Raw genomic sequence first — 52,642 nt, forward strand, 5'->3', positions numbered from 1 at the left:
GTTCGCCTCGGTGCATTTTTGCAGAAAAACATAACAGAGTGCTATCAGTTAGTGCATGCCGCGATTCAACATCGATTCGTCAGACGGCGCCGTTCCCATCATCGACAATGAGGGCTCCGAGTATCCGGACGCGCAAGCTGCTCGTAAAGCCGCGCTCAGCCTGTTGCCCGACATGGCGCGTGACGAGATGCCCGACGGGGACGAGCGCACGTTTTCGGTATCCGTGAGAAATACTTCGGGACGTGCGATCTACAGCGCTAGGCTCGCGCTCAAAGGCTGGTGGCACATCGATTAGCGGAACGACTGGACAGCGCGTCGATCGCGATAAACGCAGGGGTCGCGAAGCCGAGATGCGGCGTGTGGCGGAACGAATCCACAATGCCGACGTATTGGAATTCATGCCGCTGCACTGGTTCTCACCCCCGGTCTATGTCGCGACCTCCAACCCCGGGGAGCGCTACGCTGTCAGCAATGTCGAGCGTGCAGCGGAGTACCTCCTGAGTTGGCGTCATTCCGGAGCGGGCGAGAGTTGGCGCGAAGCGGTCGCCGTCTGCATGGCAGCCCTCAAGGGAGGCGCGTCTGTAGCCGATGCCAGATCGACATTCGAGGCGGCCGCCCGGGAATGCGGGCGGCTGGTCTAAACGATGGACTCCCGCGCACCCGGCACGGCGGCACACCGCGCGGAGAGGCTTATCGCCAAGTTTGAGAGCTGAGGGCGGAGGCCGTCACAGAAGGCTTCTTACCGATGGTGTACTTGCTGGACGAAGCCTTCAGCGGCAACGGCGCCAGGCCGAACACAACCGAGGTCGGGCTGCGGAATCCGAACCGCAGGGGAATTCTTGATGCTGGGCTTTCGGTGAGGGCGTACCTTGCAACGTCTGTCTGGTCGCGTGCTCGCGGCAACATCGGAACCAAAAGAAGGGTCGGCAATTCATCGCTCAGAACAAGGAGGGAGCGCAATGTCCAAGCCCGAGGACGACACAGTCGGCCAACCCCGGCGAGCGACGGACAGCAGGCCTCGGCCCGGCTCGGGCACGCCTGCGGCAGAGCGATCCAAACCGGATAAACAGATTCCTCCCGCGACGGAGGACGGCGATCGAAAGCCCTCCGCATCCTGGAGCCCGATCGACCCGGGCCGCCCGGTCGCGAGGAAGTAGCGCCGATGGCGGTGGTCGGAGCGGCGGCTGTAATTGCGGCGCGGTGCGCTACCGGGCGGCCGGGAACCCGATGAGGACTGGAGTCTGTCACTGCCAGACGTGCCGGCGCGAGACGGGGTCGGCTTTCATGGCTTTCGCGGTGTGGCCAAGCGATGCGGTTCGGGTGACGGGCCGGACCAGTCAGTGGACAAGTTCGACCGACCACCGGACGTTCTGCCCAAGTTGCGGATCGACGCTCTTCGCGTCCAGCGATGGCAGCAACGAGATCGAGATCCGCATCGGTTCCCTCGACGACGCTCCGAGCACGCTTACCCCCCAGTACGAGTTGTGGGTGCCGCGACGGGAGCACTGGCTGTCGGCCTTGCAGGGCACGGACCAATTTGAGGGCAACCGCGACAGCGCGAACGTTTAGAAGGCCGGAGAGACGCTTTTGTCTCCGAATTGGCGCAAGGCGAATGCCAGCGCGGCAGCGACCGCCAATTGATTGAGCGCGGAGGAAGCCAGTCGTCCGAACTCGCAGTGGATTGTCTGCTTCCCTGTCGCGGTCGCGCAACCTACAATTACGCGACCGATTGGGTTGCCGTCCTCGTCTGGAGCGTCGCGGGTAACACCGGTAACCGACAGAGAGACCGTGCCAGGACTCCGTGCGAGCGCACCCTCGGCCATCGAGGCCGCCACGCGGCGGTGAACCGCGGTGCAGCTCTAAGCAAATCCCTCGGTACACCCAGCATCTGCGACTTGGCTTCCTTGGTGTAGGTCAGGAAACCGCCATCGAATGCAGTCGCAGCGCCGAAACAGCAAGAAAGCGTCTGGCCGAGCAAGCCGGCGGTGCACGATTCCGCCACCACAACGCGCTCCTTTCTCGCAAGGCAGTGCGAGATGAGGCGCTCCGCCAGTATCCCGGCGCTTTCAAGCCTGTCTAAGCGTAGTTCGCTAACGCCCTCCTCGTCGGAGGTATGGTTTGGCCTGGGGGGATACGGGGGGTCTGGCGATGGCATTGCGGCTACGGCGTGTTCGCTGGCTTCTGACAGTAAGCTGAGAACCGATCGAGTGTGCACCGCGATCGGGCCTTTTGTACTGCCAGTCCGGCCGCGACCCTATCCTCGAAGCTCCTGAGGCGGGCAGACACATTGCGCAGCTCGCGAGCCTCGTTTGATCCTTCGGCGGCTCCGAACAGCTCCTCGAAGCGCTTCAAGGCCAGCGCGAGTTCCTCGAAGGTCCGAATTGGATCCGTCGTCATGTGAGATGGCCGTTCGCTCGTGCTAAGTAGACCTGATGTTTCCGCTCGGGCGATTGGCGGGCGCAGCCGACTCCTGGTGATCGGACGCCCCCGCGGCGTGCTTTTCCGCTGCCGCGCCCTCCCGATCGTTGACGTCGTATGGCGGATGGGGACCGCTGGAGTGGGCTGAGCGGGGATTGGGGCCTTGCCTCTCTTCACGCTCATTGCCTGGCTGGCCCGGCCGCGCGGGCGTTTTGTAGTTTCCGAGAGCTGGCGTTGCCCCAGCGCCCTGCCCGCGCTCCTCCCAATTCTTCATCGCCGCGACCAAAGCAGCCAATTCGGCCGCCTCCGGCGACCCTTCTCTGGCATCGGCAAGCTGGTGGATTTTGGCCGCCGCCGCTTCGTAGGCCGCGATCGAATCGATATTCACAGGCTTCGCCTCCTCTGCGTTCCAGTCGGCCACGATGCGCTCCACCACGCCGCTGCCGGGCGAAACGATGCGGGTGCGCGAGCCGGGCTCGCAAATGAGCCAGTCGTTACCCATTCTGCGGATCGTGAGAGTCTCGCTCACGGACAGCCCGCCAGGGTCTTCCTGCGAAGTTCGGTTTCCACGGCTTCCGCCGTGGGCCCGACCTCTCGGACTGCCTCCTCAAGCTGCGATTTGGACACCCCAAGTCTGTCGGTCCAGTAGCGGACTTCGCGTTCCTCGCTCACATCGATGCGAGAGCGGTTCTGGTGTCCGAGATTAGTATCGTCGTCTGCCATTCGATCCTCCCTTGAGCGGATCAATGGATGGCGAGACTACTAGTTCCGGTGCGCCAGGGCTTCTGCCTGACCTTCCGCACAAGGTCGACGCATTCTTTGAGCAACAAGGTCGAATCCGGCGCTAACGCGGCGACGGCGCGGCGTTCCGCTGGCCCTAAGGCGTACCGGAGAGGGAGGCTCGCGACGCTCGTTCCTCAACGTAACGCAATCGGGAGGCTGCCGTATTCGGAAGACCCTGCGTGTCGAGCTGCTCCAGGCGAGCAATTGGGCAAGCGAGGTCTCGTTCAGCATGTCGCGCAGGTGGTGCGCCGTAACGTAAGCGTCAGGCATGGCTCGGTGCGCGGGCAACCCGACCTCGTGCACGAGCCCGGTCGGCCGTCTCAAGTAACGGAGCATCTGGTTCAGAAGCGCGGCAGATCAGGCCAGAGCCGCAAGGCGCACTTCCAGGTGCAGACCCACTGCGCGCCTCCAGTTAAACCCGGCCGGCAGAAGCGCTGTTCAAAGGCCGCTCGGTGCGCCGCCAGCGCGGCAAGGCCGCCCGCCGGGCGGAGCACGGAAGATGCAATCTCTTTCCAGAACGGTGCTCCAGCCACGTCCTCGTCGCGAATGTGGTGCACCGCCATCGTGTCTGGAGAGATCAGCCTGCCGGGGTTCACGAGGTGGGCGCCGCGCTCCTCGGCAAGCTCCCACCGGCCGTCCGCGCCGATAGCGACATCCTGCCAGCCGACCTCGCAGACATCGTGCGGCCCCCTCGCCGGCCGTCTCCAGGTCGATAACTCTGATGCGCTCCATGAGCCTGAGATCAGCACTGTAACTGGCCAACGCAAGTCAGCATCAGCTCAGGCTTCCGCGTTGTCTGGCTGGATCGCCTGGGCGCTAGGGCCGTGGAACACGCGACAGCCACTCAAGTTGTCTCGACAGTCGGGGGGCTTCCAAGGAGACGAACCCATGAAGAAGTAACCTTGTGATCGCGGCGGTTCTGATGGCTCCCGCTCTGGCCCATGCGCAGAACCCGGAAGGCGCGCGCGGCGGCGCGGCGGCGGGTGCAGCCACGGGGGCCGTGGGAGGCGCGATTGTCGGCGGCCCGGTCGGCGCGGTTGTGGGCGGTGTGGGCGGCGCGGTCGTTGGCGGGATCGCCGGCGATGTAACGCCGCGCTTCAAGACCTACGTGCGCGCCAACGAAGTGCCGTCCTACACCTACCGCGAAGACGTTCGGGTTGGAGCGGTACTGCCCGAGAGCGGCGTGACCTATCGCGAAGTGCCGTCCGAGTTCGGCACCAAGGGCTATCGCTGTACGGTCGTCAACGATCGCACAGTGATCGTCGAGCCACAGTCCCGAAGGATCATTCAGGTCATTGAATGACGGATCACTTCGCCAGGCTTAAACACTAGTAATCTATGACAAGGTCCGGCCACGTTACGCGAGGCCGGACTTTTCTGGGGCCGGCCCGGAAGAGAACCGCGTCGTCTCGCTGCGGGCATTATTGAATATCTGCGGCCGAGGTCTGCTACCGCTGGTGACGATCTCCACGGCTTCTCGCTAGCCGGATCGGCCCGAGCAATTTCCAGGACCCGGGATCTTCTACTGCGGCGGCGCGAACGCTTGCCTCCATGTCACGAAACCACGCCCAGCCTCTGCCATGACGGAACTCGATGCCCCTGCCCTCGCACAGCGGCTTATCGGGGTCGCATTGCTGGTCGACGGCGTGGGTGGAACGATCGTGGAGACCGAGGCCTACACGCGCGACGATCCGCTTCGCACAGCTTCCGAGGGCCCACTCTTACCAACGCGGCCATGTTCGGCGCGTCTCTTCACGCCTACGTCTACCGGTCCTATGGCCTGCATTGGTGCCTCAACGCCGTCGCGGTCGACGGAGGCGCGGTTCTCATTCGCGCGCTCGCTCCGGAGCGAGGAATCGATCGGATGGCGGATCGCCGCGGCAGCCCAAAAAACCTTTGTTCGGGTCCCGGGCGGCTTGCGCAAGCCCTCGGCGTCAATGCCAGCCACAATGGACTGAGCCTATCGGAGCCGCCATTTCTTCTGATCGATAGGAGCAGCCCGCCGATGCTGGTGTGCGGCCCGAGAATCGGAATTTCGAGAGCCCTGGACCGCCTCTGGCGCTTCGGCCTCGCCGGGTCCCCTCACCTAAGCCGGCCCTTTGCGTAGCCGCCCCGCCGGTCGGCGGCCAGCGTCGCGGACCAGATTACGGCCGGCAATTTCGCGGCAGCGCCTTCGCTGTGCGATCTTCTCTGGCGTTCCCAGCGCGAAGCTAGCTTTGCTGCAAGAACGCCCCTCCACTTGCGGTGAGACTGCCCACACAAAGCTGGCCACGACCGGCAGACCCATCTCATCCCGAGCGGACACGGCAGCCTTGTTGTCCGTTCAGGCCAGAGTGCGGACACTGGGCTCGCGGGCCCATTGGCGCGTGCGCGCGGGCTGCAGGAAATCAGCCGCTGAATTGCCGAGCGCGACCACGCCGTCGTCTGGCACTACACCGGCCTTGTCGAGAAGTGGCTTGGCCTCTGCACTGTAGCCGATCGCCTTGAGATGCCCGAAAGCGTCCTTGGCAAAGTCGATCGCCGCACCCTCTTTCAGCAGCGCGGCGCAACCGGCCTCCGAGACAATGATCGCGATCGCGTCGAAGAGCACAGAGGGCGCGCCAGCGAGCTGGCCATCGGCCTTGAGAGTCTTGCCATCCTTGAGCTTCACCCCGCCGATCTTCGGCGCGACGATCTTGACGGCTCCGCCATCGCCTTCGACGGCAGCCTTGACGGCTGTGATCCGGGCTCCGTCCGCCCCATCAGAGACAAGTATGCCGACAGTCCGGCCCTTCAGGGTCTCGGGGTACTTGCCGACGATGCGGAGTGCCGGCGATGGCTCCATGTCCATCGGGATCGCTGCGGGCTTCGAACCCTTCGGGAGAGGCATGGCGAGTCCGTCTGCAACGCGCTGCGCCAAGGCCTCGTCGACATTGACGAGGTTCGACATCACGCGGTTGCGGACATGCTCCAGCGTGACCTTTGACAGCTCGAAGACGAGTGCGCTCGCGAGGTGGGCCTGCTCGATCTCACTCTGCGAGCGGAAGAACAGCCGCGCATGGCTGTAGTGGTCAGCGAAACTCTCCGCGCGCAAACGCACCTTATGCTCCTCGACCGGGATCGCCGCCGTCCGGAAGCCGCCGACAGGGTCCTCGCGCGGGCCTCCGTCTTCGCCAGCCTCGGCAAGGCTGTTCGGTTCGTAGTTCGCGCGGCCGGTGAAGACTTGCGTCTGCATATGTCCGTCGCGCTGCAGGTTCTGGAAGGGGCAGCCCTTGGCTCTGTTGATCGGGATCTGGTGGAAGTTCACGGTCCCGAGCCGCGAGAGCTGCGTGTCCTGGTAGGAGAACAGCCGGCCTTGCAGGAGCGGGTCTTCCGAGACATCGATGCCAGGCGGCATATTGGTTGGCAGGAACGCGGCCTGCTCGGTCTCGGCGAAGAAATTGTCCGGGTTGCGGTTCAGCACCATGCGGCCGATCATGCGGATCGGCACCAGCTCCTCCGGGATCACCTTGGTTGCGTCGAGGATGTCGAAAGGCAGCGCGTCGGCTTCGTCCTGGCTGAGCAGTTGCACGCCGAATTCCCATTCCGGGAAGTCCCCCTTGGCGATGGCCTCATGCAGATCGCGGCGATGGTAGTCGGGATCGGCGCCGGCGATCTTCACCGCCTCGTCCCAGCATGTCGATTGCGTGCCGAGCTTTGGGCGCCAATGGAACTTGACGAAGGTCGGCTCGTCCTTGTCGTTCAGCAGGCGGAAGGTGTTGACGCCGAAGCCTTCGATCATCCGAAGCGAACGTGGGATGGTCCGGTCCGACATCGCCCACATGATCATATGGGTCGCTTCCGGCATCAGTCCGATGAAGTCCCAGAAGGTATCATGGGCGCTGGCGGCCTGCGGGTAGCCGCGATCGGCCTCCATCTTCACGGCATGGATCAGGTCGGGAAACTTGATCGCGTCCTGGATGAAGAAGACCGGGATATTGTTGCCGACGAGGTCCCAATTGCCTTCCTTCGTGTAGAACTTCACTGCGAAGCCACGCACGTCGCGGGGCGTGTCGACCGAGCCTGCTCCACCGGCCACCGTCGAGAAGCGCGTGAAGACCTCGGTCTTGACGCCGACCTCGGTCAGCACCTTCGCGCGGGTGAAATCGCCGAGTGATTCCGTCAGTTCGAAGAAGCCATGGGCGGCCGAGCCGCGGGCGTGAACGATGCGCTCAGGGATGCGCTCGTGGTCGAAATGCTGGATTTTCTCACGGAGGATAAAGTCTTCCAGCAGCGTCGGACCGCGACCGCCGGCCTTCAGCGAATTTTGGTTGTCGCTGATGGGAACACCATGATTGGTGGTGATCCGCGCATCGGCTGCAGAAGCTGCTTGATGTAGCTCGCCGCCATTGCCGACCTTGGCTTTGGAACCGGAAGCATCGTCGCGGGGGGAGCGGGCCATCGAACTTTATCCTTCATTGGCTAGCCAGCCGCTGATCCGCGTGACGAAATCGCGGCTGCATGCCAAGCGCTGGGAACGACGCGCGATCGGTTGGACGAAGACCAGGCAGAGTGAACCCGCCATGGCACAGTCCTGTGAAAACGACGTGGAAGGTTTCTAAGTTCCCGCTCAGTCTTGTGGTTTCTGAGGGCGACACGGAAGCTTCGCTGCAAGACAGGAATGGTTTGCCGATCAATGCAAAGCGCGCGGGTTGGGAGACCATCCTCGATTTGGGGTCCTCGAACCGCGCTGGGAACCCTCGTCATGACAGCTCGTTGCGCCTAGGCGGGGGGCGGCATGGCGGCGCATTCGGGATCACGGAAAGTCATCTACGCGGCGCTGGCAGGGAATTTCCTGATCGCGGTGACGAAATTTATCGCCGCGGCTTGGACTGGCAGCTCGGCGATGCTGTCGGAGGGCGTTCACTCCCTGGTCGACACAGGCAATGGCGCGCTTCTGCTCTATGGCTTGAACCGGGCCGCTCGGCCACCCGATCTCACGCATCCCTTCGGGCATGGCCGTGAACTCTATTTCTGGAGCTTCATTGTCGCGCTGCTGGTTTTCGCGATTGGGGCCGGCGTTTCGCTGTACGAGGGCGTGACGCATGTCATTACGCCGCATCCAGCAACGAACCTGACCGCGAACTATGTCGTGCTCGGCCTCTCGGCCCTGTTCGAAGGCTATTCCTGGGGGGTCGCGCTGAAGGAATTCAAGGTTGCCAAGGGCTCGCTGAGCTACTTCGCCGCCGTCCGGCAAAGCAAGGATCCGAGCGTCTTCACGGTGCTGTTCGAAGACACCGCAGCGCTACTCGGCTTACTCATCGCATTCATCGGCATCACGGCAGCGGCTTATTTCGAGCGGCCGGAGCTCGATGGCGTGGCCTCGATCCTGATCGGCGTCATTCTCGCTGCCACCGCGATGCTTCTCGCACGGGAAAGCAAGGCCCTACTCATCGGAGAAGCCGCTCTGCCCCATGTGCAGGAAGAGATCAGGGCTGCAGTCGAGGGTGATCCCGATGTCGAGCGTGTCAACGGCATGACAACGGTTCATCTGGGGCCCGATCAGATCGTCGTGGCTCTGAGCCTCGAATTCAAAGATGACCGCTCCACGGGGGATATCGAGGATTGCGTGGAGCGCATCGAAGCGAGGCTGAAGAAACGCCGCTCGGACATCGTCTCGATCTTTGTGAAACCGCAGACCTCTGCCGCTTGGCGGGAAAGGCGTGCCAAGCTGGTCGAGTAGGATTCGGTCTCGCCGGAGGCAGCGCTTCTTGGCGTTCTGTTCTCTCAATAGCCCGGATAGGCATGCCGCTTCAGCAAGCCGGCTAGATGTGCTGCATTGCGCGCGAGCATTCGGTTCGCCTTGGCGGTGGTTTCAGGAATTTCGTCGAGATCAATGAAGTTCACGCTGCCCATCGCCTCGCCGACCCAATAGGTCGGGCCGCCCGCCGCGATCGTAAACCCGACATCGAACAATGCCTGGGCGATTTCAGCGGAAACGTGATGGGCTCCATCCTCATTGCCCACGACGGCGATGGCAGCGACCTTGCCATAAGCAGGCGTTCGGTTCTGATCGTCCGCTTCGTCGAGGAAGGCATCCATGCGCTCCAGAACGCGCTTGGCGACGCTCGATGGCTGGCCTAGCCAGATCGGGGTGCCGATGAGCAGAATGTCGCAAGCATCGATCTTGCGCCTGAGCGCCGGCCAGTCGTCGCCTTTCCCTTCGTCGGAGGAGACACCCGGCTTGATGTTGAGCGCAGCGACTCGAACGATTTCCTGCTTACAGTTGGCGGGGAACTCATCGAGAGCCGATTCCAGGATGCGCTGGGTTGAAGACTCACCTTCGGATTTCAGGGTACAATTGAGAGCCAAGATTTTGAGCGTCATTTGGAAATCCAATCGTTTTTGAGGCTGAAGGCCGTTCTGGCGAACCCACCTGCGGCAGGGGTATTCAGCGATCTTTTCGCGACGGCAAAAGCGTCCCGAGCAGCGAACGCGCGGTATTGGTGACCACGTTGCCGGTTTCGGGATCGCCGCTAATCAGGGCGCCCGCCAATCCACGCGCCTGAGCGAAGGTAATGTGAGGCGGTAACGGCGGAATGTTTGGATCGGTGACCATGTCGAGAACGAAGGGCCGGTCGGCCGCGAGGGCCTCGTCCCATGCCGGCCCGACCTGCTCGGGGTCTTCGACGCGACGCCCGCCCAGACCCATGAGCTTCGCGATATCGGCGTACGGGATATCAGGGAGATCCTGGCTGGTCGGCCATTTTGGGTCGCCGGCCTGGATGCGCTCTTCCCAGGTCACATAGGCTAGCTCGCGATTGTTCAGCACCATGACAATGAAGCGGGGATCACTCCACCGCTTCCAGTATTTCGCAATCGTCACGAGTTCGGACATACCGTTCATCTGCATCGCGCCGTCGCCGGCTAGAGCAATCGCAGGCCGGCCAGGATGCGCAAACTTCGCTGCAATCGCATAGGGAACAGCACAGCCCATCGTGGCCAAAGTGCCGGAAACGGATCCCATCATCCCGCGCCGAAATCGGAGATGCCGGGCATACCAGACGGTCGTGGTCCCGCTGTCGGCGGTGACGATGCAGTGGTCCGGAAGGCGATCCGACAATTCCGATGCCACGCGCTGGGGATTGATCGGCGAGGCCTCAACCAATGCGCTGTCCCGGGCTTCTTGCCAGGCTTCGCTGACATTCGCCTCAATCGTCGTACGCCATTCGCCGTCCGCCTTGGGTTTCAGCAGAGGGAGGAGAGCTTCCAACGTTGCCGCCGCGTCGCCGATGAGATTGACCTCCATCGGATACCGTAGGCCCAGCATGCCTGCATCGATGTCGATCTGGACGCCGCGGGCCTGTCCCGGCGCCGGCAAGAATTCCGTATACGGAAAACCGGACCCGACCATCAGCAGCGTGTCGCAATCCCGCATCAGGTCCCAGCTGGCCTTTGTGCCGAGCAACCCGATCGACCCGGTGCAAAACGCCACGTCGTCCGGGACAGCGGCTTTGCCGAGCAACGCTTTAGCGATGCCTGCCTTCAGCTTCTCCGCCGTGGCGAGCACGGCATCGGTCGCGCCGAGCGCGCCGGCGCCAACCAGGATCGCGACCTTCTTCCCTGCGTTGAGCACATCGGCCGCGCGCTGCAGAGCCGGCTCGGCGGGAACGACCGGCGAGAGTTCGATCCCGACACCGGAATGGGTCATGCCGTGCTCGCGCGTCGGCTCCTCCATGGTTTCGAGCTGAAGGTCGTTCGGTAGAATGACGCAGGTAACGCGACGTTGCGCCTCAGCGATCCGGAAGGCGCGGTCAATGAGGTGTGGCACCTGGGTGGCGACAGAAGCTGTCTCGACATAGGCGCCGGCAACGTCCTTGAACAGCGACTGAAGATCGAGATCCTGCTGATAGTGGGAACCCATCGCCGAGCGAGCCTGCTGCCCGACCAACGCTACGACCGGACGGTGATCGAGCCGCGCGTCGTACAGGCCGTTCAGGAGGTGCACGGCTCCCGGTCCCGAAGTCGCGATGCACACCCCGACTTTTCCCGTGAAGCGGCTCTCGCCCGATGCCATAAGGCTCGCCATCTCCTCGTGCCGGGCCTGGACGAATTCGATGTCTTTCTCTCGCCGCTGCAGGGCCGCGATCAGTCCGCCGATGCCGTCACCTGGATAGCCGTAAACGCGCCTGACACCCCATTCGTGCAGTCGGCTCCAGATGAAATCCGAGACGGTGTGGGCCATTAGGCTCTCCAGAGGATTGGGCAGCGCAGACGCGGGACATAGTTCCGTCGTCCACGAGCGCTGTTCCCCCAGCGCTTTGACTCTAAGCTGAACAGCCCGATTCAAGGGAGGTTCCCCTTTTGCAGCGGCCGCACCGAGACGACGCACGGATGCTCGAATTTTGATGCACCGCACCGGGCCTAGCTCGATATGCGGGCGTATGAGCGCTGAAAGCCGGCAGTCTGGAACAGGTGGAGCTTGACGGGTGTTTGGCAAGGGTTCCCCAGGAGCCCTCAATGTCCGATCGTAGCGAGCTAGCGACCCCTCCCCTGGCCTATCGCCCAGAGTTCAAGCAGCCCGAACCGCAGGAACGCGCGACCGAGAATGGGCTCGTCTCGACGCTTCGCAGCATCAGCGAAACGACCCTCAAGGAAGAGGGCCGCCCGCTACGCAGCGTACACGCCAAGAGTCACGCGCTGCTCCATGGCGAGATGACGGTGAGCTCGGACCTGCCGCCCGAACTTGCTCAAGGCCTCTTTGCCACGCCCGGCAGCTATCCCGTCATCATGCGGCTCTCGACGATCCCGGGCGATGTTCTTGACGACGATGTATCCGTGCCTCGCGGGCTGGCCATGAAGGTGATCGGGGTCGAGGGCGACCGCCTCCCCGGCTCCGAGACCGAGGCCGTTCAGGATTTCGTGCTGGTCAATGGACCAGTCTTCGCCGCCCCCAATGGCAAGGCCTTCCTCGGAAACCTCAAGCTCCTGGCGGCGACCACCGACAAGGTCCAGTTCTTGAAGAAGGCCCTGAGCTACACGTTACGGGGCATCGAGACCGCGGTCGAAAGTGTCGGCGGCAAAAGCGCGACTCTGAAGCAGCTCGGCGGGCATCCGGCTACGCATCCTCTCGGCGAGACATATTTCAGCGCCGCCCCGATCCTGTTTGGCGAGTACATGGCCAAGGTCCAGCTCGTCCCCGTCCTCCCTGAATTGACCAGCCTCACCGATCAGCCGGTCAAGGTCTTTGGGCACCCGGACGGGCTGCGCGAGGCTTGCAACGCCTTCTTCGCCCATCATGGCGGCCGCTGGGAACTTCGTATCCAGCTCTGCACCGACCTTGAGACGATGCCGATAGAGGATGCGAGCGTCGAGTGGCCGGAGGAACAGAGCCCCTATCGGACGGTCGCGACGATCAGTGCCCCCACTCAGATCGCCTGGGACGAGGAGAAGTCGCGCGCGATCGATGACGGTCAGTTCTTCAGTCCCTGGCATGGGCTCGCGGCGCATCGTCCGCTCGGTTCGATCATGCGGCTGCGCAAGGCTGCCTATCGCAGCTCGGCGCGCTTCCGATCCGATAACAGCGGCTGCCCGATGCACCAGCCCCGGAGGCTGGAAGACGTCGATCTGCCCGCCTGAGCGGCCACGACTCGCGAGATGCGAGCTATTCCACTTCCAGGGAACTTCATTCGAGGCGACCTGTTTGAACCTCATCAGCGGCCGGGGGGTCATCATCATCGGATTGGAGCGCTCCGGATGTTCCAGACTCAACCCGGCCCGTCCGGTATTCCAATCCAGGTCACGATCAATGGCGAGCCGCGCCGCATCGCGGTCCAACCCTCGACCACGCTCCTTGACCTGCTCAGGCACGATCTGGCGCTGACGGGCACGAAAAAGGGGTGCGATCATGGCCAATGCGGCGCTTGTACCGTCCTCATCGACGGCCGTCGCATCAATTCGTGCCTTCAGCTTGCCGTCATGCAGGATGGCAAGGAGATCACCACGATCGAGGGCGTCGGGCAGGCCAGCCAACTGCACCCGTTGCAGCAGGCCTTCATCGAGCGCGACGCCTTCCAGTGCGGCTACTGTACGCCTGGACAGATCTGCTCCGGCATCGCGCTGATCGAGGAAGGGCATGCCGCCACGCGAGACGAGATCCGCGAGTTGATGAGCGGCAATATCTGTCGCTGCGGCGCCTATCCCAACATTGTCGACGCGATCGAGGACGTGCTGGTCCAGCGCTCGGGCGTCAGTCGGGAGGCCGCTGAATGAACCGCTTTTCCTATCATCGCGCAGAAACCCTTGCGGACGCGATCTCACATCTCCGGGGCAACCCGGCCGCAGCGATCATCGCAGGAGGGACGAACCTCGTCGATCTGATGAAATACGAGGTAGAGCGCCCGGGTGAATTGGTCGATGTGACAGGTCTCGACGAACTGCGCGGCATCTCCGAGACCCCGGATGGCGGGCTGCGCATCGGCGCGCTCGTGCCCAACAGCGACGTCGCCTATGACGAGCGCATCTACGCGCGCTATCCGCTGCTGGCCCATGCCGTGCTCGCAGGTGCGACGCCGCAATTGCGGAACGCCGCCACGACGGGCGGCAATCTCAACCAACGCACCCGCTGCTACTACTTCAACGACGTCGCCACGCCCTGCAACAAGCGCGAGCCGGGCTCAGGCTGCGGCGCGATCGGTGGCGTCAACCGCATCCATGCCATCATTGGTGCAAGCGACCACTGCATCGCGACGCATCCCTCGGACATGTGCGTCGCATTGGCGGCGCTCGATGCTGAGGTCGAGGTTGTCGGGCCGGATGGCAAGCGGCGGATCGCCTTCGCCGACTATCATCGCCTGCCCGGAGACGAGCCTCAGCGCGACAACACCCTGCGCTCAGGCGAGATCGTCGTCGCGGTAACGCTGCCGCGAGAGGCGTCAGCTTTCGCCGGGAACTATAGCTATCTCAAGCTGCGCGACCGCTTGTCCTACGCCTTCGCGCTGGTGTCGGTTGCGGCGGCTCTGCAAATCGATGGCGGCCGGATCGCAGCGCCGCGGCTGGCGCTCGGCGGCGTGGCGCACAAGCCTTGGCGCAGGTCGGAAGCCGAGGAGGTTCTCGTTGGCATGTCCGCTGACGACGCATCCTTCTCCCGCGCCGCCGATATCCTGCTCGCAGGCGCCCAGCCGCACGAACACAACGCCTTCAAGATCGATCTCGCGCGCCGCGCGATCGTTCGCGCGCTGTCTCAGGCGGCGTCCGGCACACCGCAGTCCTTGACCGACAAGCGGATCGCGTGAGGAGAACGCCATGCTGAGAAACGATCCGCATATCGGCTCCCCCCGCAACCGCGTCGACGGCCCGGCCAAGGTCACAGGCGCTGCAACCTACGCCGCCGAGTTCGCTACGGGCGATCTCAGCTACGGCTACATCGTCGAAAGCGCGATCGCTCGCGGGCGTATCCGTTCGATCGATGTCACCGCGGCGGAAGCCGCGCGCGGCGTGCTAAAGGTCTTCACGCACGAGAACCGGCCGCAGACCGCGTGGTTCACCTACAAGTACCGCGACCAGGTCGGACCTCCCGGCTCACCGTTCCGCCCGCTCTACAGCGACGAGATTCAGTACAACGGCCAGCCCATCGCGCTGGTCGTGGCGACCAGCTTCGACGCAGCACGCGACGCCGCCGCACTCGTCACGGTCTCCTACGACGAGGGTCCGCACCTCACCGATCTGAGCATCGCACGCAGCGATGCCTACGAGCCCCCCAAGAAGCGCATGGGCATCGCCCCTCCGCCCGATCCGCGCGGGGATGCCATAAAGGCGTTCAGCGAGGCCCCGGTCCGGGTGAGTGCGGAATATGCCATCGCTGCTGAGCACCACAATCCGATGGAGCCGCACGCGACGACCGTGATCTGGGAGGGGAAGGGTAAGATCACCGTCCATGACAAGACGCAGGGCGTCCAGAACAGCCAAGCCTATGTCGCCAGCGTGTTCGGGCTTTCGAGCGACGACGTCCGCGTTGTCGCGCCTTATGTCGGTGGCGGCTTCGGCTCGGGCCTGCGCCCACAGCACCAGCTCTTCCTCGCCGTGATGGCGTCACTGGCGCTCAAACGCTCGGTGCGCGTCGAGCTGACGCGTCAGCAGATGTTCAGCCACGTCCACCGGCCGGAGACGATCAATGCCGTGTCGCTCGGCGCCGATGCCGGCGGCAAGCTGGTGTCGATCCAGCACCACGCAGTCGCCGCGACCTCGCAGTTCGAGGATCACCAGGAGAACGTCGTCAACTGGTCGGGCATGCTCTATCACGCGCCTAATGTCGACCTGCGCTACGAACTGGCCAAGCTCGACATCTACTCTCCCGGAGACATGCGGGCGCCGGGCGCGCCGCTCGGTCTGTTCGCGCTCGAAAGCGCGATGGACGAACTGGCGATCGCGGCGAATATCGATCCGATCGATCTGCGCCTGCGGAACTACACTGACCATGATGAGAACAATGGCAAGGCCTTCACCTCGAAGGAGCTCCGGGCCTGCTATCGTGAGGGCGCAGCACGGTTCGGCTGGACCAAGCGCATCGCACAGCCGAGCTCGATGCGCGACGGCCGCGAGCTGATCGGCTGGGGCATGGCAAGCGGCGTCTGGGAGGCGGGAATGATGAAGACAGCCGCGCGCGCGGTCTTCACGGCCGATGGCCGCCTCGAACTCTCCTGCGCGACCTCCGACATCGGCACCGGAACGTACACCATCCTGAGCCAGATCGGCGCCGAGACGCTCGGCCTGGAGATGGAGCAGGTCACCGTGAGGCTGGCAGACTCGACCCTTCCGGCTTCACCGGTGCAGGGCGGGTCGTGGACGGCGGCCTCAGCTGGCAGCGCTGTGATGGCAGCGTGCCAAGAGTTGCAGGCGCAGCTCTTCAAGCTGGCGCGGAAAGTCGATGGCTCGCCGCTGGCGGATGCCAGCTTGGACGACATCGCCTTCGCGAATGGCAGCATCCTCCTGCGAACCAACCCCGCGAAATCCGTTTCCCTGGCCCAGGCTATTGCCGCGTCTGGCGAAACGAAGCTGGAGGCGGAGAAGAGCGCCAGCCCCGGCTTGATCGGGGCGATGCGCTACGTCTCCTATACGCATTCGGCCGTGTTCGCAGAGGTGCGGATCGACGAGGAGCTCGGACAGATTCGCGTGACGCGCGTCGTCAACGCGGTCGCGGCCGGGCGCATACTCAATCCCAAGACCGCCCGCAGCCAGATCATCGGCGGTGTGGTTTGGGGCATCGGCATGGCGCTGCATGAGGAGACCCTGACCGATCACCGCCTCGGTCGCATCGTGAACCACTCGCTTGCCGAATATCATGTCCCGTCAAACGCCGACATCTACGACATCGACGTGGTCTTCGTCGAAGAGCAGGACGACAAGGCGAGCCCGATCGGCGTCAAGGGACTCGGCGAGATTGGCATCGTCGGCACCGCGGCCGCCATCGCGAATGCGATCCACCACGCGACAGGCAAGCGCCTGCGCAGCCTTCCCATGACCATCGACAAGCTGTTGGCTGCATGACGGGAAAGGAGAATAGCGTGAAAATCTCGAACCACGACGAGTACGAGGCGGCGGTCGCGCGGGCGAGCTCGCTTTCAAACGCGCCAGATGGCTCTCCTTCCGCGGCCGAGCATGCCGAACTGGTCGCAGCTATCCGATCTTGGGATGAGCAGCATAAAGGCGAAAACTGTCATGGTCCCGAGCCTTCGGAGGGTTTGAACCGGCCGGACGACCTTCGGATATCGGGTCTTCCGGGGAACCTCGGCAAGTTGCGCAAGACCTGAGCAGCTCCCGGCAGAAGCGCGTCGAAGGCAACTGGAGAGCCGCTGCAGCGTTCTTGGCCAGGCAGTAATGGCGAGGCACCAATGTCCGAAAGAGCCGTGGCGTTTGTCGAAGCGTGGATCGCTGAGAATGTGGCCACTGAGGCGTTCCTGGAAGATGGGAACGATGCTCGATTGGAGCAGCTGGCAGGAGTGGCGATCAGTGCAGCTGAGGCTCTGGGAATTTCGGAAAGCGAAATCCTAGAGGAATTCCCAGACCTTCCGTCGCGTTTGGCTGAGGCGGTCAATGGCGCGGTCGACATCGAACTCCGCCGTCAGATCGACAGTGATGACTGAGGCCACGCGGCGCCGCGGATGTCGCGCATGCTACCGCGCGCTTCCATTCGCCCTTGGAGTTATGGGCATCGTCGGCGCCGTAGCACTCGCCGCGGGCAGTCCACGCGCAGACCGTCGCGAACGGAAATGAGCCTCGGTCGAAGAGCGAATGCCCGCCTCACGGCGGGCATTTTGCGTTCAGTGCCGAGGTCATTTTTGAGGAGGCCTCGGCGCCCGCAGATCCGTGGAGCTCTTAGGAGCGTCCCTTGGATCGACCCGGCCGGACTGCAGTTCGCGCTGCGTCTGAGCGTGGTTCAGGTTGAAGCCAATGAATAGCGCCGCGATGATGAAGGCGATCACGGCGACGACGCCGATGGCTGCTTTTCTTGCCTTCTCCGGCGGAGGCGAACTGTCGATCGGCATTGGCGTGCCCTATCCGTTCACGACCGTGCCGCCGTTCGGGTGCAGCACCTGCCCGGACATGTAGCTGGAATCGTCGCACGCCAGGAACAGGAAGCTCGGGGCGACCTCGTTTGGCTGCCCCGGGCGCTTCATCGGCGTGCTTTCGCCGAAATGCTTCAGCTTCTCCCGGCTTGCTCCGCCCATCGGGTTGAGTGGCGTCCAGATCGGCCCGGGAGCCACCGCATTCACGCGTATTCCCTTCTCGACCAGGTTCTCCGAGAGGGCTCGCGTGAAAGATGTGATCGCGCCCTTCGTCGAGCTGTAGTCGAGCAGCTCGCTGGAACCCTGGTAGCTCGTGACGGAAGTGCAGTTGACGATGGCGGCACCGCTTCTGAGATACGGACGCGCGGCCTGCGTCATGAAAAACATGCCGAAGATGTTGGTCTGGAACGTGCGTCGAAGCTGCTCCTCGGTGATGTCGGTGATGTCCTTGTCCGGGTGCTGTTCGCCGGCGTTGTTAACGAGGATGTCGATCTTGCCGAACTGCTCGATTGTCCGGGACACGGCAGCGCTGCAGAACGCCTTCTCACCGATGTCTCCGGCAATCGAGATGGCTCGCCGCCCCTCTTGCTCAACGATGCGCACCGTCTCCTTGGCGTCGTCGTGTTCGCTCAGGTAGACAATCGCGACGTCCGCCCCTTCCCGTGCGTAAAGCGCGGCGACCGCGCGGCCGATGCCGCTGTCCGCCCCCGTGATGAGCGCGACCTTTCCCTTGAGTCGATCGCTTCCCGGATAGCGCGGCTCCCAGTCCGGTCTCGGCATCAGGGCGGATTCGTGCCCCGGAAGACCGTCTTCGTGGATCATGGCGTCTTTGACGGGCATTCGAGTTTCCCTGTGTCGGACTGCGGCGCTCCCGCCGGCCAAATCGCCCCCAGCACTTTGTCGTCGAACCGCCTCGGCAGGGACTAGTTCCCCAGGACGCTTTGCGACCGAGAACGAGCGTCAAGAAACGACCTTGCCGAGGTCGCCATTTGAAAATTTACCCACCTCGAGGGGCATCGCGGCATCCATAATTCGCGTCGCCAGCGCGGCGTCGGGCTCCTCGACGCGCACCGAGACCACCGACCGGCCCGCCGCGTGTTCGCCTGCGTGGCGCTCAGCGTCATTCGCCGGCACGCCGGCATCGACTAGTGCGCCCAGAACACCTCCAGCCAGTGCCCCTGTCACAGCGCCGGACAGGAACCACCCAGTCGCGACGATCGGCCCGACGCCTGGAAGGGTGAGTGCCCCCAGGCCAAGTGCGAGCCCCGTCGCGGCGCCGGCAGCCCCTCCAACGCCTGCTGCCGTAGCCGTGTTGTCGTCACCGCCAGCTTGCTGTCCCAGAAGACCGATCCTCTCCGGCTGAATGCCAGCCTCGGCCAAGCGGACCGCCACGTTCCGGGCATCCTCGAATGTCTCGTAGGTTCTGGTGATCGTCTGGACCTGCAGCATTTCGACCTCCCTGTTGCGAAAAGGGCGAGCCCCGGAGGACCCGCCAAACCCAATTCGCACTACGACGCTGTTTTAGATCTGGCGGCCCTTGCGACCTGCTTCCGACGCGCGCTCGCGGTCATTGGCAAAGTTGCCCGATCCGCCACGCTCGGTACCGTGCGAACCGCTTTGCTGGCGGTCGCCGTTTGACGCGGACTGCTGCCCGCGCTCGTTCCGGTGGCTGTGCTCGCCTCCCTTCTTTCCCGCCTCGCGGGCCTTGTCGGGATTGTTGGCGAAGCCTTGGTTATGAGTCATCACTCGCTCCATAGCTTGCTCTCCGGAGAGCCGGAGAATCTCGGTTCTGAGGTGAGTTGACCGACTGAGCGGTCTTGGAGTGAACGACCCAGGCGATGGGCTGTTCCAACTTCTTTTCAGTGGTGAGCTCTGTGCTCGGCGTTGCGCTTTCGCGTCGCCGCCGCCTTCTTTGCCGATGCCGATCGATCGGCGGCGCTCCGCTCGGCGGAAGCCTTGCCGCCCTTCTCTCCGCCCTTGTGCGCGGCCGGATGGCCGGTTTCCTTCCCCCGCCCGGAGCCGCCCGCCTTCTTCCCACCGCCATCATCCTTGTTGACGGTCGCCCACGCCCGGCGCTCGGCCTCGTTCTCGGAGACTCCGCGCTTCTCGTAGCCCTCGGCGATGTGGTCGGCCTTGCGCTCCTGCTTGTCGGTGTACTTGGATTTGTCGCCCCTTGGCATGGCTGCCTCCAAAATTGGGGGTTAAGCCCTGCGAACAGCATGCAATGACAAAAGTTCCAGACCGATCGGCGAAGCTGCGCCGTCATTGGCAGCGCCTAGCTGCCCGGCTAAAAGGCAGCTTTGGCCTTGGATCTGTCTTCCCGGAGTTCTCACCAACTCCTCGGCTTCTCTTCTCAACTTCGCCGCCGCGATAGTGCAGCAATCTCGTCGCCGCTGAGCTGCCTGCTTCCAACTTGGATCGCCTCAACGCGGCCAGCCTGCGCGGAAGCCCAGTCCGGGTAGTCCATCTGATAGGTCGCCATCAGCTCGCCGCCACGCTTGACGTTCTGCCTAAGCACGACGATTACCTCGCCATCCTCGATGTCATTCATTCGTCCTCGCAGCGAGTGAGCATTTTTCCCGACGGCAGGGCGAAGTAGCACTCGTCCTCGTAATGTACGGGAGTACCGTCTTCGAGCGTGTACGACGTCAGTGAGAGGCCGGGCCATTCGCGCCACACGACGACCTTGTAACGCTTGCCATCGCTGTCCTGGCAAACCTCTGTGTGAAGCGCGCGCTTCACCTGCATGGGCTGCCTGTTCGGTCCGTCGGATTTCCAGATTGCGACCAATGGCGCCTCGCGAACCGCCCTTGGCAGTGAACGAACGCCTGCAATAACTGGTTCCAATGTGTCGGGCCCAAGCTACTCCGCAATCGCTTTCAGGGCCTTTTCCATATTGAAGGCGACCGCCTCGCCGGCCGCGGTCACAACGGCGAACGATCTTGCAATTCGCGCATAGTTTCCACCTGGCCGCAGCTTTCTCTCGCTGATTACGGTCACGCCTACAGCGGCTAGGGGAGATGCGCCGGTCGCTCTGCAATAGCGCTGGTAGATATCCACAGCATCGGACCGCTCGGGATCTCTCAGAGGCGAGCCGATCGGGCTGCTTTCTCGCAATCCACTGAAATAGGCCTTCGCTGCCGTTAGCGGCCTGAGCTCCCGACCGCTCAACAGCTTGATGCATTTCGACATTGCAGCTCGTCTTTATTCCGCGAAGGCAAAGGAGCGCCGTCGGGCTCGCCAAGCTTTCACAGCCGCGAGAGAAACCTATGCGGAGAGCGGATCAGCGACGATGGGCTGACGGCCCTTCGCGCCCTTTCTGACTGCCGTCGCCACGAAGGCGCGATACTCCGACCAGGTCGCCAGACGGCGGGAGCAGCCGCCGCAACACACATCGCTGGTGGGCCGTAGGTCCGATGGCACCGCGATACTCGGCGAGCCACAACTATCGCACCGAAATCCGTCCGCACCCATGACGCCTGTCCTGACGAACTGCACCGCCGCTGCAAACTTCGCGGGCGAGCGATGGTTCCGCTGCGCCGGCCGGAACCTCCGCACACGACGCTCCGTTGCTCCGGCACAGCTTCAGGAAGGAAATCCAGCGATGATGTTCGTCGAGCAAATCAGGGATGGCCAACGGGTGATCGGATCCGATGGAGGTCACGTCGGAACCGTCGACGCTCTCAGCGGCCAGCTCATCAAACTCAAGAAGAATGATCCCGAGTCGGGCGGCGCTCACCACTACATCGACCTGGGGCTCGTCATCGGCGTCGAGGGCGACACAATCAGCCTGATCGTCCCGGCCGCTGAGGCGAAAGAGCGCTGGTCCGAGGCAGCCGACTGATGGACAGGCGCCATTTCGTGGCAGGTGCAGGCGCGACAATCGTCGCTGGCAAGGCTCACGCGAGCATCACGGTCGATCGCTTCAGCCCGGGGGGTCCTGGGCGCAGCGTCATCCTTCTCCACGGCTCGGATGGTTTGACCAACAGCGGTCGATACAAGTTCGCCGCGCAGATGATCGCCGCTGCCGGCTACAACGTCTGGCTGCCTCGGTATTTCGAGGCGACGGGCGATCGTCGAGCCCGTTACGGTGAGATCAAGACCAAGTTTCCGATCTGGCTCCAAGCGATCGAGAGCATGAAGGTCGAAAGGCAGGATCGGTTCGCCGTTGTCGGCTTCTCGCTCGGCGGAGCGTTGGCTTTGGCATTCGCCGCTCGCGACAGCAGGATCAAGGCTGTCGTCGACTTCTTCGGCTTCCTCCCGCCTGGATTAGAGCGGGCATCATTACCACCGACGCTCCTCCTGCACGGGGATGCCGACCGCATCGTTCCGGTGTCGAACGCTGGCGCGATCGAGAAGCTGATCAAGAGCAACGGAGGCCATGTCCAGACCCACATCTATCCAGGCGAAGGACACGGGCTCTCCGTTGGAAGCTGGCCTGACGCGATAGCGAAAACGCAGGCGTTCTTGTGAGAACACCTGTGACGGGCTTGGCCGGGAGAGCGGGTTGTGAGGGCAGGCGCCGTTGAAGATCGCAACCTACAACGTCAACGGCATCAACGGGCGCCTGCCTGTTCTCCTGCGCTGGCTCAAGCAGGACAAGCCGGACGTGGTCTGTCGGCAGGAGCTGAAATGTTCCGACGCTCGATTTCCAGAGCGGGAACTGCAGCCGCAGGGCATTGAGACCCCGGGCATCGTCCTGGTTCAGGTTCACGCGTCGCGCATGCACTACTGGGACGGCGAAGATGAGGGAGAGGTCGCGGTCTGACCGCTTCCTCCAGCGCGGCGAGCTTGTGGCCCTCAGCCGCCGTGCCCGAATCCCCAGCCTTCGGTTTTGCCGGCGCCAAGGGTCAGAGCTCTGCTGCTTCAAGGCCGCCCCGGGCGATCGAACCGCAGTAAGCAAGCCTGAGCCGAGCATCATCTGAAGCGCGCCGCAATGCAGCTGTCCGAGTGGCCTCTTCCGTCGTCCGCCACTTTGGGATCGTCGGTTCGCGCAAAGGGAATGGAACGCGAAATCAAACGTCGACTCCCGTGGGCATGGAGGAAATTCCTGAAGGTCGAAGACGGCACGGTGACACTCGATGCGCCGGGCGCCGACGCGGCGGAATTCGACGCGCTTTCAGCGATCGTCGGCAAGACACTAGGCGGCATCGCTGCGTTGCCTATCCTCCCGAGCGAAGCTGAGGACATTCTCGGCATCTCGTCTCGCGAGCGCCACAAATGGCTCGACGACGACGGTCGCCTTCGGAGTGCGGAGACCAAAACGGTCAAGCTGCGTGGCCGCGCCAAGGCCGTCACATTTCACGTATTCGAGCCTCGCTTCATCGAGCATGTCCTTGACAGCGGACTGACAGAGATCTGGCGGGAAGAGGATATCGCCGCGGCGGCGGAGAACAGGCGGCGTGCCGCGGGAAAGGCGCCGCAGACCCGCGCGGGCAAACGGTCCGGCAAAGCGCGGAAGGCCGTCAGCAGCCCGAACGACGAAGTCCCGCCGGACCTAGCCGGCTGGGATGAATTCGATGCTGAGGGACTGCTTCGCTAGCGCTCCAGTGGCGGCGCGTGGAGCGACGGCGATCACACGTCGAATGAGCAGCCAGCTCGCGGTTTCAATCAGCCAAAGGTGTTCCGATACGGAGCTAGTTGATTTCCCTTGTCGGCATGGAGTGCAACCCGAGCGGATGTTCGATCAGCGGATCCACCACCACCGTGGTCGCGCACACCTTGAGGGGAATTGCGGCCGCCCGGAGGACAGGAACCTCGGCCTCGCCTCGAGGCGCGGCTGCGTGGGCGAACGAGCTCCAGCCCATCGAGACAGCGGCGAGAAGAAGAAGCGATTTCATGCGGAGACCTCGAAGGTTGGGCGGATCACAGCCGGCCGCCTCAGTCAGAGTTCCCCCTCGCCCGTCAGCAGCATCCGCCGCGGCTCGAAAATTCCTTGGCGGCCTATGGGAACCGGACTTATTTGGCCGCGTTCATGCGCTCAAACTGGAGGCGAAAATGTTGCGTCTTTCGTTTCTTTCGGCGCTCTTCTCCATAGTTGGCATCACTTCTGTTCTGGCATCTCCCGCTATGAGCGCTCCCTGGGTCGGCGACTTGGCGTGGCTCATCATCGCGGCGACTTGCGTCGTCGCAGTCATGGCTTCCGAGAGTGAGAGCGCGTAACCCACCTCGTGCAACGCGCGACGGCCACTCCGCCGAGGAACCCCAGCGCTACGCCCGAGGGCCAATGCGCGAGCATTGCCACCCGCGCTGACGCCAGACCCAAAGCAGCCGACCAGAGAACCGCGGGACGAGCCACGCGGTCACTGAAGAGTGCCGCCACTGCACCGGCATGCATTGCGTGGCCCGAAGGCATCGCGTCGAGCGATCGACCGGTCTTCAATCGCCCGGATCCAATCACTCGGTCAGGCCGTACCTGATCGACGATCCGCTTGACGGCATGGTGCAAGGCGGTCGTGGCCGCAATAGTCGTCAGGAAGCGAACAGCATCACTGCGGGCAGCGCTTTGGCCGGGCGTCGCCAGAAGCCAAAGTGCGCCTCCTCCCAGCAGCACGCGCGCATCGGCTAGCCCCCCGAGAGAGAACGCGACACGCGCACTCGATGGAGGCAGCCGGGCGGCTCGCGTGATTGCGCGATCCATCCCATACACCGGCAGTGCGATGCGCGGCACCAGACGGCGACTCAGCTCTTCTTCGAGCGCGGCTTGCGAATGGTCTTTTCCGTGCCCACGCCAGCCTGCTGCTCGCTGGCATCGCTCAACCCGTGCCTCTGCATGGCCCACGCCGCCTTGGCTGCGACCCAGTGCTCTCGGTCTCGCCCGTCTGGCTGCCCCTCCTTCAACCAAATCTGGTAAGCCAGCCTGCGGATTTCGGCGTGGTCTGCGTCGTGGTCCATCGGTGTCGTCCCAAGGGTCTTCGCGGCTGAGAACGCTCTCGCTGGACTTACGGTTCCGCCTGCTGATACCGACTTGCCGACCGGTTGCGAATGCGGCGCTGCCCAATCCCTGACAGCCATCTGCTAGAACTAGCGAGTCCCGCTCGCGGGGCCCGTCGCTTCGCGCGCGGTGCCCTTGTCGAGCGACGGGTGGCGGCGCCACCCTCTTTCGCTGGACGTTTAGCAGACCGGAACTGTAGGTGAATGGCGACAGTTGACCTATCCCAGGTGATAGAACGATTTCCGGAGTATTCGGCCGCCGCCAGGACACCAGTGAGGACGATTGAATTGGCCGAGGAAGAAGCCCCCAAAACTGCCCAGAGACCTTCATTGGGCGGCCCGCGATTTTCCCTTCTGCGTGGCGTGCTCAAATTGCTCGTCGAGGCAGACGGTTCCCGTCTGGCGCTGAGCCGTCTGCGAGCGGCCACCATTTTGGTCGCGGCTCTGTCGGTCTTTGCATTCCTCGGATATCTGCTGCCGACGCTGGTGTGGTGAGGGCCCAAGCCCCACCCTTCTTCCAGCGACGCAGCGGGTTGTTTTAGGTCCGCCATAACGATGGCGGCTGCTGCTTTGTCGACCTAGCGCGAAGCGTAGTGGACGACGATCCAAGCGATCGCGACCAGGAAGAGCCCACCGATCAATACCGCGAGCACTGGACGACCGAGGAAACCCTGCCGCCCTTCGACGGGCGTCTCCACGGCCGGCTCGATCGTCGAGTGCTTGTCTGCCCGCATCGGCGGGACGATCCCCCCACCGGGGCCTTCACCCTGCCGCTCAGCACGCGCGTTAGCTGCGCGGACATCTGAATCTTGGTTGTTGGTCATCGCTCATCTCCATTTTGCATCCGCTAGGGAGACTGCGTTTCGCTTCTGATTGTTCCGCCCCGGTCGCCAACTGATCTGAGCCCTTAAAACTGGATCGCTTTGGGTTAGAGTTTTCCGTGTCGGTTCCCTTGGGCTGGGAGGAGCGGAAAGCGATGAAGGACTCGAAGTTTTCGGACGCGCAGAAGGCGTTCATCCTGAAGCAGGGTGTGGACGGGATTCCGGTGGCGGAGATCTGCCGGCGGGCCGGGATCAGCCAGGCGACCTATTTCAATTGGAAGAAGAAGTACGAGGGGCTTCTGCCGGCTGAGATGCGCCGGCTGAAGCAGCTCGAGGACGAGAATGTCAAACGGCCTGCAAAGTTGCCCCTCGATCGGCGTCCAATATTGGGTCTGACTCAAATCTGCTGCAGGTAGGGGCTGTTCTGATGCTGGTTTCCAGAAGGAATCAGCGCGATGAAGAAGCGATTTCGACCAGCCAGCCTGGTTCCCACAGGTTTGATGGTCGACGGTATCGCGATCGAAGGCGATCGTGTTGTTGTCCGAGCCCGGTCCGCCACCAGCGCCTGTCCATGTCCTGACTGCGGGGTGTTCTCGCAACGGATCCAAAGCCGGTATTTCCGGCGAGCAAAGGACCTGCCTCTCAGCGGCCGACGCGTCGAGTTCCAGGTCCTCGTCCGGCGATTTCGCTGCGATGCGGTCCTGTGCGGCCGTCAGATCTTCGCGGAGCGCTTTGGTGACCGGGTCCTTGCGCCGCGAGCGCGCCGGACCGATCGTCTCGATCATATCGTCCAGCATCTGGGGCTCGTGTTGGGCGGCCGGCCCGGAGCGAGTTTTGCCGCCAGGATAATGCTGCCGGTCAGCAATGATACGCTGCTGCGCGTGGTCCGGCAGCGTGCCAGGGTGCCGAGCGAGCCGCTGCGCGTGATCGGCATTGACGACTTCGCATGGCGGCGCAATCACCGTTACGGCACGATCGTTTGCGACCTGGAGAGGCGTCGGCCGGTCGTGCTGCTTTCCGACCGGAGCCGGCAACATCGGAAGCCTGGCTCCGCCATCAGCAGTTGGTTCATACAGTCGCCCGTGACCGTGGCGGGGGCTACGGAGAGGCCGTGGCGCGGGCCCTGCCACAGGCCGCCCAGGTTGCCGACCGCTGGCACCTGATGGAGAATGCCAGCCGCGCTTTCCTCGACGCCGTGCGCAAGTCGATGCGCCAGATCCACAGCGCTATCGGCGCCACCGTCGTCAATCCCGCGCTCCTGACGGCGGCGGAGAAGCTGCAATATGATGGATATCTGCGGCGCGAGGAGACGAACGTAGCGGTCCTCACCCTCTGGCGGGAGGGCGTGCCGATCAAGCAGATCGTCAAGCGCACGGGCCATCACCGCCAGACCGTCAGGCGGATCGTCCGCGGCGAGCGGAGCGACGTCTTCCGACCTCGCCAGAGTTCTCTGGAAGCGCATCTACCCTGGTTGGATGCCCAATGGGATGCAGGCGCCCGTAATGCATCAGCCCTTTGGCGCACAATGCGAAGGAGCGGCTTCCGGGGAAGCCTCAGGGTCATCTCCGAATGGGCAACACGCCGACGGCGCGCGGAGAAAACGGACGCAAGCAGCCTTGCGCGCGTCCCATCGGCCCGGACCATCGCGAGGTTGATGACCACCGGTCGCGACAATCTCACCAAGGCCGAAACTGTTACGATCGCGGCGATCGAGAACGGCGTGCCGGCCTTGGTCGAGACCCGCGAGATCATCACCGACTTCCATGCCATGATCAGGGCGAGGCGGGCCGAGCCCTTGGCTTCCTGGATCGAGCGCGCCTCCCAAAGCCTCGTCGCCTCATTGACGAATGGCGTTCAACGAGACGAGGCCGCAGTGCGAGCGGCAATCCTCTCGACTTGGTCAAACGGTCAAACCGAGGGCCAGATCACCCGTCTCAAGCTCGTCAAACGCCAGATGTACGGGCGCGGGAAGATCGATCTTCTCCAGGCGCGTCTGATCGGCGCGCAATGATCCCAAACGTCAGCGAGATTGCGTCAGACCCAAAGTTGGACGCCGATCCCCCGCCTCACGGGGTCAAACTTACACGCCGAAACACATTTTTGGGTACGCAGCGGGGGTGGGGTACGCAGGAATTTCGCGCTTCTCGTAAACATCTGTTTTTGCTATGTTATTTGTTCTTGAAAAACCTTGGTGGAGCTGAGGTGAGGCGATCCTTCCCGAACCAGATGGCAAGGGCGGTAGCGACCAGACCTCAAGCTTCTAGAGCGGCGACCTCATAGCGCGGGACACAGCGAGCAGCTGCTCAAGGTCCGGCCCGTTGATGGCCATATCGCCATCGTTGCCGTGAATATGCAGGTCCGGAAGCGGCTCCTCCTTGCCTACATCGGCGATGAATCTAAGGCCATCATGCAGCGTATCGAAGCTACGGGCGGGCGTATCCGTCCCCCAGAACTGAACCGTACAGGGCATGCTGCCATGAACGCCTAGGATCTCAGTCGCCTCTTCCGTCGTCATCGCCATGGCTCCTTGGTGCCGCTGACCCGCCCTCTCGCAACGGCGTTGGATGCGGGCGGTTCCGGATCGAGTGCGACCACCCCATTGAGCGTAACCTTGGGACCTTCGAAAGGGGGTGGACGCGGGGAGTAACGCGGGAACCCGCTTCAAGGCACGGATGATTTTCGCAAAGCGCCGCAATGGCTGAACGTGCGCGCGAGATGCTTCGCGCTTCCGGTCTGCGGGACGGCAAGGATTTCGGTGTCCTCGATGAGTGTGAAGCGATCACCTGGTGCGACGGGCAGACGTCCTCATTTCGAGCTCAAGAGCAGGGAAGCGGCAGCGGCAGAGGCTTCCCGCAAATCGATCCAACGCGAGCGTCGCGATCGGGAGAACGCCGACCGCAAGATGGAGCGTGCAGCCACGTTGGATGTGAACGTCCGAGGTGCGCCGCCAGGTATGTCGACCAGCACATCGATGAGCGGCATGTTCAAGGACATCCGCCTGCGGCAGGTCGTCAAGCCGCCACGCCCCGGTGTCGATGTCTGGTTACAGCAAGCCGCGCTGGTAGATTTGCCGCTCTTTGCCAAAGTTCAGGCTCTACGCCCCTTGGGCGTATTCGGCTGCAAGCGTATCGCGGGCGATAAGCGCCGGTCCTTTTGACCTGCACCCGACATTCGTCTTGGGTCACGCCCCACCGGCCCCCCATCGCTTTCGACTCGGCGGTGATCGATTGAGCACCAGCCACACCGGTCCAAAGCATCAGGGCGGCGACCCTCAAAGCAACGCGCATCATCTGATCTTCTCCCGAGGCTGGGCGGTAACACACTCCGACCGGCGCTCATCGTCAATGGATAATGTAACGCGTGAACTCTTCAGCAGCAGCGGGGATCGATTGATCCCCGGGCTGTCGATCGCGGATATCGCGGAGGCTGCGCTGCGACCGAACCTGAGGGTGGTGCGGGAGAAGACGCGGGACGAGCTCGACCTGCAGGCCTATCACCGTATTTCGGTCGCAGCTGGTCTCGCGCCGGACCGCGACGGTCAATCAGATCCGGGCGTTCCAACAGGGATCGCCATTCGCCCCGGGTTACGGGCCCTGCGCACCTCGCTTTTCGACATCCTGAAGAACCGGGCCGATGAGATATCGCCGCGCATGAGCGATCTGATCGTCGGCCTCTACGAGGACGAGACGATCACCGCCGAGATCGGGAAGATCGCAGCCGAGCAGGCTGCCTGCAAAGGGCGCGCAGCTTCGCCTATCGTTATGACGGGCCCGCGCGACGGAGCACGCCCTGAACAGCTCTGCAATCGAGCTGACCTTCCAGCGCACGCCAACGCCCCGGCCAGGAGCGCGGCCTGGCATCACCCGCCACCGGTCCGCGCAACAGCGCTCAGCTGGGCACGGCGGGGGCGTCTAGGCGCCAGGGGGTGTTGAATTGCGAGCGATCAGCGCCGGAAAGATAAACAACGCGTGGGCTCTTTGCCATGTTTTCGGGCAGAATCCGCCTTTTTACGAATTACACAAAGCTTCACAGGTCCTCTATATTGGCTAACGCCGTTCACCACTCGCCGTTCCTCAACAATGGCCGACCATGTTTCTCTAGAGAAGACTTGGCGCTTCGTGCACACGATGGGAACCGCTGCTGACAGCAAGGAAGTCGCGGCAGCCTTGCTTCGCGCCAGCGCCGCGTTCGGCGTCTCGGCCATCTTCGGAGGAGTCGTCCCGAGCCAAACGCTTCCGCGAAAGGCCATTGCTTCGAGGATCCTTATCCAGGAATTCCCGCGCGACTGGGCCGATCGGTATAACTCGCGCGGCTACGTCTATCGTGATCCCGTCGTCGAGCGCCTGCAAACTGAACGATCGCCCTTTTCATGGCGCGAGGCCTATGACGCGGCAGCCTCCTCCGCGGATGTTCTGCTCATCGGCGGGGAGGCCAGTGAGTTCGGTCTGGAGAATGGATATGTCGTGCCAATCTCGCTCCTGGATGGAAACGTCGCGGCGATATCCTTTGGCGGAGCGCAGATCGATCCCAGCCCGGATGACCGATCGCTGCTCGGTTTCGCGGCGAGCTACGCGCTCGGCACCTTGCTGCAGCGGCGGTTCAGCGCCAGCCGTGCCTACGGGCGCATTTCGGCCCGCGAATACGATTGCCTGCTTTGGTCGGCCGAAGGCAAGACCGACTGGGAAATCTCCGTCATCCTCGGCATCTCGAAATCGACGGTGACGAAGCACATTCTTTCCGTCCGCGAAAAGCTCGGCGCCGTCACCAAGGCGCATGCCATTGCGATCGCCTTGCGCGAGAAAATCCTCCGGTAAAGGATGATCAGCGGCGCTAGCCCCTTCCTGGACCCATTCTTTGACCCTTCTGGGCCTCCAGACGATCGCTAGCCTCGATCTCGCGGATGACGCGTTCCTGTTCGGCGCGCAGTTGAGCGAGCGCATCGGTCTTCACCAACCCCGGCGAGAGCCGATCCCCCGGATGCCGAGCAAGCATGCGCGCCGCCTCAGTCGCGGCTCTGGCTTCACGCGCTTCCTGCGCGGCCGAGCGTTCAGCCCCCGTCACGATCTGCCTGTTGGCTGCGAGGTCTCGCTGGGACGCTGGATCAATGCCAGCTCTCGCCTGGTCTCCCCTTTCGACTTCGACGGCCCGATCTGCCTGTCTGGCGGCCCGTTGCGCTTCCCCCTCCTCCTTGGCCCGAACGTTGTTCGCGCGCTCGATCAACCGGTCGGCATTGACGCCAATGATGCCCTCGACCTCCGCGCGCGTCATCCGCTCGACGCCGCGTTCGGCGAGACGCTGCAGATCGAGCCGATTGGCCAAGGTCTCCAGATAGCGCGCCGAAGCTTCGTGGAACTGTTGTTTCGTTGCTCCGTCGAGCAGATCGCGCGTCCGCGACACCGCTTCGTTCATCAGGCGCAAATCCCTGGCCATCTGCTCGGCTGTCACGGCCATGTCTGATCCCTCCTTCGTCAGAAGCTCCACGCGTTGCGCGATCGTGCCGAGGATGGCACCGACCAGGCGAGCTAAAGCCAGTCGCTCGAGCATATCCTTTGCGAGCGTGCTGCCGGGCTGGTCCCGCAAAACAACCCGCCAGCCCTCGATGCTGTCGTTCAGCACGCGCCGATCGGCCTCCGACATCGCCATCCTGATCGGATTGGCCCGCGCTACGGCGATGCGCTGGCGCGCCTTGTCGATCATCGCCCGATTTGCCGGATCCGAGGCATAGGCGCGATCCCGTGCCGCGCGTCCGGGCCGCGACCGGTCCGCCACCTGCACGATCGCCTTGTCCTTCGGACCATAGCTCTGCGACGAGGCGCGCTCGCGCGCGCCCGTCGCCACGATCTTCAGGCCTTCGGCCTGCGCGTGCTCCGCATAGGCCTGGCGCCATTCACGGAAAGTGTCCCGGCCCGGATGCAGTTTCTGGCCGGATTCGCTCTTCACCGTGATGACGGCATGGACGTGGATATGCCCCTCCGCCTGCTTGTCGGTATGGACGCCGAACATGAATTTGTGATCGGCGAAGCGGTCATGCAGGAAGGCGTGGGCGGCTCGCCTCAACGCCTCGACATCGGCCCCGGCTTTGGCCGAAAGGATCAGGTGCAGGGTGTCGCGGGTCGATTGCGAGCGCAGCGATGGCCCCCATTGTCGCGCGGCAGTTCTGACATCTGCGACGTTGGCGAGCGTTTTACCGCGGTCGTCGACGGCGGCTCCCTTCGCGACCAGGCGATCCAGTTGATAGGCAACGCCATCTCTGCCATGCCCGGTCGCTTTCAAAACGATGCCGATCCGGTCCGCCGCAACACCCGTCGTGGCAGCGATCCTGTCCTTGATCGTCGCGTCCGACGCCCGGTCGAATTTCCGCGATCCTCTCGCTGGCGCACTGCCCTCCGCCATCCGAGAGCGAAACCGCTCCCTCGCGGCCCCGGCCATCGCGAAGACCACGCGCGCCTCCAGCGTGCCATCGGATGCCGCATCGAGCCGATAGGCGTGGCGATGGCCTTCGAAGGCGGCGGCGATCGCCTTGACGTAGGTTTCCCGGCCTTCGGGTGTATCGACAATGCCGGGCAGCGCCAGTCGTACCGTACCGACATCCTGGCTCTGCGCACGCTTCGAAAAGCCCGCCGACCAGGCCTTGATCTCGTCGGCGACCGCCTCCCGGTCGGCCAATATCCGTCCGTCATGGGTCTCGAGCGGAACGTCCTCGCGCAGAACATATTGGCCGGTCGCCGTCGCGCGGGCGGCTCCACTGGCATAGGATACCACCTTGACGACGGCGGGCTGATAGCCGGCCGCGAGCAAGCGGGCCCGGCCGACGGCATTGGCCCTGCCGGAGAGGCTGCCTGCGATCGCTGCCGGAGGTCCAGTCCCGCTCCTCTCGCCCGGACCGTGTCCGCGGCCCTTTGGTCCCGGTGGAAGCTCCCGCTCGCGCTCGGCATCGAGCCCGCCTGTGATCGTCTCGCCCCGGATGAGTTGATGGGCGTGGGGCATCGCGGAGGGGCGCGTCGAGAGGCCGCGACTTCGACGAAGGTCCTCCTCCAGCCACACGGCTCTCGGCCGGCGCCGTTCCTCACGCGCCTGGGCTATTCCGTCGCGCGCCGCAGCGACCTGCTCCGTCCACCAGGCGATCTGGCGGGCCCGCCTCATCGCGGATCGACCCCGACCGGAAGCGCGAGCTTCGCGATGCGCCGAAGCCGGGAGCCATGGGAGACCGTGATTTCGGTAAGCTCCTCGTCGATCACTGAGACGGCATCGTGGAGCCCTTGCCAGACCGCCTCGGTGTCATCCAGTCCGATGGCCTGCCCGGCCCGGACGGCCCGCAGAAGCTGCGCCAGGTTCCGCCCGACCGCCCGAACCTGGCTCGCCAGCAGAACCACCGCTTCGGTGTTCTCGGCCGACAGTGCCGGCCCCGCTTGCACCGAGGCGCGGATCAACCGGCGCACCACCTCCGCCCTTGGCAGACCAAAGAGCACGACCGCCTCCCGCAGCCGCTGCTCGTCGGCTGCGGAGAGCTCGGTCCGCAGCCGGGCCTTGCGTCGTGGATCGGCAGCTGACCGAGCCATCGCCCTCTCCTGTCCGGCCAAATGGCGGATCGCCAGATCCGCCGGAACCAGCGCCATCGCCGGATGCCGGCATCAGCGCCTCGGCGCTCTACGGCTGCGTCCCGCAGCCGCCTCTGGTTTGTGGCCCACAAACCGGTATCTTGTCAACCAACATCTATTATAGTAGATCGACACCAGCCAGAACGCCCACCAGCGCGGAGGCGCCCCTCAGCCGGCTCGCCCGGCGCGACATGCCTCCTCCTTGCATCGCAAGCCTGGCATTCGCTGTTACCGCAATATCGCCTCAACGCATGTCGATAGCACGGCCTTGTCACGACGCCGCGATCCGACATTTCGGACATCACGGGATAAAGGATTGTGGTGTTATGCCAACAACATGCTGAGTCAGTGCGGTTCTACGCCATCGCGGCATTTCCACAATACCGCGCAAGCCTCAGTCGTGGAATGCGGCGTCTCTGCAGACCGGTGAAGCTGCCTCGCGACAATCACCCATCACCGCATCGGCACGCTGCGTTCATTCGGAAATGGCGGCCCGCGTTCCCGCGACAATACATGATTGTCTGATATCTATTATAATGTACAATGCTCCGACGATATGCGATGCCCTAGGATTACCGATGCCGAGCATCTTTGCGGTCGCCAATCCGAAGGGAGGCAGCGGCAAAACGACCGTCGCCATCATCCTCGCCGGAGAGTTTGCGCGCCACGGCTATGCGGTGGCGATCATCGACGCGGATCCGCAAGGGTCGTCCTATCAATGGCATGCGTCGAGCACGGCGCGGGGGATGACGCCACGGGGAATCGATCTGGTCCGTGCGGCCGACGAGGCGGCATTGTTCGCGGCGATCGCCGATCTCGACCGCCATGACGTCGTGGTGATCGACACGCCCGGCTATTACGGCAATGTCCTGATCCAGTCGGCGCTTCGGGCCGACCTCGTCGTGCTGCCCTGCAAGGTCCATACGTTCGATGCCTCGCAGGTCGTGCGGACCATCCGCAATCTCGAACAGCACGCGGCCGCATCCGCCTTGCCGATGAGCCAACATCGCGTGCTGTTCAACGAGTATGACAGTCTCGACCGCAACACGCGCCCGCTGCGCGAGGTCGTCGCCTATCTCGATGCCGAACAGGTGCCGATCTGCTCGAACGCGCTCTACCGCCGTGTCACCTTCCGCACGATGACCAGCGGTCACGGCACGCTCTACCAGATGAGCGATGGCGACGAGTCCGTCCGCAAGGCGCGCTACAATGCCGACCAGGTCGTGCGGGAACTGCTCTCTGCAAGCCAAGGCACGGCACCAGACGAAGCGGCCGCCTGAGATGAGCGGCTCCGATTCCAACAACAGGCCGGAGCGGCCTGCCCTGCCCCGCGACATGTTCCGATCGCAGCGTGTCAACGCGTCCAGCGCTGAAGCCCCTGGACCAAGGCCCGTGGTCGTGACGCCCGCCTATGACGACACCGGCGCCGGCGGTCCTCGCCCTCACGGCGTCTCGCCGCCTCGGCACGACAATCCCGCAGCGCCCGCGCGTCGACAGATGCGGGCAAGACCCGAGCGGAATCCGTTCGAGGCCTATGGCGAACGCTCTTCGTCCAGACCTTACGCGTTGCGGTTGCCGGACGCGATCGATCTCGTCCTTCGCCAGATCGCCGCCGAGGAGCGGACGCATCCGCTGCGCGTGATCGATCGGATCCTGTACGACCATCTCCGCCGGATCGGACGCCTGCCTCCGACATAGACCGGCCGGAGGAGGATACTCGGCATCGCTGAGGACCGAACGGGTCGAACGCCGTCACAAGCGAGCGCGCACCATCAACGGCATCTCTCTGAATGCCTCGAATATCTATTATCCCGGAGGTTGGGACCTGATATAGCGTCCCCATAATCGCGACTGCCAACCTCCCCCCGATCTCCGATGCCCGTTCGCAAACCCCAGCCGATCGATCACTCGATCCTCAACGAAATGATCGCGATCCGGCTGCAGCAGCTCGAAATCGAGAACGGCGGCATGGAAGCGCTCCTGCCGAAGACGGGTCTTGCGCGTCAGACTTATTACCAGCTGCTCCGTGGCATCGGGAATCCGACGCTGAAGACGATCGAACGCGTCGCCTCCAGCCTGAACATGACGGTGTTCGAGCTTCTCGGCTTCGAAGTCGACGACGCCCGCCGGGCCTTGCAGAAGGGTGGGGTCGACTATGACGATCTAAGCTCGGCGATCGCCAAGAGGAACCGGGCTCAGCGCGCGCTCGCGCGTGAAGGACGCTCGCGCAAGCTCCCGTCATAGCTTTAGAAATTCCGCGCTGCGCCGGGCGCCGCGAAAGGATCGTCACGCGGCTGCGCGGCGACCGCTTGCGGGCTGCGGGAGCGCCTCTTGGGCGAGCGTAGAGCCGTTCCTGGAGGGGCTCGCCCGGGCCGGTCTGCCCCACTATGTCGATCGGAACTGCAAAACCTGACCGCGGCCAGCGGCGTGACTTCGCAAGTCGCCCTCGAAACTGTCATTTCTGCCGATAGCGCGGATTTTCCCGGGTTCAACGACGATGGCGTCGTGTTTTGCGCCGAGAATGAAGGCGGATGCGGAGACCTCGGCCCGGCTGGCGAGGTCGAGACCAGGCGACATCGAGAAATTTCGGTGGATAGCGGGAGATGCGGCTTCCTTCGCGTTACCGTCGCCGCGCACCCACTGCGATACTGGTCGAGGTCATCAACCTCACAGGATATCTTTTCCATGACGACAGCGATTGAGATTGCCGACACGATCGCCGGCGAGCAGAAGCTGACGAAGGCGCAGGCGAGGGCCATCGTCGAGAGCGTGTTTCGCCAGATCGCCGCCGCGGCAAAGGGTGGGGCAGAGACGAACATCCCGGGCTTCGGCAAGTTCAAGGTGAAGGAAACACCGGAGCGCGAGGGCCGCAATCCGGCGACCGGCGCGACGATCAAGATCGCCGCATCGAAGAAGCTGAGCTTCACGCCGGCGAAGGCCGTGAAGGACGCGCTCAACGGCTGAGGCCGCCAAGCGCGTGTGGAGCGCGACGCCTCCCTAGAAGGGCGGCTCGCTGCTGTAACGCCCCTCGGCTTCGGCCAGCATGACCTCGCGCTCGGCCAGCGCGAGCTCCAGCTCCGCCTCGATCTGACGGCGCTCGGCGCGGTCGGTTGCATCCCGCAGCTCGGCGCGCAGTTCCTCGATGTGCTGTTCGTTCGGCATCGTCGCCTCCTCGATTGAGTGTGAAAGACGACGTCAGCGGTCATGGCGGGCCGCAGGGGTCAGGGATCGCGCAGCGACCGCCGCAGGCGGCGAGCGGGGGAGCCGATTTTCTGGCGACGCACTCGGGCGGCGGCTGAAAATGGGGGGCACCGCTCGTCCTTGAGGCCTTCGGGCCGCCATGACACGCTCGGACGATCTGAGCAGGCTTTTTTAGCTCGGGTCGGCACCAGAAAGCTGAAGGCCGGCTCGATGCCGGCCTTCAGCTTCGACACGCGATATGGCGGTCCATCGGCGATCCGAGACCTGCTGCGTGGAATGGTGCCGTGGCGCCGGCGTCGTCCGGCACCATCTGAGATGAGGAAGCCCCGCCTGGGCGGCGGGGCTCGTTCGCGGTGGGGATCAGGCCTCCCGCTTCGGGCGGTTCCAGATCAGGGTGTAGTCCCCTTCGGTCTCGCCCGGCCAGAGTGCCGCGGTGATCGGGGCGTTGAAGCTCGGATCGTCGAGCTTGAGCGAGATATAGGGCTCGCCGTCGCCGGAGACCGCATTCCAGCCCGCGCCGACTTCGGCGCCGTTGCCGGTGACGCGGAAGTCCGGGGCGTCGCGCGAGACACGCTCGATCGGTTGCAGGCGAGCCTGGAAGCGGACGCTGAGGGTGCGCACATTGCCGACGATGCCGTTGCCGTTGCTCTTGAATTCGCCGATGACAGCCATGGTGGGATCCTTTCCGGTTTGCTCGGGCCGCGCCCGTCGCGGCCTCGATGGCGGTGTCAGGACCGGGGGCGATCGAGCCCGCACCCACCGGGGTCCCTGTTGCGCTCGCGCAATGGGGTGGTTCTTGGGGCCGCAACGCAGTGGAGGGCGGCCGATCCCGGCTTTTTTGCTTCGCGCTGCAAAGGCGGCGCAGCCGCCGGCGGAAAAAAGCCGGGGCCGGCCGTTGCGGATGGGCGATCGAGACGAGGTCGTCCCCCGGTCACACCCAATCCATCGAGACCGCACGGGGCGCAACCGTGACGCAAACAGGAAGGAGCCCGAACTGGCCCTTCATCGCCGCGGTTCAAGGGGGTGCGCCGACCTCGACAACATCGTCGGCCCTGTTCGGCACTGTCCGCGCCGATCTTGCCTGGTCCGTTCCGCCAACGTCTCCAGCCACGCCATGCCGCACCGCCCCGGATCGCGAGGGTCGGGGATGGCTGCGCCACGAATGATCTCCGACATCGGCAGAGCCGTCATCTCCGCCAGCGCCACCCAAGCAGCTTTAAGCCGCCGCATTCGGTGGTGCCCGCGCCCCGACGGGATCGGCTGGCTCTCGAGATCGGCAGCCCACCATCGCTGGCCGCTCCACCGGCCAACCCGCTGCCACGTGGGGGACGGAGCGCGTTATGGCGAGCTCGCCTGGCGGCGCGCGCTACCCGCACGGGTTGCGGCGCCGGTCCGGTCGGGCGAAACTTCGACGGCAAGCGAGGGGGAGATGGATGCGCCGGTTCGAGATCGCAGGCGCCGTTCTGAACGAGAACGATCCGACGCTGCCAACGGCGATCGCGGCGGCCTATCGCGATCGGATGCGCCCGCTGTGTCTGTGCCGCGAGCCCGGCATCCCGATGTATGTCGCGGCGATGGGCGAGCAATTCGTCGTCAAGCGCATGCCGCTCTCGGGCGGCCAGCACGACCCGGCCTGCGACTCCTATGAGCCGCCGCTCGATCTCTCGGGCCTCGGCCCGCTGATGGGCAGCGCAATCCGGCTCGATCCCGCGAGCGGGATGGCCGCGTTGCGGCTGGAGTTCAGCCTGACGCGAACCGGCAGCCGGGCCGCGCCGACGCCGGGTGCGTCGGAATCGACGTCGGTGAAGAGCGAGGGGCGCCGGCTATCGCTGCGCGGGTTGCTGCATCTGCTCTGGAACGAGGCTGGCCTGACCAAATGGACCTCGGCCTGGGCCGGCAAGCGCCACTGGTGGAATATCCGCTGGCATCTGATCGAGGCGGCGAAGACCATGCTGGTGAGGGGTGCACCGCTGAACGAAGTTCTGTTAGTCCCGGAACCCTTCCGCGCGGAGAACAAGGACGCGATCGAGCAACGGCGCGCCATCGCGCTGAGCGGGATTCAGCCGCAGAAGACTGGCCCGCGGAAGCTCATGGTGCTGGTCGGGGAGGTCAAGGAATTCCAGGCGGCGCGCGGCGGCCACCGGCTGGTGGTCAAGCATTGGCCCGGTTTTCCGATCCTGCTCGACGAGCGCGCCTGGACGCGCGTGCAGGCTCGGTTCGAGGCCGAGCTCGCGCTGTGGGCGGCGAACGATACCTCGCATCTGATTACGGTCGCGACCTTCGGGTTGAACGCTGTCGGCCTCGCGATCATCGAGGAGATCGCGCTGATGGTCGTCGCGGAGAACTGGATCCCCTATGAATCCGCCCAGGAGCTGCGCCTCGTCGAGACATTGGCCAAGCTCCGCGAGCAGAGCATCAAGGGCCTGCGTTATTCCTCGCCCGCCGATCAGCCGATCGCAGCGGCACTGCTGATGCAGCACCGGCCACGCCCGCTTGCCCTCTTCGTCGTGCCCGCGAGCGCCGACGACGCCTATGAAGCCGCGCTCGAGGAGATGATCGCTTCTCGGCCCGAGATGGATAGCTGGATCTGGCATGCCGGCCAGGGAGAGATGCCGACCCTCCCGGTCCGGTAGACGCAAGGCAAGACGACAGCCGGCCTGAGGATGCTCACGCCGCCGCCTGTCAGTCCTTCCGTGGCTGCAGGTCATGAAGGTAAGTGACGGCGCGCTGGGCATGAGCGGCCGCCTGGAAGATCGCCCGGCGATCGCCATCGAGCAGCTTGAGCCATGAGGCGACATAGCTGGCGTGGTCGGGCCGAGGCTCCAGCTCCGGCACGATGCCGAGATCGGCGCAGAGGAAGCTCGCGCCGATATCCGCGATCAGCTCCTCCCGGGCCCGCTCGGTCTGGTCTGTGTGATAGCGGCTGAGATCCCGGTTGAGCCGATGCGGCGCTCCGGCCCAGTGGATGCACTCATGGCCGAGCACGGCGACATAGGATTCGGCATCGCGGAAATACCGCAGATCCGGCATCTGGATGCTGTCGCTCCCTGCGGCGTAGAACGCCTTCGAGCCGCCATGCCGGATCATGGCACCGGTATTGGCGAAGAAGCGGTCGGCACGCTCGATCCGAACCAGCGGATCGACTGGCGGTTCCGGGCGCTGACAATAGTGATCGGGCAGGCCTTCGATCTGCTCGCAATTGAAGACGGTGTAAGCCTTGAGAAAGGGGATATCGCGCTCGATCTCGCCGCCGGCCGCGTCGACCTCGGTCTTGGTGAAGCGGCTGGCATAGACGACGGTCGAGCCGCCTTCGCCCTTGCGCACATGGGCGCCAAGCTCCCTCGCCTGGCGAAACGTCATCCACATCGCCGAAGTGAACCCACGCGCCATCGCCTCCGACCAGAGCAGCAGGACATTGAGCCCTGTATAGGGTTGGCCGTTGTGGCGCAGCGGCCGGGTCATCCCGCCAGCCGCCGTACCGGCGTTCCAGGGCTGCACCCAGGGACGGGTGCCCTTCTCGAGATCCGCCACGATGCGTTCGGTGATGCGCGCGTAGATATCGGCGCGGGCTCCCTTGTCCTTGCCTGTCATGACCTTGTCCTCCGTTTCGGGGCCGCGCCCATCGCGGCCGGTCACGGAGGTCCAGCACCGGGGCAATCAGGAGGGTCGCGCACCCGGCCACCCAGCCCGCGCTGGCGCGGCGGGTGGTTCCGGGCCGAAACGCAGTGGAGGACGGCAAAGCCGTTGCGCGGACGGCCGGCCCCGGCAGGACCCCGTCCGGGACCGGACGGAGGGTCCTGCCCCTTCCTTCCCTCGCCTGGATGCGGCAGACGGCGAACCGGAAATGGCCGGCCCCGAACGGGACCGGCCTGGTTGGTCGGGATTGACGGGCGAGGCCGGGGTCCCGCCGGCGGAGGCTCAGCCGAAAGCGGCCATTTGCATCTCGGCCGCCTTGCGGTCGACGGCATGGCCGGGCTTCTCGACGGCACGCTCGAAGGGCTTCCAGCGCTCGCCGATGACCTGCTCATAGGCCGTCACGGCGCCTTCGGCCGCCATGCGAAGCGCATGGGCCTGGACGCCCATGTCGGCTGCGAACTCGCGCTTGCGTTGCGCGACGCTCTCGAAGCCGACCGGTCCGTCGAGATCCTCGTCGCGGGCCTCGTTGGCAAGCTTGCTCGTCAGGTCGCGCGCTTCACTGACGGCCCGGCTGTAGAATTGGCCGGCGCCATGGGCGGAGCCGACATAGGAGCCGACGATCCGCTGCAGATGGATCTGCATCGCGCGTTCGGCGAGGCCTTCTCGCAGCACATCGGCGGTCTCGACGATCATTCGTTCGTGCAGGTCGCGGATGGCTTCGCTGTCAAGCACGGGCAGGCCAAAGCTCTCGGCAATGAGGATGGCCTGCGCCGCATCGGGACAGGCAAGCCGGACCATGTCGAGGGTCGTGCCCTTGCGGAGCTGGACGACGCGGGCGGTCGGGCGGGGAGCGGTCCTGGGCATGCGAACTTCCTTTCTTCGGTTGAGCCGAAGAACCGGACCGGCCCCTGCCGGCCCTCCCTTCGGGCGCGCTCGAATGAAACCGGCGCAGAGACGGGTGCTTCAGGGTCCGGGGCGACCAAAACGAGCGGGGCAGGTCTGCGGGCAAAGCCGGGCCAACGGCCCTGCGCGACCCGCAGGCATGGCCTGCCGAGAACGGTCGAACCGGCCGCAAAGCGGCGCGGAACGCGGCCTTGAAGCGGCCGGCCGCCGGTTTAAGAGCGCAGACCCGGCCGAAGGGAAGGCCGACGGGCACTTCCCAAAAGGGGCTACCGGAAGAAGGGGCAGCACCAGCGATCGTTCCACGACCATCGGCGACGTTCCAGCCAAGCCGCGACGGTTGCGATCTCGAACAAGCCCCGGTCAGGCCGTCTGTGCAGCGCGCGCCCAGTCCTCCGGCCGCTAGAGGCGGATGGTAGCCTCGATCCCGGCCCGATAAGCGTCCGAATATTCGGCCAACCGATCAGCCGGCGAGCCAAGTGAAGACCGAGGCCAGGCCGGGCGGCCAAGCGGGGCGCGTGAAGCCCTGCGGGGCGCCGGGCCGGGATCGTGAGCGGCGCGGTTGAGCGGCAGCGGCAGCGGCCCGCCCGGTCTGCGAGCCGCTTTTTCGCTTTCCCTTCTCTTTGCCGACTGGATTGAACCGCGCTTGTTTCGACGCTATATTGCGTCAGAATGATTGGCACTTCTCAATGAAGGTGAACGCCTTGGGGCTTGCCCAATATGCTGATGGCGGGCTGTTCTCGCCGCGCAAGATCGCGGAAACCCTGCGCACGACGAGCGAGGAAATCGCCCGCACGGCTGGCCTTGGCAAGGATGCGATCCAGCGCAAGGAGCGCATCCGCTCCGACAAGACGCAACGCCGGCTGCGCGAAGTGACGGAAATCATCAATAAGGTCGAACCGCGCTTCGGCTCGGCGCTGATGGCCTATGCCTGGTATCGCTCCGAGCCCCTGTCCGGCTTTTCCGGCCTGACGGCGATGCAGCTCGTCCGTGACGGCCGCGCCGACGAAGTGCTCGACTATATCGACGCGGTCGACGCCGGCATTCACGCATAACCCGGCTGATGCGTTTCCAGGGTGTCCTCTATCGGGCGCTGAACCCGGTTTATGCACGCGAGCCGTTATCAGGCCGCGGCGCTGAGCAGTACGGCGGCCGCTTCAACCGCAAGGGCACGGTGGCGCTGTACACGTCGCTGTCGATCATGACGGCTTTGCGGGAAGCCAATCAGGTCGGCAGCCTGCAGCCGACGACCCTGGTCGCCTACGACGCGGAAATCGAACGCATCTTCGATACACGGGACGACGAGGCCCTTCGGGCTGAGGGGGTGGATGTCGGAGTGCTCGATGATCCGGCCTGGCGCGATCAGATGAGAACCTCGGGAGAGGCGAAAACCCAGACCTTCGCCCGCAGGCTCATTGCTTCTGGCTATCACGGCTTGCTGGTCAGGAGCTTCGCGCCGGGGGCAACCCGCGACGACCTCAACCTCGTTCTCTGGAGGTGGAGCGATACGACACCGTGCCGCCTGGCTGTGATCGACGACGAGCATCGACTTTCGCGACAGCCCTGACGAACATGACGATGGCCGGCCTAGCCCTCGGGCGAGGCCACCCCTGCGACTTATCCACGATAGCCCCGGAATTGGGCTTAAGCCGTTGGCGCTGCTCGCGAAAACGCATGTAAACGTCTCCCTTGATGACCCACTGGAAACAAAACGGGTCCAAAAAAGATGAATTGGCTGGGGATGCCCTGCGCGGGGGCAGCCGCCGGAAGGGCCGCAAGGCTTGCGCTCGGCGCCCGCCTGCCCTTCGCCGCGCCAGCCGAGGCATTCTAGCCGCAGAGCCCCCGACGCCGATCCTCGGCCAGCCCTGCCGAAGTGCGCGGTGGAGTGTTTCATGTTATGCAACACCCCACGATGGCTAGGTTCTTTGACAAAGCGACCCGGGCTTTTCATCAGGCGGGGAAATGCCCCGCTGAATGGAAGGCTTTCGAGCGTGTCGCTGCCCGGAAGCTGGACATGGTGCTGAATGCTGCGCGGCTAGACGACTTTCGCATCCCGCCGATAAACAAGTTCGAGAAGCTCGAACGGGATCGCGAAGGGCAATACAGCATCCGCATCAACGACCAATATCGGGTCTGCTTCACTTGGGATGGAACCAAAGCGATGAGGATCGAGATAACTGACTACCACTGAATGAATGACTGCCTGCTTGAATGAATGATAGGAGATACGACATGGCTCGCATCACCACCCACCCCGGCGAAATGCTCTATTTCGAATTCATGGAGCCCATGGGCATCTCGGCCCGCGCCTTGTCGCGCGCCATGAAGGTGCCGGTGACCCGTGTGACCAAGCTGCTGAAGGCGCAGACCGGAATGACTGCTGATACGGCACTTCGGCTTGAGAAGGTGCTGGGGATGTCGGCTGGCTTCTGGCTCAACCTGCAAAGCAGCTTCGATCTATCGCACGAGCGGGACGCGAAGGCAGAAATCTACGCCAAGCTAGATCGGCTCGTCGCGGCATAACGGATATCTGCTAGACTGCGAGTCGGGTCGGTCAAGGACCCACAGAGAAGCTCCCGGATGCCCCCCGCGCCGGGGGCTTTTTGCTTAGAGCGTCAGCTTCCAAATCCGCATGACAGCCTTGCCGCACGATGTGAAGGCGTGCGTGGCCATAGTGCCAACCATGATGAGATTGCCGCGCGCCGCAATCCACCGGGCGTGCCATGGACGCTTAGCCTGAAGCGCCTCGGCGTGCTCCTCACGGCGCCGGCATCATCCTTGAAACGGTTCGGTCGCTGTGCATGCCGGTCGAACATCCGGAACATCTGGCGCCGCTCGGCGACGCCCTCGAAGACTTTGCGGATGGCAGTCGAGTCATGGGCAGGCTCCTTGTCCGCCGTCGGGCTGAAGCGCGGCTCACCTCCTCGGCTTCACCATCATCTTCTGCCCTCTGAGCCCTCCCCGCAGCCGCCTCTCCGTCCGGCGGCGTCAAGGGTCGCGAAACGCGGGCGAAGCTTCCCTTGACGCGGCCGGCGGGCATGCGGCAGCCGGTTGCCCGCTCCTTCCGTCCCCCTTCTCCATTGCCGCTTTCGCCTGCAGCGTGGCATTCCAGTCCGTCTGGGCGGGCCGCAAGCGCTCAAAGCCGCATCCGATCGTGATCGCCATCGCCTGCAACCGCTCTGCGTAGGCTTCGCCCTGTCGGTTGTTGTCGGTCGCGGCGACCAGCAGCGCATTAGCGCGCGCCGCGAGCGCACGGATCGACGCGTCGGTTGCCGGCGACCACCCGCCCCCGGTGCTGAGATAGAGGCTGTCGGCCCCTCCGTGCTCAAGGTCAGCGAGGCTCATCGCGTCGATGGCGGCCTCGGTAACGCAGAGGCGTTTTGCCCCCGCCGATCCAAACTGGAACAGACGCTTGGTGCCGCCGGTCGAGAAGCCTCGCCACTGCGGACCGCGCTCCTCCCAGCCCGTGACTGCCCCGACCTCGTCGCGATGGGCGGCCCACATGCTCCCCTGCGGCCCCTCGCGCAGGATATCGTCTCCGACAGCGGCGCGGATCAGAGCCTCCGGCAGGCAGCGCTCGTCGCGCAGATAGCGCCAGGTCGCCGAGCCTGGCCAGGGTCTGCGCCGCCTCACCCATCGCGCGAGCACGGGCAGGATCTGCCCCGAAGCGCCCGGCGGCCGGGAAAGGATCGGATCTTTCGGCTTGTAGCCGACCAGTGCGGCGACGCGATCGAGACCTTCGGCAAAGGTAACGCCATCGAGATATTCGACCAGGCTGAAGACATCGCCCTTGGCCTCGGACAACGGATCAAACCAACCCTGTCCGGCATGGATCACGATGACGATCGCGTCACCGCGGCGGTATTTAACCGCCTTGCGCGTGGTTTCCGGCAGATCGATCGCGAAGCCGGCCTTCTCCAGCACCGCCGCGCAGGGCACACGCTCCCGTAACGCCTCCAATTCGGTCCGTTTCATAGTCGTGCCGGCGCATTCGCGTCCGCCTTTCCTTGCCTGTTTCCTTGTCCCCGCATCTCGCGGAGCAACCTCCGCAGGCCGCGAAGAGCCATGGCGGCAAGGGCGCGCCAGCGGCGTCAGCTTCCCTTGCCGCCGCAGCTCGCAAGCGGCACCCGCAGGGAAAAAAGCGCCGGCTCAGCGAGCCGGCCGGGTTTCGAACGGATCGAACTCAGCGATGAGCTCGACCTCGCCATCGTCGAGCTCGGCGAAGGGCAGAACGCCGAGGGCCCCGTTCGACCGGAAGACCGTGACCGGAACCATGAGGGTCTGTGCGAGCTGGAAGGCGCGGCTCTGGGCTACCGACGGATCGTGTCACATCGTGTGAAGGCTCGATCCGGGAGCGGGCCCATTCCCGCTCGATGGCTCCGACGGTGTCAGGACCCGGACGCGATCACCATGCCCGACCGCGCGCGGTGATCTGGTCCAGTAAATGCCGTCGCCGATGACCAGGCCTCGCCCGCCGATGTCGAACGCATTCGCGCCGCAGCCCGGGCGTTGACGCCCAATCTCGTGCGCTTCGCGGAACGCCTCTTTCGCGGCGCGAACCGGGCGCTGTCAAACCGCCTTTTGCATGACCGCGCGACCAAGGAGCATGGCGTTCAACTCGCTCTTTGCCGCATCCGACAGGTACGGTCGAAATAGGCTCGCGACCTGTTTCAGCCCCCAATCGAGATGCTGCTGTCCGAGGTCCTCGATACCTTCCTGCAGGCTGAGATAAACCGCCCAGTAGGTCGATACGATCCAGACATTGGCGAGCAATAGTGGTGCGTCTTGGTCTGGAACGTCGATCAGCTTCGCATCTGTCATCTGGCGAAGTGCCCCGTCTACGACGAGGCGCATTGCCGCACTCACCACACGGATTGGCTCACGCAGGGTGGGAGCAATGACGATGATGCCCGGCAGATCCCGGAAAATGTAGCGATGGTCCCAGACGATCGAGAACCAGCGCCGCAAGAAACCTGAGAAAACGTCAGGATCGGTGGCAGTGTTCGAGCCTGCGTCCCCCATGAAAACCGTCGCGTCGGCCTCCAGTCTTTTGAACAACGCCTGGAGAAGCGCTTCCTTCGTTTTGAAGTGATAATAAAGGTTGCCTTCGTTGATGCCGACCGTTCGGGCGATCTCGGCGGTCGTGACCCGATCGGGGCCCCGATCGTTGAACAGCACCAGAGTGGCATCCAGGATCCGGGCCCGGGTGCCAACGCGATCGGCCTTTTTTGCATCGGGGTTCCCTGCCCTTTTCATATGCCTCCCTTGCATATCTAAGGTGCCCACCTTAGATCGTCTAAGGTACGCACCTTACATCTACGAGGTGGACGGTTAGCGAGCAAGGATGCGCATGATGGATAGCTCGGCTCAAAATGACCGCACGCTGAAGACCACGTTTCCGCTGACGCCGCAGTCAACGCTCGCGACCCTGCTGGCGATCGTGCGCAACCCGCTCGACGCGCTTCCCCCATCGGTCTTCACGGAACCACTGGTTTTTTCGAAATCCGCCGGAGAATTGAAGGTCTACCTGGCCGATCCTGCGCTGATCCACGAGGCCTTGGTCAAAAATGCGGAAGCTTTGGGCAAAGGGGATCAAGTCAGGCGAGCCCTTGGACCGGCGTTGGGCCAGGGCCTGCTGACGGCGGACGGGGCACATTGGAAATGGCAACGGCAGTCGGTTGCCGGCGCGTTCCGGCACGACAAGCTTCTCGAACTCCAGCCGACAATGATCGCAGCGGCTCGGCGCACGCGCGACAGGTGGATCGGGGTGGGCAACGGAACAGTCGATGTCAGCCACGAGATGATGCGCACCACCTTCGACATCATTGTCGAGACGATGATGTCCGGCGGACATGGCATCGATGTCGGGCGGGTCGAGAAAAGTATTTCGGACTTCCTCAAGCCGACCGGCTGGACGTTCGCACTCGGACTTTTGCACGCCCCGGAGTGGATACCCTATCCCGGTCGCGGCAAGGCCGAAGCCGCCGTTGCATTCCTGCGGTCCAGTATTCTGAGCGTGATCGAGGAGAGGCGCAAGCGCCCGGATGACCGCCATGATCTTGTGAACATGCTTCTGTCGGCCTCTGACCCGGAAGGCGGGCGCAGGATGAGCGACCCGGAAGTCGTCGACAATCTCATGACCTTCATCACGGCCGGACACGAAACGACGGCGCTCGGGCTGGCATGGACATTCGGTTTGCTGGCGCGGCATCCGCAGATCGAGGGAAAAGTTCTCGCCGAGATCGATGCGGTCACGATGGGCGAGCCGGTGGACGCGGAGCATGTCTCGAAACTGATCTATACGCGGCAGGCCTTCTCGGAAGCCATGCGCCTTTATCCCCCCGCGCCGATCATCACGCGGACCGCTTTGGAGGACTTCGAGCTCGGGGGGTATCTCATTCCGGCCGGAACGGTGATGATCGTACCGATCTACGCGGTGCATCACCACGCTTCCCTGTGGTCGGATCCCGAGGCGTTCGACCCGGATCGTTTCAGCCCGGAGGCGGCCAAGGCACGGCACCGCTATGCCTACATGCCCTTTGGTGCGGGTCCACGTGTCTGCATCGGCAATGCCTTCGCCGTCATGGAGGCGGTCGCCATCTTGGCTGTGCTGCTTCAGAAGGTCCGGCTCACGACGATCGAGCCCGAGCCACCCAAGCCCGTCATGAAGGTGACGCTTCGGTCGAACCGGCCGCAGCGCATGAACCTGATATTGCGCTGAGGAATGTCTCAGGAAGCCTGGCTTGCTTCACCCTGCCGAAGCCAAACGGCGGCGGTGGACCGCTGCCGGATCACGATCTGCACTTAGAACTGGAAACGATTCTTGGGCGGCTTCGGCGCCAACGAGGCCGAAGCGAGAGAGATAGCCGCGCGCAGCAGGCCCGCGCTCGGGACCGAGGGGAGCCAGGTGAAGTTGATAGCGAGATGGCGTCATGACTCATGGGAGGCTCCGTCTGAGGTGAGGTGACGCCCTCGATCCTCAGACGGTACGGCGCCCTTACATCATGACCCGCGACGCCGTCGACACGCGCAGCTTTTGCCGCGAGAGCGGCTTAGTCTTATGGCGTTTCTCGCCCGATGACGACTGACGTTTCGGGCGCACCCCAGGCGAGACTACCGATCGATCAGCGGTCTGCAGGGGTTGCCTGGAATGCGGCCATGATTTTTATGGGCGGGCATGAGCCAGCGAAAACCCAAAGACAGCGCTTCCGAGTCGCGTGGCCGGATCATCGAGGCGGCGACGACGCTGTTCACGCAAACGGCCTTCGACAAAGTCTCGGTCGAAGAGATTGCACGTCTTGCTGGCGTGGCGCACGGCCTGGTCTTCCACTATTTTGGCACCAAGGCGAAGCTATACGAGGCCGTGTCCCGCGAGGCGGCGGGCCGGCTCGACCGACTGCATATCGAGGCCACCGTGGGGGCGGATTCTGCGCCCGGAAAGCTCGCGAACTTCCTCCGCAGCCATATGGAAGCGGTGGAACAGCGAAAGGCCGACTATGTCTTTCATTCGCGCGGTGGCGGCAGCCCGGCCATCCAGGCCATCTGGGAAGGTTCGCGGCGCAATGCGATCCATCTGATACTCGGCTTCTTCGGCGTGCAAAAGCCATCGGAGGCACTGATCGTCGCCACGCGAGCCTGGCTCGGTTTCTACGACGAGCTTGTCCTTGAATGGATGCAGGGGAAGCCGGTCTCCCCTGACGGGATCATCCGCATCTCCTTGGAAATGTTCAGTGCCACTATGGCCCGAGCCGGCATCCTGGGTGCCTCCGACGCGCCCGATCAGGCGCCTATTGACTGACAGTCAAAACTAGGATTGACTGTCAGTCAAAGGAGGCTGGCGATGCAATGCCGGCCCGGAGGAAACCATGTCCGAGGTCGCCATCATCGGCGCCGGTCCGACCGGGCTGGCCTGCGCGCTGCTTCTCGCCCGGCTCGGCGTGCGGACCACTGTCTTCGAGCGCAATAGCGGCACGTCCACCCATCCGCGCGGACATGTGGTCAATGCGCGCAGCATGGAAATCTTCCGGTCGCTCGGCCTCGAAGATGCGATCCGCGCCCAAAGCCTCCCGATCGAGCGCAACCAGGGCGTCGCATTTCTGAGGCGCCTGACGGAGCCGGCGATCGCCGTCCTGCGAACACAAGGGGTCCCCGAGCGGGACGCCGCCCAGCGCGCCGCGAGCCCTTGCCTACGAGCCTCCTGTCCCCAGGACCGCCTCGAGCCGATCTTGCGGGAGGCGGCCGACGGGCAGCCGCTGATCGATCTGCGGTTCGCGACCGAGGTGGAGAGCATCACCCAGGACAGCGAGTCGGTGATCCTGTCAGGCAGAGGGCCGGACGGCCCGTTCTCGCTCGCCGCATCGTATCTCGTCGGCGCCGACGGCACCCGCAGCATGGTGCGCGAACAGGCCGGGATCGGCATGCAGGGGCGCGGACGCATCGGCCGGCAGATCGGCATCTATTTCGAGGCCGATCTCTGGCCGCTGACAGAAACCCGCCCCTATCTGCTCTGGTGGATCTATAATGCCTTGACCTGTGGCGTGCTGATCGCGCTCGATGGCCGCACGCGCTGGACCTACAATTTCGCCTTCGATCCCGAGCGGGAGACCGTGGAGGCGTTCACGCCGGCCCGTTGCGCCGAGATCCTGCGCAATGTGATCGGCCGGGACGACATTCCGCTCGCTATCCATTCGATCCTGCCCTGGCGGATGCAGGCTCTCCTGGCGGAACAGATGGGCAATGGCCGGATTTTCATCGCGGGCGATGCGGCCCATCCGCTACCGCCGACCGGTGGGCAAGGAATGAACACAGGGATCGGGGACGTTCATAACCTCGCCTGGAAACTGGCGCTCGTCCTGAAGGGCGCCGCACCGCAGGCCCTGCTCGAGACTTACGGGATCGAACGCCGCCCGATCGCTCATTTCAACATCGAACAGAGCGTCGCCAACGCCATGAAGATGGCCGAACTCGGGCTCTCGGGAATGGCGACGTCAGAGAGCTCCTTTGCCCGCAGCCTGGACGGTCCCGACGAGCGTGCTGCGTCGGAGCGCCTTCGCCAGGCCGTTCCGCATCTCAGGGACCATTTCGACTATCTCGGGCAGACTTTTGGACAAGGCTACGCATCGGGAGCACTCGTCCCCGACGGAGAGGCTGTCGCGGCACCATCCGTCGGTACCTATGTCCCCTGCGCAAGGCCTGGATACCGCGCCCCACATCTTCAGCTTCTCCAGGATGGGGAAAGCGTCTCTACGATCGATCTGATCGGTTTCGGAGCATTCACGGTCCTTGCGACACCCGGGGCGTCGGCTTGGCGCCGGAGCTTTGAAGGTGCGCTCGCCCGCCGAGGGGTGGCTGGAACAGGATGGCTCGTCGGAGGCCACGGCGATCTCTCCGATCCCGGAGACACCTTCAGGCGACTTTACGGACTCGCCGATGAGGGAGCCGTGCTGATCCGGCCGGATGGCATTGTGGCTTTCCGCTCGCAGGAAGCGTCACCGCGCGCGCCGGAAGCCGTAGAATACATTCTGGACGTGATCTTGTTCGGGCCGGCCAGGGAGGGAACGGCACGCACGGCAGCCTGAAGACCACCGATAAAAAAAGAACGAACGGGAGGACGGTATGAAGACGCGTTTGTTTCGCATGGGCTTGGCCGTGCTGAGCTTGGCCGCAGGCTTCACCCTGGCGGGCGTGGTCGGGCCCGCAATGGCCCAGCAGAACGTCACGCTGGCTCTGCCGGCCCAGTCGCTCCTGTTCGCCCCGGCCTATATCGCCGCTGAGCGCGGCTATTTCCGCGAGGCCGGGATCGAGCCCAAGATCGTCTATGTGGCCGGTCCCGGCGTCCTGACGGCCGTGCTCGGCAAGAGCGCCGACTTCGCGATGATCTCCGGCGGCATTCAGATTGCCGCCGCGGTGCGCAACCAGAAGCTCGTGGCCATCGCCAACACACAGGATCGCTTCACGACCGATATCGTCGTGCGCAAGCCGGTTGCCGACAAGCTCGGGGCGGTACCGCCCGGCGATGCGCTGGCGCGCATCCGTGCATTGAAGGGCCTGACGATCGGCATCGATGCGGTCAACGGCTTGCCCCACAGCTTCCTGCGCTATCTGGCACGCAAGGCCGGGATGAATCCCGAAACCGACTTCACCATCACCGCCTTGCAGCCCCAGGCCATGGTCGCGGCGATGAAGAGCGGCACGATCGAGGCGATGGCCTTCTCGCCGCCCTTTTCGCTGACGGCGGTGAATGACGGCGGCGCGCTCTGGATCACGGGTCCGGATGTCGATCTGCCCGAAATGAAGACCTTTCCCTACAACGTCGTGCTCGTCCGGCCGGATTACTGCCAGGCCGAGGCCGCCGCCTGCCGGGGCTTCACCACCGCGATCGGCAAGGCCGTGGCGTTGATGAGGAGCGACCCGGCCGCGAGCCTCGCGGCGCTCGGCAAGACCTTCGACAGGATGGAGCCCGAGGCTCTGCGGCAGTCCTTCGCCATTTTTGCCAAGTATACGCGAACCGATCTTGGACTGACGGAGGACATGTATCGCAACGCCGTCGCCTTCGATCGCGCCGGCGGCGTCATTCCCGAAACTGCGGCGGTTCCGCCAGCGTCGGAGCTCTATGCTCCCTCGCTCGGGCGGTAGCAATAGGAGGCGCGTCGCATGTGGGATCGCGTCATCTTCGTGCTGGTTCTGCTGCTGGGCTGGCAGATGGGGGGCACCTGGCTAGGCCCGGAGCAGATCAGCACGCCCTGGCTGGTCGCAGGCCAGCTCTACCGATGGGTGGCCGAAGGGAGCATCGGCATCCATATCGGCTACACCCTGCTGGAAGGGACGCTGGGCTTCCTGATCGGGGGGCTGCCGGGGCTCGTGCTGCCGCTCCTGCTGCGGCGCAGGCCCTATCTCACGGCCGTACTCAATCCCTTCATCGTGGTGGCCTACGGGCTTCCAAAGGTCGCGTTTATCCCGCTCTTCATCATCTGGTTCGGGATCGGCATCTGGAGCAAGGTCGCTCTGGTCGCCAGCGTGTCCTTCTTTCTGGTCTTCTTCAGCATGCTGGAGGGGGTGAAGGCGGTCGATCCGCGGCTGCTGAGGATGGCCCGCGTCGCAGGCGCTAACGAGCCGCAGATCCTGTGGACGATCGTCCTGCCGGCGGCCACGCCCTTCGCTTTCCAGGCGGTCCAGATCGCGCTGCCGCTCTCGATCGGCGGTGCCGCCGTCGCCGAGCTGATCTCGTCGAACAGGGGGCTGGGCTATCTGGTGCAGTCGTCGGCGGCCAATTTCGAGATTACCGGCGCGCTGGCCGCGGTGACTGCGCTCACCCTTCTTGTCGCCCTCGCCAATGTCGGTGTCGCGGCGGCCGAACGCCATCTCCTGGCCTGGCAGCACAAACCGACGAGCAACGTAGAGGAATGCGGCCAATGACACAGACCCCGCTCCTCGAAATCCGCGGGCTCGGCAAGGCCTTTTCCAGCCGCGACGGCGGTCCACCACGGTGGGTCATCAAGGATCTGTCCTTTAACCTTTTCGAAGGCGAGTTCGTCACGCTGGTGGGCCCCTCCGGCTCAGGCAAGTCGACGCTGCTCAATCTACTCGCTCAGATTGAGCCGCCCAGCGCCGGCGACATCCTTCTGCGTGGGGAAACTATCAGCGAACCGGGCATCAAGCGCCTCCAACCCGGCTCGGGGGGGCGGGTCGGGTACGTCATGCAGGACGACAACCTGCTGCCCTGGCGGACGCTGCGCGCCAACGTGGCCTACCCACTGGAGGTGCAGGGCCGGCTGGACGCCACGGCGCGGCAGCGCATCGACCAACTCATCCATGCCGTCGGGCTTGGCGG

At 64.2% G+C, this 52,642-nt stretch carries 62 protein-coding genes and 5 pseudogenes (1 of these 67 running past the window's edge); 37 read left to right on the plus strand and 30 right to left on the minus strand.

Translation table 11 applies throughout. The features are described from left to right. Positions 1-55: 55 nt before the first annotated feature. The 3 genes from GGC47_RS24360 (at position 56) to GGC47_RS24370 (ending at position 1,569) form a co-directional block, all read left to right on the plus strand. Entirely contained in the window at positions 56-295 is a 240-nt protein-coding gene (locus GGC47_RS24360; protein ID WP_429069389.1) for a DUF6894 family protein, read from the plus strand. Positions 296-350: 55 nt separating this feature from the next. After that, a complete protein-coding gene (locus GGC47_RS24365) occupies positions 351-641 on the plus strand; it encodes a DUF982 domain-containing protein (protein WP_429069391.1) in 291 nt (96 codons plus the stop codon). Between the two features lie 454 nt (positions 642-1,095). Next, complete coding sequence (locus tag GGC47_RS24370; protein ID WP_465247593.1) at positions 1,096-1,569, plus strand: GFA family protein; 474 nt, start codon at positions 1,096-1,098, stop codon at positions 1,567-1,569. Here the strand turns inward: GGC47_RS24370 and GGC47_RS24375 are convergent. The 4 genes and pseudogenes from GGC47_RS24375 to GGC47_RS24390 all read right to left on the minus strand — a co-directional run bounded on the left by GGC47_RS24375 (position 1,566) and on the right by GGC47_RS24390 (position 3,950). Beyond that, positions 1,566-2,155: pseudogene (locus GGC47_RS24375) on the minus strand (CinA family protein). The gene GGC47_RS24370 and the pseudogene GGC47_RS24375 overlap by 4 nt on opposite strands. 264 nt (positions 2,156-2,419) lie before the next feature. Continuing rightward, positions 2,420-2,947, minus strand: a complete 528-nt coding sequence (locus GGC47_RS24380) for a hypothetical protein (RefSeq protein ID WP_429069394.1) — start codon at positions 2,945-2,947, stop codon at positions 2,420-2,422. Next, a complete protein-coding gene (locus GGC47_RS24385; protein WP_429069397.1) occupies positions 2,944-3,141 on the minus strand; it encodes a DUF3606 domain-containing protein in 198 nt (65 codons plus the stop codon). Before GGC47_RS24385 ends, GGC47_RS24380 begins: the two co-directional genes overlap by 4 nt. Positions 3,142-3,542: 401 nt before the next feature. Beyond that, a complete protein-coding gene (locus GGC47_RS24390; RefSeq protein WP_429069398.1) occupies positions 3,543-3,950 on the minus strand; it encodes a 3'-5' exonuclease in 408 nt (135 codons plus the stop codon). Between the two features lie 173 nt (positions 3,951-4,123). Between GGC47_RS24390 and GGC47_RS24395 the strand changes: the two genes are divergently transcribed. Next, the gene (locus GGC47_RS24395; RefSeq protein WP_429069399.1) at positions 4,124-4,504 is read left to right on the plus strand and encodes a DUF1236 domain-containing protein; all 381 of its coding nucleotides are present in this window, start codon (positions 4,124-4,126) and stop codon (positions 4,502-4,504) included. Positions 4,505-4,781: 277 nt separating this feature from the next. Then, positions 4,782-5,308, plus strand: a pseudogene (locus GGC47_RS24400) (DNA-3-methyladenine glycosylase). Between the two features lie 216 nt (positions 5,309-5,524). On the opposite strand, the gene GGC47_RS24405 reads toward GGC47_RS24400, so the two are convergent. Further along, positions 5,525-7,621, minus strand: coding sequence for a catalase (locus tag GGC47_RS24405; protein ID WP_429069401.1), 2,097 nt, complete (start codon positions 7,619-7,621; stop codon positions 5,525-5,527). Between the two features lie 336 nt (positions 7,622-7,957). On the opposite strand from GGC47_RS24405, the gene GGC47_RS24410 reads away from it, so the two are divergent. Further along, entirely contained in the window at positions 7,958-8,902 is a 945-nt protein-coding gene (locus GGC47_RS24410; RefSeq protein WP_429069403.1) for a cation diffusion facilitator family transporter, read from the plus strand. Between the two features lie 44 nt (positions 8,903-8,946). Here GGC47_RS24410 and GGC47_RS24415 read toward each other — a convergent pair whose 3' ends face one another. Both GGC47_RS24415 and GGC47_RS24420 read right to left on the minus strand, forming a co-directional pair. After that, a complete protein-coding gene (locus GGC47_RS24415; protein WP_429069404.1) occupies positions 8,947-9,546 on the minus strand; it encodes a flavodoxin family protein in 600 nt (199 codons plus the stop codon). Between the two features lie 64 nt (positions 9,547-9,610). Further along, on the minus strand, positions 9,611-11,404 hold the full coding sequence (locus GGC47_RS24420) for a thiamine pyrophosphate-requiring protein (protein WP_429069406.1): 1,794 nt from the start codon (positions 11,402-11,404) through the stop codon (positions 9,611-9,613). Positions 11,405-11,634: 230 nt separating this feature from the next. On the opposite strand from GGC47_RS24420, the gene GGC47_RS24425 reads away from it, so the two are divergent. From GGC47_RS24425 to GGC47_RS24450, 6 genes are all read left to right on the plus strand, one after another. Beyond that, positions 11,635-12,798 (plus strand): catalase family protein, encoded by a 1,164-nt coding sequence (locus GGC47_RS24425; RefSeq protein ID WP_429069408.1) that lies wholly within the window; start codon positions 11,635-11,637, stop codon positions 12,796-12,798. Between the two features lie 117 nt (positions 12,799-12,915). Then, on the plus strand, positions 12,916-13,431 hold the full coding sequence (locus GGC47_RS24430; RefSeq protein WP_429069410.1) for a (2Fe-2S)-binding protein: 516 nt from the start codon (positions 12,916-12,918) through the stop codon (positions 13,429-13,431). After that, the gene (locus GGC47_RS24435; protein WP_429069411.1) at positions 13,428-14,453 is read left to right on the plus strand and encodes an FAD binding domain-containing protein; all 1,026 of its coding nucleotides are present in this window, start codon (positions 13,428-13,430) and stop codon (positions 14,451-14,453) included. Before GGC47_RS24430 ends, GGC47_RS24435 begins: the two co-directional genes overlap by 4 nt. Before the next feature lie 10 nt (positions 14,454-14,463). After that, positions 14,464-16,704: a xanthine dehydrogenase family protein molybdopterin-binding subunit gene (locus GGC47_RS24440; protein ID WP_429069413.1), complete on the plus strand. Its 2,241-nt coding sequence runs from the start codon at positions 14,464-14,466 to the stop codon at positions 16,702-16,704. Positions 16,705-16,721: 17 nt separating this feature from the next. Continuing rightward, positions 16,722-16,967: a hypothetical protein gene (locus tag GGC47_RS24445; protein WP_429069415.1), complete on the plus strand. Its 246-nt coding sequence runs from the start codon at positions 16,722-16,724 to the stop codon at positions 16,965-16,967. Positions 16,968-17,048: 81 nt separating this feature from the next. Beyond that, complete coding sequence (locus GGC47_RS24450; protein WP_429069416.1) at positions 17,049-17,300, plus strand: DUF768 domain-containing protein; 252 nt, start codon at positions 17,049-17,051, stop codon at positions 17,298-17,300. A gap of 189 nt (positions 17,301-17,489) precedes the next feature. On the opposite strand, the gene GGC47_RS24455 is transcribed toward GGC47_RS24450, so the two are convergent. The 8 genes from GGC47_RS24455 to GGC47_RS24490 all read right to left on the minus strand — a co-directional run bounded on the left by GGC47_RS24455 (position 17,490) and on the right by GGC47_RS24490 (position 20,915). Then, a complete protein-coding gene (locus GGC47_RS24455) occupies positions 17,490-17,702 on the minus strand; it encodes a hypothetical protein (RefSeq protein ID WP_429069418.1) in 213 nt (70 codons plus the stop codon). A gap of 9 nt (positions 17,703-17,711) precedes the next feature. Further along, positions 17,712-18,563 (minus strand): SDR family oxidoreductase, encoded by an 852-nt coding sequence (locus tag GGC47_RS24460; RefSeq protein WP_429069420.1) that lies wholly within the window; start codon positions 18,561-18,563, stop codon positions 17,712-17,714. Between the two features lie 120 nt (positions 18,564-18,683). After that, entirely contained in the window at positions 18,684-19,172 is a 489-nt protein-coding gene (locus GGC47_RS24465; protein ID WP_429069421.1) for a hypothetical protein, read from the minus strand. Positions 19,173-19,244: 72 nt separating this feature from the next. Beyond that, positions 19,245-19,478 carry a KGG domain-containing protein gene (locus tag GGC47_RS24470; RefSeq protein WP_429069423.1) on the minus strand — a complete coding sequence of 78 codons (234 nt, stop codon included), beginning with the start codon at positions 19,476-19,478 and terminating at the stop codon, positions 19,245-19,247. Positions 19,479-19,582: 104 nt separating this feature from the next. Next, entirely contained in the window at positions 19,583-19,903 is a 321-nt protein-coding gene (locus GGC47_RS24475; RefSeq protein WP_429069424.1) for a plasmid stabilization protein, read from the minus strand. A 173-nt stretch (positions 19,904-20,076) separates the two neighbouring features. Further along, on the minus strand, positions 20,077-20,274 hold the full coding sequence (locus tag GGC47_RS24480; protein ID WP_429069426.1) for a hypothetical protein: 198 nt from the start codon (positions 20,272-20,274) through the stop codon (positions 20,077-20,079). Beyond that, positions 20,271-20,471, minus strand: coding sequence for a hypothetical protein (locus GGC47_RS24485; protein WP_429069427.1), 201 nt, complete (start codon positions 20,469-20,471; stop codon positions 20,271-20,273). Before GGC47_RS24485 ends, GGC47_RS24480 begins: the two co-directional genes overlap by 4 nt. A gap of 114 nt (positions 20,472-20,585) precedes the next feature. Beyond that, on the minus strand, positions 20,586-20,915 hold the full coding sequence (locus GGC47_RS24490; protein ID WP_429069428.1) for a hypothetical protein: 330 nt from the start codon (positions 20,913-20,915) through the stop codon (positions 20,586-20,588). Between the two features lie 412 nt (positions 20,916-21,327). Here GGC47_RS24490 and GGC47_RS24495 point away from each other — a divergent pair, with 412 nt between their 5' ends. The 4 genes from GGC47_RS24495 (at position 21,328) to GGC47_RS24510 (ending at position 23,265) form a co-directional block, all read left to right on the plus strand. Next, complete coding sequence (locus GGC47_RS24495) at positions 21,328-21,567, plus strand: DUF2171 domain-containing protein (protein ID WP_429069430.1); 240 nt, start codon at positions 21,328-21,330, stop codon at positions 21,565-21,567. Further along, positions 21,567-22,196: a dienelactone hydrolase family protein gene (locus GGC47_RS24500; protein WP_429069431.1), complete on the plus strand. Its 630-nt coding sequence runs from the start codon at positions 21,567-21,569 to the stop codon at positions 22,194-22,196. Before GGC47_RS24495 ends, GGC47_RS24500 begins: the two co-directional genes overlap by 1 nt. A 52-nt stretch (positions 22,197-22,248) precedes the next feature. Beyond that, positions 22,249-22,491: an endonuclease/exonuclease/phosphatase family protein gene (locus GGC47_RS27570; RefSeq protein ID WP_465247591.1), complete on the plus strand. Its 243-nt coding sequence runs from the start codon at positions 22,249-22,251 to the stop codon at positions 22,489-22,491. A 168-nt stretch (positions 22,492-22,659) separates the two neighbouring features. Next, a complete protein-coding gene (locus GGC47_RS24510; RefSeq protein WP_429069433.1) occupies positions 22,660-23,265 on the plus strand; it encodes a hypothetical protein in 606 nt (201 codons plus the stop codon). Positions 23,266-23,359: 94 nt separating this feature from the next. On the opposite strand, the gene GGC47_RS24515 is transcribed toward GGC47_RS24510, so the two are convergent. The 3 genes from GGC47_RS24515 to GGC47_RS24525 all read right to left on the minus strand — a co-directional run bounded on the left by GGC47_RS24515 (position 23,360) and on the right by GGC47_RS24525 (position 24,617). After that, positions 23,360-23,563, minus strand: a complete 204-nt coding sequence (locus GGC47_RS24515; protein WP_429069434.1) for a hypothetical protein — start codon at positions 23,561-23,563, stop codon at positions 23,360-23,362. 293 nt (positions 23,564-23,856) lie between these two features. Then, positions 23,857-24,363 carry a phosphatase PAP2 family protein gene (locus GGC47_RS24520; protein ID WP_429069499.1) on the minus strand — a complete coding sequence of 169 codons (507 nt, stop codon included), beginning with the start codon at positions 24,361-24,363 and terminating at the stop codon, positions 23,857-23,859. Between the two features lie 41 nt (positions 24,364-24,404). Further along, positions 24,405-24,617, minus strand: a complete 213-nt coding sequence (locus GGC47_RS24525) for a DUF2934 domain-containing protein (protein ID WP_429069436.1) — start codon at positions 24,615-24,617, stop codon at positions 24,405-24,407. Between the two features lie 243 nt (positions 24,618-24,860). Here GGC47_RS24525 and GGC47_RS24530 point away from each other — a divergent pair, with 243 nt between their 5' ends. Beyond that, positions 24,861-25,151 (plus strand): hypothetical protein, encoded by a 291-nt coding sequence (locus tag GGC47_RS24530; protein ID WP_429069438.1) that lies wholly within the window; start codon positions 24,861-24,863, stop codon positions 25,149-25,151. 83 nt (positions 25,152-25,234) lie between these two features. Here the strand turns inward: GGC47_RS24530 and GGC47_RS24535 are convergent, their stop codons facing one another. Then, positions 25,235-25,480, minus strand: coding sequence for a hypothetical protein (locus GGC47_RS24535; protein WP_429069440.1), 246 nt, complete (start codon positions 25,478-25,480; stop codon positions 25,235-25,237). Between the two features lie 152 nt (positions 25,481-25,632). On the opposite strand from GGC47_RS24535, the pseudogene GGC47_RS24540 reads away from it, so the two are divergent. Continuing rightward, a pseudogene (locus GGC47_RS24540) lies at positions 25,633-25,854 on the plus strand (transposase); the annotation flags it as partial. 78 nt (positions 25,855-25,932) lie between these two features. Further along, positions 25,933-27,488: pseudogene (locus GGC47_RS24545) on the plus strand (ISL3 family transposase). A gap of 249 nt (positions 27,489-27,737) precedes the next feature. Here GGC47_RS24545 and GGC47_RS24550 read toward each other — a convergent pair. Then, positions 27,738-27,992 (minus strand): hypothetical protein, encoded by a 255-nt coding sequence (locus tag GGC47_RS24550; protein WP_133565031.1) that lies wholly within the window; start codon positions 27,990-27,992, stop codon positions 27,738-27,740. Positions 27,993-28,241: 249 nt separating this feature from the next. On the opposite strand from GGC47_RS24550, the gene GGC47_RS24555 reads away from it, so the two are divergent. The 3 genes from GGC47_RS24555 to GGC47_RS24565 all read left to right on the plus strand — a co-directional run bounded on the left by GGC47_RS24555 (position 28,242) and on the right by GGC47_RS24565 (position 30,291). Beyond that, entirely contained in the window at positions 28,242-28,634 is a 393-nt protein-coding gene (locus tag GGC47_RS24555; RefSeq protein WP_429069441.1) for a hypothetical protein, read from the plus strand. Between the two features lie 70 nt (positions 28,635-28,704). Next, entirely contained in the window at positions 28,705-29,409 is a 705-nt protein-coding gene (locus tag GGC47_RS24560; RefSeq protein WP_429069443.1) for a hypothetical protein, read from the plus strand. 147 nt (positions 29,410-29,556) lie between these two features. Next, positions 29,557-30,291 carry a helix-turn-helix transcriptional regulator gene (locus GGC47_RS24565; protein ID WP_429069445.1) on the plus strand — a complete coding sequence of 245 codons (735 nt, stop codon included), beginning with the start codon at positions 29,557-29,559 and terminating at the stop codon, positions 30,289-30,291. A gap of 16 nt (positions 30,292-30,307) precedes the next feature. Here GGC47_RS24565 and GGC47_RS24570 read toward each other — a convergent pair whose 3' ends face one another. Both GGC47_RS24570 and GGC47_RS24575 read right to left on the minus strand, forming a co-directional pair. Next, positions 30,308-32,275 carry a relaxase/mobilization nuclease domain-containing protein gene (locus tag GGC47_RS24570; RefSeq protein ID WP_429069447.1) on the minus strand — a complete coding sequence of 656 codons (1,968 nt, stop codon included), beginning with the start codon at positions 32,273-32,275 and terminating at the stop codon, positions 30,308-30,310. 341 nt (positions 32,276-32,616) lie between these two features. Next, entirely contained in the window at positions 32,617-33,093 is a 477-nt protein-coding gene (locus GGC47_RS24575) for a hypothetical protein (protein ID WP_429069449.1), read from the minus strand. Between the two features lie 560 nt (positions 33,094-33,653). Here GGC47_RS24575 and GGC47_RS24580 point away from each other — a divergent pair. The 4 genes from GGC47_RS24580 (at position 33,654) to GGC47_RS24595 (ending at position 36,039) form a co-directional block, all read left to right on the plus strand. Beyond that, complete coding sequence (locus GGC47_RS24580) at positions 33,654-34,355, plus strand: ParA family protein (RefSeq protein WP_429069451.1); 702 nt, start codon at positions 33,654-33,656, stop codon at positions 34,353-34,355. A 1-nt stretch (position 34,356) separates the two neighbouring features. Further along, entirely contained in the window at positions 34,357-34,773 is a 417-nt protein-coding gene (locus GGC47_RS24585) for a hypothetical protein (RefSeq protein WP_429069452.1), read from the plus strand. A 177-nt stretch (positions 34,774-34,950) separates the two neighbouring features. Further along, on the plus strand, positions 34,951-35,319 hold the full coding sequence (locus tag GGC47_RS24590) for a helix-turn-helix domain-containing protein (protein ID WP_038366341.1): 369 nt from the start codon (positions 34,951-34,953) through the stop codon (positions 35,317-35,319). Between the two features lie 441 nt (positions 35,320-35,760). Further along, positions 35,761-36,039, plus strand: coding sequence for an HU family DNA-binding protein (locus GGC47_RS24595; RefSeq protein ID WP_429069454.1), 279 nt, complete (start codon positions 35,761-35,763; stop codon positions 36,037-36,039). Positions 36,040-36,072: 33 nt separating this feature from the next. On the opposite strand, the gene GGC47_RS24600 is transcribed toward GGC47_RS24595, so the two are convergent. Both GGC47_RS24600 and GGC47_RS24605 read right to left on the minus strand, forming a co-directional pair. Continuing rightward, complete coding sequence (locus GGC47_RS24600) at positions 36,073-36,237, minus strand: hypothetical protein (RefSeq protein WP_166653056.1); 165 nt, start codon at positions 36,235-36,237, stop codon at positions 36,073-36,075. Between the two features lie 399 nt (positions 36,238-36,636). After that, the gene (locus GGC47_RS24605) at positions 36,637-36,948 is read right to left on the minus strand and encodes a DUF736 domain-containing protein (RefSeq protein WP_112764973.1); all 312 of its coding nucleotides are present in this window, start codon (positions 36,946-36,948) and stop codon (positions 36,637-36,639) included. A gap of 761 nt (positions 36,949-37,709) precedes the next feature. Between GGC47_RS24605 and GGC47_RS24610 the strand changes: the two genes are divergently transcribed. Then, positions 37,710-38,909: a DUF1173 domain-containing protein gene (locus GGC47_RS24610; protein WP_429069456.1), complete on the plus strand. Its 1,200-nt coding sequence runs from the start codon at positions 37,710-37,712 to the stop codon at positions 38,907-38,909. A gap of 49 nt (positions 38,910-38,958) precedes the next feature. On the opposite strand, the gene GGC47_RS24615 is transcribed toward GGC47_RS24610, so the two are convergent. Continuing rightward, positions 38,959-39,867, minus strand: coding sequence for an ArdC family protein (locus GGC47_RS24615; RefSeq protein ID WP_429069457.1), 909 nt, complete (start codon positions 39,865-39,867; stop codon positions 38,959-38,961). Positions 39,868-40,194: 327 nt separating this feature from the next. Beyond that, positions 40,195-40,776, minus strand: coding sequence for a hypothetical protein (locus GGC47_RS24620; RefSeq protein WP_429069459.1), 582 nt, complete (start codon positions 40,774-40,776; stop codon positions 40,195-40,197). Between the two features lie 740 nt (positions 40,777-41,516). Here GGC47_RS24620 and GGC47_RS24625 point away from each other — a divergent pair. From GGC47_RS24625 to GGC47_RS24640, 4 genes are all read left to right on the plus strand, one after another. Next, positions 41,517-41,867: an antitoxin Xre/MbcA/ParS toxin-binding domain-containing protein gene (locus tag GGC47_RS24625; RefSeq protein WP_038366564.1), complete on the plus strand. Its 351-nt coding sequence runs from the start codon at positions 41,517-41,519 to the stop codon at positions 41,865-41,867. Positions 41,868-41,875: 8 nt separating this feature from the next. Beyond that, positions 41,876-42,379, plus strand: a complete 504-nt coding sequence (locus tag GGC47_RS24630; protein WP_429069460.1) for an RES family NAD+ phosphorylase — start codon at positions 41,876-41,878, stop codon at positions 42,377-42,379. 330 nt (positions 42,380-42,709) lie between these two features. Then, positions 42,710-43,003 carry a type II toxin-antitoxin system RelE/ParE family toxin gene (locus tag GGC47_RS24635; protein ID WP_429069462.1) on the plus strand — a complete coding sequence of 98 codons (294 nt, stop codon included), beginning with the start codon at positions 42,710-42,712 and terminating at the stop codon, positions 43,001-43,003. 41 nt (positions 43,004-43,044) lie between these two features. Further along, on the plus strand, positions 43,045-43,335 hold the full coding sequence (locus GGC47_RS24640) for a HigA family addiction module antitoxin (protein ID WP_429069463.1): 291 nt from the start codon (positions 43,045-43,047) through the stop codon (positions 43,333-43,335). A 236-nt stretch (positions 43,336-43,571) separates the two neighbouring features. On the opposite strand, the pseudogene GGC47_RS24645 reads toward GGC47_RS24640, so the two are convergent. The 4 genes and pseudogenes from GGC47_RS24645 to GGC47_RS24660 all read right to left on the minus strand — a co-directional run. Beyond that, a pseudogene (locus GGC47_RS24645) lies at positions 43,572-43,676 on the minus strand (DUF1419 domain-containing protein); the annotation flags it as partial. Between the two features lie 124 nt (positions 43,677-43,800). Next, positions 43,801-44,787, minus strand: a complete 987-nt coding sequence (locus tag GGC47_RS24650; protein ID WP_429069464.1) for a DUF3991 domain-containing protein — start codon at positions 44,785-44,787, stop codon at positions 43,801-43,803. Between the two features lie 174 nt (positions 44,788-44,961). After that, entirely contained in the window at positions 44,962-45,087 is a 126-nt protein-coding gene (locus GGC47_RS24655) for a hypothetical protein (RefSeq protein WP_429069466.1), read from the minus strand. Positions 45,088-45,381: 294 nt separating this feature from the next. After that, positions 45,382-46,068 carry a TetR/AcrR family transcriptional regulator gene (locus GGC47_RS24660; protein WP_429069467.1) on the minus strand — a complete coding sequence of 229 codons (687 nt, stop codon included), beginning with the start codon at positions 46,066-46,068 and terminating at the stop codon, positions 45,382-45,384. Between the two features lie 97 nt (positions 46,069-46,165). Here GGC47_RS24660 and GGC47_RS24665 point away from each other — a divergent pair, with 97 nt between their 5' ends. The 6 genes from GGC47_RS24665 to GGC47_RS24690 all read left to right on the plus strand — a co-directional run. Next, on the plus strand, positions 46,166-47,533 hold the full coding sequence (locus tag GGC47_RS24665) for a cytochrome P450 (RefSeq protein ID WP_429069501.1): 1,368 nt from the start codon (positions 46,166-46,168) through the stop codon (positions 47,531-47,533). Between the two features lie 456 nt (positions 47,534-47,989). Continuing rightward, positions 47,990-48,610, plus strand: a complete 621-nt coding sequence (locus GGC47_RS24670) for a TetR/AcrR family transcriptional regulator (protein WP_429069469.1) — start codon at positions 47,990-47,992, stop codon at positions 48,608-48,610. 67 nt (positions 48,611-48,677) lie between these two features. Beyond that, positions 48,678-50,390 carry an FAD-dependent oxidoreductase gene (locus GGC47_RS24675; protein ID WP_429069471.1) on the plus strand — a complete coding sequence of 571 codons (1,713 nt, stop codon included), beginning with the start codon at positions 48,678-48,680 and terminating at the stop codon, positions 50,388-50,390. A 37-nt stretch (positions 50,391-50,427) separates the two neighbouring features. Continuing rightward, positions 50,428-51,447 carry an ABC transporter substrate-binding protein gene (locus GGC47_RS24680; RefSeq protein ID WP_429069473.1) on the plus strand — a complete coding sequence of 340 codons (1,020 nt, stop codon included), beginning with the start codon at positions 50,428-50,430 and terminating at the stop codon, positions 51,445-51,447. Positions 51,448-51,465: 18 nt separating this feature from the next. Beyond that, positions 51,466-52,227: an ABC transporter permease gene (locus GGC47_RS24685; RefSeq protein WP_429069474.1), complete on the plus strand. Its 762-nt coding sequence runs from the start codon at positions 51,466-51,468 to the stop codon at positions 52,225-52,227. Then, positions 52,224-52,642, plus strand: partial view of an ABC transporter ATP-binding protein gene (locus tag GGC47_RS24690; RefSeq protein WP_429069476.1) — the 5' portion only. 373 nt of this gene lie beyond the right edge of the window; 419 of the gene's 792 nt are visible here — the first part of the coding sequence; its start codon is at positions 52,224-52,226; its stop codon lies beyond the right edge, outside the window. The genes GGC47_RS24685 and GGC47_RS24690 overlap by 4 nt, the downstream gene beginning before the upstream one ends.

It is taken from the genome of Allobosea sp. OAE752, assembly GCF_050433265.1.
GTDB lineage: Bacteria > Pseudomonadota > Alphaproteobacteria > Rhizobiales > Beijerinckiaceae > Allobosea > Allobosea spartocytisi.

Excerpts from the sequence above, each read along its gene's own strand:
- GGC47_RS24360 (WP_429069389.1), top strand. The coding sequence starts at position 56 with ATGCCGCGATTCAACATCGATTCGTCAGACGGCGCCGTTCCCATCATC.
- GGC47_RS24365 (WP_429069391.1), top strand. The coding sequence starts at position 351 with ATGCGGCGTGTGGCGGAACGAATCCACAATGCCGACGTATTGGAATTC.
- GGC47_RS24385 (WP_429069397.1), bottom strand. The coding sequence starts at position 3,141 with ATGGCAGACGACGATACTAATCTCGGACACCAGAACCGCTCTCGCATC.
- GGC47_RS24395 (WP_429069399.1), top strand. The coding sequence starts at position 4,124 with ATGGCTCCCGCTCTGGCCCATGCGCAGAACCCGGAAGGCGCGCGCGGC.
- GGC47_RS24405 (WP_429069401.1), bottom strand. The coding sequence starts at position 7,621 with ATGGCCCGCTCCCCCCGCGACGATGCTTCCGGTTCCAAAGCCAAGGTC.
- GGC47_RS24410 (WP_429069403.1), top strand. The coding sequence starts at position 7,958 with ATGGCGGCGCATTCGGGATCACGGAAAGTCATCTACGCGGCGCTGGCA.
- GGC47_RS24415 (WP_429069404.1), bottom strand. The coding sequence starts at position 9,546 with ATGACGCTCAAAATCTTGGCTCTCAATTGTACCCTGAAATCCGAAGGT.
- GGC47_RS24420 (WP_429069406.1), bottom strand. The coding sequence starts at position 11,404 with ATGGCCCACACCGTCTCGGATTTCATCTGGAGCCGACTGCACGAATGG.
- GGC47_RS24430 (WP_429069410.1), top strand. The coding sequence starts at position 12,916 with ATGTTCCAGACTCAACCCGGCCCGTCCGGTATTCCAATCCAGGTCACG.
- GGC47_RS24435 (WP_429069411.1), top strand. The coding sequence starts at position 13,428 with ATGAACCGCTTTTCCTATCATCGCGCAGAAACCCTTGCGGACGCGATC.
- GGC47_RS24440 (WP_429069413.1), top strand. The coding sequence starts at position 14,464 with ATGCTGAGAAACGATCCGCATATCGGCTCCCCCCGCAACCGCGTCGAC.
- GGC47_RS24450 (WP_429069416.1), top strand. The coding sequence starts at position 17,049 with ATGTCCGAAAGAGCCGTGGCGTTTGTCGAAGCGTGGATCGCTGAGAAT.
- GGC47_RS24455 (WP_429069418.1), bottom strand. The coding sequence starts at position 17,702 with ATGCCGATCGACAGTTCGCCTCCGCCGGAGAAGGCAAGAAAAGCAGCC.
- GGC47_RS24460 (WP_429069420.1), bottom strand. The coding sequence starts at position 18,563 with ATGCCCGTCAAAGACGCCATGATCCACGAAGACGGTCTTCCGGGGCAC.
- GGC47_RS24465 (WP_429069421.1), bottom strand. The coding sequence starts at position 19,172 with ATGCTGCAGGTCCAGACGATCACCAGAACCTACGAGACATTCGAGGAT.
- GGC47_RS24470 (WP_429069423.1), bottom strand. The coding sequence starts at position 19,478 with ATGGAGCGAGTGATGACTCATAACCAAGGCTTCGCCAACAATCCCGAC.
- GGC47_RS24475 (WP_429069424.1), bottom strand. The coding sequence starts at position 19,903 with ATGCCAAGGGGCGACAAATCCAAGTACACCGACAAGCAGGAGCGCAAG.
- GGC47_RS24480 (WP_429069426.1), bottom strand. The coding sequence starts at position 20,274 with ATGAATGACATCGAGGATGGCGAGGTAATCGTCGTGCTTAGGCAGAAC.
- GGC47_RS24485 (WP_429069427.1), bottom strand. The coding sequence starts at position 20,471 with ATGCAGGTGAAGCGCGCGCTTCACACAGAGGTTTGCCAGGACAGCGAT.
- GGC47_RS24490 (WP_429069428.1), bottom strand. The coding sequence starts at position 20,915 with ATGTCGAAATGCATCAAGCTGTTGAGCGGTCGGGAGCTCAGGCCGCTA.
- GGC47_RS24495 (WP_429069430.1), top strand. The coding sequence starts at position 21,328 with ATGATGTTCGTCGAGCAAATCAGGGATGGCCAACGGGTGATCGGATCC.
- GGC47_RS24500 (WP_429069431.1), top strand. The coding sequence starts at position 21,567 with ATGGACAGGCGCCATTTCGTGGCAGGTGCAGGCGCGACAATCGTCGCT.
- GGC47_RS24510 (WP_429069433.1), top strand. The coding sequence starts at position 22,660 with ATGCAGCTGTCCGAGTGGCCTCTTCCGTCGTCCGCCACTTTGGGATCG.
- GGC47_RS24515 (WP_429069434.1), bottom strand. The coding sequence starts at position 23,563 with ATGAAATCGCTTCTTCTTCTCGCCGCTGTCTCGATGGGCTGGAGCTCG.
- GGC47_RS24520 (WP_429069499.1), bottom strand. The coding sequence starts at position 24,363 with ATGGATCGCGCAATCACGCGAGCCGCCCGGCTGCCTCCATCGAGTGCG.
- GGC47_RS24525 (WP_429069436.1), bottom strand. The coding sequence starts at position 24,617 with ATGGACCACGACGCAGACCACGCCGAAATCCGCAGGCTGGCTTACCAG.
- GGC47_RS24530 (WP_429069438.1), top strand. The coding sequence starts at position 24,861 with ATGGCGACAGTTGACCTATCCCAGGTGATAGAACGATTTCCGGAGTAT.
- GGC47_RS24535 (WP_429069440.1), bottom strand. The coding sequence starts at position 25,480 with ATGACCAACAACCAAGATTCAGATGTCCGCGCAGCTAACGCGCGTGCT.
- GGC47_RS24550 (WP_133565031.1), bottom strand. The coding sequence starts at position 27,992 with ATGACGACGGAAGAGGCGACTGAGATCCTAGGCGTTCATGGCAGCATG.
- GGC47_RS24555 (WP_429069441.1), top strand. The coding sequence starts at position 28,242 with ATGAGTGTGAAGCGATCACCTGGTGCGACGGGCAGACGTCCTCATTTC.
- GGC47_RS24565 (WP_429069445.1), top strand. The coding sequence starts at position 29,557 with ATGGCCGACCATGTTTCTCTAGAGAAGACTTGGCGCTTCGTGCACACG.
- GGC47_RS24575 (WP_429069449.1), bottom strand. The coding sequence starts at position 33,093 with ATGGCGCTGGTTCCGGCGGATCTGGCGATCCGCCATTTGGCCGGACAG.
- GGC47_RS24580 (WP_429069451.1), top strand. The coding sequence starts at position 33,654 with ATGCCGAGCATCTTTGCGGTCGCCAATCCGAAGGGAGGCAGCGGCAAA.
- GGC47_RS24585 (WP_429069452.1), top strand. The coding sequence starts at position 34,357 with ATGAGCGGCTCCGATTCCAACAACAGGCCGGAGCGGCCTGCCCTGCCC.
- GGC47_RS24590 (WP_038366341.1), top strand. The coding sequence starts at position 34,951 with ATGCCCGTTCGCAAACCCCAGCCGATCGATCACTCGATCCTCAACGAA.
- GGC47_RS24595 (WP_429069454.1), top strand. The coding sequence starts at position 35,761 with ATGACGACAGCGATTGAGATTGCCGACACGATCGCCGGCGAGCAGAAG.
- GGC47_RS24600 (WP_166653056.1), bottom strand. The coding sequence starts at position 36,237 with ATGCCGAACGAACAGCACATCGAGGAACTGCGCGCCGAGCTGCGGGAT.
- GGC47_RS24605 (WP_112764973.1), bottom strand. The coding sequence starts at position 36,948 with ATGGCTGTCATCGGCGAATTCAAGAGCAACGGCAACGGCATCGTCGGC.
- GGC47_RS24610 (WP_429069456.1), top strand. The coding sequence starts at position 37,710 with ATGCGCCGGTTCGAGATCGCAGGCGCCGTTCTGAACGAGAACGATCCG.
- GGC47_RS24615 (WP_429069457.1), bottom strand. The coding sequence starts at position 39,867 with ATGACAGGCAAGGACAAGGGAGCCCGCGCCGATATCTACGCGCGCATC.
- GGC47_RS24620 (WP_429069459.1), bottom strand. The coding sequence starts at position 40,776 with ATGCCCAGGACCGCTCCCCGCCCGACCGCCCGCGTCGTCCAGCTCCGC.
- GGC47_RS24630 (WP_429069460.1), top strand. The coding sequence starts at position 41,876 with ATGCGTTTCCAGGGTGTCCTCTATCGGGCGCTGAACCCGGTTTATGCA.
- GGC47_RS24635 (WP_429069462.1), top strand. The coding sequence starts at position 42,710 with ATGCAACACCCCACGATGGCTAGGTTCTTTGACAAAGCGACCCGGGCT.
- GGC47_RS24640 (WP_429069463.1), top strand. The coding sequence starts at position 43,045 with ATGGCTCGCATCACCACCCACCCCGGCGAAATGCTCTATTTCGAATTC.
- GGC47_RS24650 (WP_429069464.1), bottom strand. The coding sequence starts at position 44,787 with ATGAAACGGACCGAATTGGAGGCGTTACGGGAGCGTGTGCCCTGCGCG.
- GGC47_RS24655 (WP_429069466.1), bottom strand. The coding sequence starts at position 45,087 with ATGGTTCCGGTCACGGTCTTCCGGTCGAACGGGGCCCTCGGCGTTCTG.
- GGC47_RS24660 (WP_429069467.1), bottom strand. The coding sequence starts at position 46,068 with ATGAAAAGGGCAGGGAACCCCGATGCAAAAAAGGCCGATCGCGTTGGC.
- GGC47_RS24665 (WP_429069501.1), top strand. The coding sequence starts at position 46,166 with ATGGATAGCTCGGCTCAAAATGACCGCACGCTGAAGACCACGTTTCCG.
- GGC47_RS24670 (WP_429069469.1), top strand. The coding sequence starts at position 47,990 with ATGAGCCAGCGAAAACCCAAAGACAGCGCTTCCGAGTCGCGTGGCCGG.
- GGC47_RS24675 (WP_429069471.1), top strand. The coding sequence starts at position 48,678 with ATGTCCGAGGTCGCCATCATCGGCGCCGGTCCGACCGGGCTGGCCTGC.
- GGC47_RS24680 (WP_429069473.1), top strand. The coding sequence starts at position 50,428 with ATGAAGACGCGTTTGTTTCGCATGGGCTTGGCCGTGCTGAGCTTGGCC.
- GGC47_RS24685 (WP_429069474.1), top strand. The coding sequence starts at position 51,466 with ATGTGGGATCGCGTCATCTTCGTGCTGGTTCTGCTGCTGGGCTGGCAG.